Source organism: Paenibacillus sp. YAE3 (assembly GCF_057546105.1).
Genome location: NZ_BAAIYF010000001.1, coordinates 57672 through 114999, shown reverse-complemented (window position 1 = coordinate 114999; position 57328 = coordinate 57672). Strand labels below are relative to the sequence as shown.

Genomic DNA, 57328 nt, shown 5'->3' with positions numbered 1-57328 from the left:
GCCGTAAGTCGAAGCCGCAACCATGATGCCGGCGGTGAACGCCAGCAATATATCCCGCCTCCGATGCGTGACATTGTTGAACAGGAGCGCGGGCAGCGCGCCCAAAGCGGTGCAAAGCGAAGTCGCCAGACTTCCCAGCAAAATGGCGTTCATAGGATCCTCCTTACCCAGTAGATTGCAGTCGCATGTTTCGCTTGTACAACCATATGAGCAAGTCCGGGACTCTATTCGCAAAATAAACTTCGGCGGCTCCCCCCCGTACGGCCCGTTCCGCCGATCGTCCCGACTAAAGAAAGGCCCCGCGGCATTTGGCCGCGGGGCGTTTGTCGTGTCCTTATTTTTCTTTGATGGCGATGCTATCGATCGTCACTTTTTCGGTCGGTTTGCTCAGCTCGTCCGTGTCCGGATTCGCTTCGACCGGCGTGGCGGCGATTTTTTTCACGACGTCCATGCCGCCGGTGATTTTGCCGAAAATGGTGTAGTTCGGGATCTGGTTCAGATCCTTGCTTTCCTCGCCCGTGCAGATGAAAAACTGGCTGCCGTTCGTATTCGGTCCGGCGTTCGCCATCGCGACGATGCCCGGCTCGTATTTGTAGCTCGTTTTTTCATCCTCGAAGGCGTATCCCGGGCTGCCCGCGCCGGTTCCCGTCGGGTCACCGGTTTGAATCATAAATTCTTTTATGATGCGGTGGAAGGTGACGCCGTCGTAAAAGCCTTCCTTGGAGAGGAACACGAAGTTGTTGACGGTTTTCGGCGCGTCTTTCGCAAACAGCTGGATCGTAAACGTGCCTTTGGACGTTTTGACCTCGGCTTCGTAGGTTTTCTTCGTATCGATTTGCATGGCCGGCGGGCTTGTCCAGCTTTTCGCCCCCTGCGATGCCTTCGTGCCGCTATCCTTCGTGCCGTTATCCTTCGTATCGGTATCGTTGGCATCCGTACCCTTCGTGTCCTGCGGCTGCTGCGTTTCCTGGGTCTGGTTCGGGTTGGCCTGCTCGGCGGACGATTCCGGTTTTTTGCCGCAGCCGCCGAGAACGAGGGCAACCACGATCATGATCATCAACGGAAGAAAATACGCTTTTTTCAGTTTCATGAGTCGGTTGTTCACTCCTTATGCATTTTCGCTATGTCTAATGATAGCGGCTTTTCGCTCCAAAATCTAGCGCACCTCCGGTTTGTCCCGTCCTTGCAGAAAAAACCGGCTTTTTGCAGGTATTCTTGAAACTTCTCCATTCGCTGCAACGTTTAAACAGGTAATGAATGTAAAATTTGACATGGGGGGATACCGATGTTCGAGGCGGAAAATGCCCGTCTGACGGAGCTGAAGGAGAGCATGAGGAACAAAGTCAAATGGGAAAAACGCCTTCAGGAGCTGGAAAAAGAGCGGGAGGAACGACGGCGGGAAGCGGATCGCTGGAAACAGCGGCTGGCGGACGAGGAAAAGGACGTAGAACGGCTGGCTGGCGCCTCTTTGTCCGCGTTGTTTTTCGGCTTGATCGGCAAAAAGGAAGAAAAAATGGAACGCGAACAGCTCGAAGTGCTGGAGGCGAAAGCAAAATACGATGCGGCGGTCCGGGCCGCAGAAGACATTCAGAAGCAATGCGAGGAAACGGACCGGCTGCTCCGCGACTTGCGCTATTCGGAATTCGAATATGAACGGATATTGAAGGAAAAGGAAACCATCCTTTTGCGGCAGCCCGGGGAACTGGCGGAACTGGCGGAGCGGCAGGCGGACCTCGCCGTGCAGCTGAAGGAAATGAAGGAAGCGGTGCAAGCGGGCCGCTCGGTGCTTCATGATTTGGAGCAGGCCCGGGATTACCTGCAGTCCGCCCGCAGTTGGGGCACTTACGACATGCTGGGCGGCGGCATGCTGTCCACGCACGTCAAGCATAACAAAATCGACGAGGCCATGGATTATATCCATGACGCGCAAACCAGCTTGCGGAGGTTCGGCAAAGAACTGAAGGATGTGGAGATGCATTTGTCCGTCGAGATCGACATCGGCAGTTTTTTGCGTTTTTCGGATTATTTTTTCGACGGGTTTATTGCCGACTGGATGGTGCAGGGACGGATCAACGACACGCTTTCGCAGGTGGAAGAAAAGCTGGATGCGGTCAAACGGGTGGTGCGCCGGATCGAGTCGGAGCAGCGCACCTTGGAAACACGCTTGGCAGACGTAAAAAGAAGGTACGAGTACGTGGTCGAGTCGGCGGAATGAGATTTGAAGGAGCCGCCCGAAGTCGCTTGGACTCGGGGAGCCGGCAAGAGGCAAATAAAAAAGGAGGGCGTTTGCCCTCCTTCAAACTATGTTTTCTATGCTTCGTTCTTCCATTCGACGCTGCGGAGCAGGCCGTGCTTCATCAGCGCCAGCACGAAATCCGCGTAGTAATCTTTCCGCACGATGGCGGCGTATTCATGGTTTTTATAGGCGTAAAACAGCGCGTCGGTGTAAACGTCGTTATCCTCGAAATGTTTCCGGATTTCCCGCAAACGGTTCAAATACGGCTCCTCCTGGAGGAGATGGATGCGAAATTCGACATCGTCTCCGTTGACGGTTTCCGTGATGCGGACAACGTCCTCGTTGCAGCGGTAAGTCAGCATGGCGGGCGCCTCCATTCCGGTTAAAATATTTTTCCCTTGCTTATTCCTTCCCACGATTCCTGCCGTTTAACAACCTTCCTGTATCCTCCTGGTCACATCAAATATCTGAGATATACATATGCGCTGGACAATAAAACGGACAAAATCATGATCGGGAAGCCGTATTTCAAAAACGTCGTGAATTTCAGCGGATACCCCTCTTTGGCGGCCATGCCGGCCACGATCAGGTTGGCGCTGGCGCCGATCAGGGTACCGTTGCCGCCGAGGCAAGCGCCCAGGGCGAGCGACCACCAGAGCGGTTCCAGATTGCTGATCCCCATGCTGCCCATGTCCTGAATCATCGGAATCATCGTGGCCACAAACGGGATGTTGTCGACAAACGCCGAAGCGATCGCGCTTAACCATAAGATCAGCATCGAGGTCGACGTGACGTTGCCTCCGGTCAGCCCGACGGCCTTTTCGGCCAGTGTGGAAATGACCCCGGTTTCGATCAAGCCGGCCACGAGCACGAACAGCCCCACGAAGAAAAAGATCGTCGGCCATTCGACCTTGGCGAACGCTTCTTCAAGCATATGTTCCCCGGTCAGAAGCAGGAGCAGGAAGGCGCCGGCCAAGGCGACGGTGGCGGATTCGATATGGACGAGCTGGTGGATGAAAAATCCGACGATGGTCAGTCCGAGCACGGTTACGCATTTGACCAGCAGCTTTTTGTCGGTCAGCAGCTCTTTTTCGTCCAGATCCATGATGCTTTGCATCAGCTCGGGCGTCGTTTGGATCTGTTTCCGGAAAAGCAGGATGAAGATCGGAATCAGAACCAGCATAATGATGAGCGCCATCGGCATCAGGTTTTGAATGAAAGTCATAAACGTCAGCTCTTTGACCGCGCTGCCGATCATGATGTTCGGCGGATCGCCGATCAAGGTCGCCGTGCCGCCGACGTTGGAGGCGATGATCTGCGTGATCAGGAATGGCAGCGGATTGACCCGCAGCTGGCGTGTAATACTAAACGTAACCGGCACCATCAGCAGGACGGTGGTGACGTTGTCCAAAAACGCCGACCCGAGCGCCGTCAGCAGCATCAGCGCGATCAGGATGGCGAGCGGACGGCCCTTTGCTTTTTTCGCGGCCCAGACGGCCACGTATTTGAACAGCCCCGTTTCGGCCGTAATGTTGACGATGATCATCATGCCGATCAGCAGTCCCAGCGTGTTGAAGTCGATATGGTGGATGGCCGTTTCCTGGCTTACGATCCCGAACACGACCATCAGCACGCCGCCGATCATCGCGATGATCGTCCGGTGGATTTTTTCGGAAATAATCAGTGCATACGCAATCAAAAAAATAACGATAGCCAAAATCGCTTGTTGTTCCATATGGTTCCTCCCCGTTTGTCTCTATGTCGAAGTCCGCAAGATTAGATTGATCATCAGCGCATGATCCAATTCCTCCTTTTGCCTAAGGAGAAGAATGCCGCATGCGGACCCGCCATCGGGACGAGAAGGCTGAAAAAGACAAAAGAAGCCCGCACGTGGCAGGCTCCTCCAAATGTTATTCTATGCGATTGGAAACACAGTCGCCCCTCATGTGAAAGGGGATCTGAAAAACAGTTTACATGTATTATAAATGGATTCCCCCGGGTTGTAAAGACAAGCCGGTTTTACTGCAAGGAAGGAGACGGACATGAACAAAACATGGTGGAAGGAAAGCGTCGTATACCAAATTTATCCGATCAGCTTTTTGGATTCGAATGGCGACGGCATCGGCGACCTGCGCGGCATTCTGTCGAAGCTCGATTACTTGAAGGAGCTCGGGGTGGACGTCGTTTGGCTGTGCCCGATCTATAAGTCCCCCAACCACGATAACGGATACGACATCAGCGATTACAAGGACATCATGGAGCAGTTCGGAACGATGGAGGATTTTGACGAGCTGCTGCGGGAAGCCCATGCAAGGGGGCTTAAAATCATGATGGACCTGGTGCTGAACCATACATCGGACGAGCATCCGTGGTTTATCGAATCGCGGTCGTCGAAGGACAATCCGAAACGGGATTATTACATATGGCGCAAAGGGAAAAACGGCGGCCCGCCGAACAACTGGGAGTCGTATTTCAGCGGTTCGGTATGGGAATACGACGACACGACCGGCGAATATTACCTTCATCTGTATTCGAAACACCAGCCGGACCTGAACTGGGAAAATCAAGATGTCGTCGACTGCATGCACGAGATGATCGAGTGGTGGCTGAAAAAAGGAGTGGACGGCTTCCGGCTGGACGCGATCGCGCATATCGCCAAGGCCGTCGGCCTGCCGGACGGGGATAATCCGCATCACCTGCCGACGGTCCGTGCTTATGACCTGTTTTCCAATCTGGAGCATGTCCACACGCTGCTGCATCAGCTTTATACCGAGCTGCTGTTTCATTACGACATCATGACGGTGGGCGAAACGTCGGGCCTGGGACCGGAAGAAGCGCTCAGTTACGTCGGGGATACGCGCGGAGAGCTGAACATGGTGTTTCAATTCGAGCATATGCAGCTCGATGCCGTATCCGGCGGTTCGGGAAAATGGGACATTAGGCCATGGAACCTTCTTGAGCTGAAAAAGGTGATGAGCAACTGGCAGACAGTGCTGCACGGCCGGGGCTGGAACGCCAACTATTGGTGCAACCATGACCAGCCGCGCCCCGTGTCCCGGTTCGGGGATGACGGGCGGTACCGGGTGGAATCGGCCAAAATGCTCGCCACCTTCATGCACATGCTCGAAGGTACGCCGTACATCTACCAAGGCGAGGAAATCGGCATGACCAACATCGCCTTCGATTCGATCGAGGACTACCGGGACGTGGAGACGCGCAACTTTTACCGGGATCAGCTGAAGCAGGGGGCGTCCGAGGAAAAAGTGATGCAGGCGATCCGCCAAAAAAGCAGGGATAACGCCAGAACGCCGATGCAGTGGGACGGAACGAAAGAAGCGGGGTTTACCACGGGAACGCCGTGGATCGCCGTGAACCCGAACTACCGCGAAATCAACGTCGAAGCGGCGCTGAGAGACCCGGATTCCATCCTTCACTACTACAAAAAGCTGATCGCGCTGCGCAAGGAGCATGAGGTTATCGTGTACGGGAAATACGAGCTGTTGCTTCCGGACGATCCCGAAATCTACGTTTTCACCCGGACGCTGGGCGAAGCCAAGCTATTGGTCATTCTGAATTTCTTCGGAAGGGAGCCGGAGCTCCAGCTTCCGCCGGAACTGGATCTTTCGGCAAAGGAGCTGCTGATCTCCAACTATGCGGTTGCGGGGGACGACGATCTCGGCGATACCGTCCGGCTCCGCCCTTATGAAGCCAGGGTGTACATGCTTCAGGCATAAAGGCTTGACATGGATGAACAAAATTGTTAAATTTACCTCATCCTATACCAAAGGAGAGATTTTGATGTCGGTGGTTGTTCTTAACTAATCCAATTCCATACGAAGACCGTACGAAGAGACCAAGTCAAGCTTGCTTAGGAAGGCAGCTTTGTTTCCTTGCGCCTTTTCGGGACTTGAACATCGGACGAAGCCTGGGCTTGAAGTCCGCAAGGTTCGCGCGCGGTCATGGAAAATAGTTAAGAACACGCGAAGCATCAAACGGTACTTTGGCGCCGTTTCATTCTTTGTTATTCAATCATGTTCCTTCGTGAGCGGCATCTCCGCCAGCGAGGACTTTTTTGGAGACCGTGCTCTTGCAGCACGGTTTTTTTGCGTCCATAGGATAGGCGAACATGGCGAAAGCCTGGGCCGTCTCCGGGATTCCCCAGGGGAGGGCCATATTCGGGCTATCCAAGACGCAAAAAACAAATGAAGAATAAAGCGGCCGAAAACCAAAGGGACAGAGAATTTGCATGCGCGTTCTTTGTCCCTTTTTGCGTTTTTTAAAACAACGAAAAAGGAGAATCAAGCGATGGATCACATGACCATGAGCATGCTGGAGTATGACAAAGTGAAGGAAAATCTGCGGGAATACGCAGTATCGTACGCAGGGAGGAAACAGATCGACGACCTGATGCCGGGAAGCCACCTGCGGGCGATCGAAGCGGCGCTGAGGGAAACGGCCGAGGCCAAAGCGATACTGGAAAAAGGGGCAAGCGTGCCGCTGCCGTCGCTGGAAGGCATCGAACACATCGTGTCGCTGCTGCATACGGGATACCTGTTTACCGAACAGGATTTTGCGGCGGTGCAGACGTTTTTGCACAGCTGCGGGCAGCTGAAGAAATATATGGCGGGCAAAAGGGACATGGCGCCGACTGTCAGCAGCTATGCCTTATCGATGCAGGAGCTGCCGCGGCTGAAAAGCGAAATCGAGCGCTGCATCCGCTTCGGCAAGGTCGATGACCAAGCGAGCAAGCAGCTGGAGAAAACCCGGAAAAAAATCGCCGTGGTCAAGGAGCGGATCCAGAAAAAAATGAGCTCCATCCTGTCCCGGCACGGCTCGATTCTGCAGGAGCATCTGATCAGCGTCCGGGGAGGACGGTATGTCGTCCCGGTCAAACGGGAATATCACAAACAGATCAAAGGGGCCGTGCTTGACCAGTCCACCAGCGGCCAGACGGTATTCGTCGAGCCGGAGGAAATCTCCCAGCTTCAGACCGAACTCGGGATGCTGGAAGCGGACGAAGCCCGGGAGGAGGCCGTCGTGCTCAGCATGCTGACGGGCCTGCTCGAAGCGTCCAGCGCCGATTTGCTGCTCAACATCGACATTACGGGCAATTACGACTTCATTTTCGCCAAAGCCAAATACGGGCGCTCCATCGAAGGGCGCATGGTCCAGCTGAACGATCAGGGACGCATCCGGCTGCGGGGCGCCAAACATCCGCTCATGCTGAAAACGATGGTGCCGCTGCAGCTGGAGATGGGTAACGGCTACCGCTCGCTGATCATCACCGGGCCGAATACGGGCGGCAAAACCGTCGCGCTGAAGACGCTGGGGCTGCTGACTTTGATGGTTCAGTCCGGTTTGCTCGTGCCCGTTGAGGAGGGCAGCGTGTTTGCGGTGTACGGCAAGGTCATGACGGCAATCGGCGACGGGCAAAGCATCGAGCAATCGCTCAGCACCTTTTCGGCCCAAATCCGCCGGCTGATCGCGATGGTGGAGGAGTCCGACCGATCGACGCTGCTTCTGATCGACGAACTTGCCGCCGGGACCGATCCCGGGGAAGGAATGTCGCTTTCGATCGCCATTTTGGAGGAATTGAACCGGCGCGGAGCGATGATGATGGTCACGACCCATTTTAACGAGCTGAAGGGTTTTGCTTCATCCGCTCCGGGCTTTCAGAACGCGCGCATGGAATTCGACGTCGAGACGCTCGAACCGCTGTACCGCTTGACGATCGGCGAATCGGGCCAAAGCTACGCGATCGAAATCGCCACCAAACTCGGCATGCCTTCAGGCATTACGCAGCGGTCCAGGGAGATTTTGCACAACCATAAGCCGGGAGCGGGGAGCGCCAAGGCTGAGACGATGTTTTCGGATGGGGCGACGGCAATGGAAAACGGCGGCAACGCGGCCTTCGGTCACGACCCGTTGGAGCCCGAATACGAGCAATCCGGGGCGGGAACGCTGCCGGAAGAAGCCGGACGACGCCAACCGGACAGCGGGGAACCTGGGCGCAAGCACCGCCACGATCGGGAAGAATCCATGGAAAGCGACGAGGGAGCGGAACCCGAAGAAACGGCAAAACCGCGGAAGCTGGAGGTGGGCGACGCCGTATTCGTCAGTTCCCTGCAGCGCGTCGGAATCGTGTATCAGGAGGAAGACGCCAAAGGCATGGTCGGGGTCATGGTCCAGAAGCAAAAGCTGAAAATCAATCAGAAGCGGCTGAAGCTGTATATCGAGAAAGGCAATCTGTATCCGGAGGATTACGACTTCGACATCGTCTTCGAAAGCAAGGAAAACCGGAAAAAAAGCAAGATCATGCAGCGGAAGCATGTGGAAGGGTTATCGATCATTCGGAGACCGGAGGATGTTTGAACGCGGCTTGCGGGGATGAAACGGATTCCTGATCGGGAAGGAAGCGAACAACACCCGTGACCCATAAAAAAGAAGCGGCATTCGTTATGGGCGAATGACCGCTTCTTTTACATAAAATTACAATTTGGAGCTGATAATCTCGGCGAACTGCTCCAAAAATTGCTTCTCCTCATGATCAAAGCGCCCTTTGAGCGGGCTGTCGATGTCGAGTACGCCGCGCAGTTCTCCATCCTTGACGAGCGGAACGACGATTTCGCTGTTGGAAGCCGCGTCGCAGGCGATATGTCCGGGAAATTCATGCACGTCATCCACGACGATCGTTTGGCGTTCGGCCGCCGCCGTGCCGCATACGCCGCGGCCCAAAGGAATGCGGATGCATGCCGGAAGACCCTGGAATGGACCAAGCACCAGCTCTTGCCCGTCGTAAAGATAAAAGCCTACCCAGTTGATATCCGGCAAAAAGCTGTTCAGCAGCGCCGATGCATTGGCCAGATTGGCGATGGAGCTGGGTTCATCGTGAATGAGGGATTTCAGTTGTTCCAGAACGGCGGCAAACTGCTCGCTCCGGTTACCTTCATAAGGAAGTGCTTGAAACATCATACTCCACCTTTCTTTTAACCGTTGGTTAATTATAACGATAGTATACAGGAATGACCTCCGAGTCAAGCAAAAGATGATGCCGGCGAGGCGGTTTTTCCGGGATTCGTTTTTAGCCGGATGGAGGCAGGAACGGTCAAAAGAAAACCCCCGGCTGGCCGCCGAGGGGATGATGCGGTTATTCAAGAAAGGAACGGGCCAAGCGCCGATCCATTTTAGGCATTTGGCACGCCGGTCAGTCCAAATCCGCCAAACTCCTCCTTTTCCGGCGGCGACAGCTCCGCGGCTTGCTCCACGGATTCCGCCGGGCTTCCTGCGAGCGCCTCGCGGACGAACTCCTGCACGGACCGTTTGTACAGGGCCGGGTCGGCGTCCAGCGCAAAGCCGTGCGTCGCGTCTTGAATGAGCAACAGCCTTTTGGAGCCGGTTTTGGCCGCAAACAACTCCTCGCTCATGGACGGCGGAATATAGTTGTCCTTGGCGCCGTGGATAAACATGACCGGAACGCTGCTTTTTTGCACGGAACGGACAGGGCTGACCTGATCGAGCGTGAAACCGGCTTTTTTGCGCATCCGGGCGTTAACCAGCGGAAGAAAAAGCGCCGCGGGAAGATGGTTCAAGCGCTGCAACTGATGATGCATCAGGCGCGTCAAATCGGAATAAGGACAGTCGGCGATGACGAATTTCACGTCGGCTTCCGGCAGCGACAAATATTCCAGCACGGTGCCGCCTCCGAGCGAAACGCCGTGGAGACCGACGACGCAGTTTTCGCCGTAAGCGTCTTTGATGTATCCGACCCAAGCAGCCACGTCATGTTTCTCGTGATAACCGTACGTCGTGTATTTGCCTTCGCTTTGTCCGTGCCGGCGCTGGTCGACCAGCAGGACGTTAAACCCTTCCTCGCGAAACATATCCATAAAAGGAATGGATGCCGGAAGGGAAGTAGTATATCCGTGTACGAGAATGACCCATTTGGGCGAAGGCTGCTCCGCTTTGACGACGACCCCGTGCAGGCGGAGGCCGTCATGGCTCGCGATCCGGACCTCCTCCTTCCGCAGCGGCTCGTACATTTCCCGGAAGCGGGCTCCGGCCCGTTCAAAAGCGTCAAAAACCTGCTGATAACTTAAGGCTTTCATCTGCGTCATTTGTATGAATGCGTAATGGGTGATCCCTGCGACCGCAAGCGCTGCGGCGGCAGCGACGAGGACGACGGCCCACCAGTCCAATTCCGCTCACCTCCCGGATGATGATTCATTAGGCAAGGTTTATTATATGCATTTATAACCAAATTTAACCGCATGATGCGACATGCAGACACCAACTTTTGGAAAAATTTTGACGAATTGGGGAAATGGTTGTCTGAAATCGTGAGACCCTTTCTCTCCGATATAGCCTTTCAAAGATCAAGATGCTAAAATAAAGTGGACAAGTAGCGCTTTCTTGCGGCTATTTATGGAAGAAAACAAAAAATCATGCCAAGGCGCCTCGAACTGAAGTTCGAAGAGAGGAGAGGGTCGGCAATTTATGAAAGCAAAGAAAAAGCCGGTGAATAAAATCGCACAGAAAAAAGCCCAGAGGGAACAGCAGGAAAAGCGGATGAAACGGGTGATGTGGATCACGGGGGCCTGCATCGTCGTTTTGGTGGTGCTGCTGTTGGCCATCCGACCGTCGTCCCAAAAGGGGGATTTTGACTACAGCTCGCTCCCGGTGCTCGGCAATCCGGATGCGCCGGTCAAAATCGTGGAAATGGGCGACTACAAGTGTCCAAGCTGCCGATATTTCACGGAAGAGATTTCGCCGGAGCTGAAGAAGGATTTCATCGACACGGGCAAAGCCGCTTTGTATTTCAGCAATTATCTGATCATCAGTCCAAAAGGGGATTCCAATACCGCTGCTTTGGCCGCCCAGTCGGTGTTCCATCAGAACAAGGATGAGTTCTGGAAATATTACGAGGCGATTTACAGAAACCAAGGGGACGAGGCCACCGAATGGGCCACGCCGGATTTCCTCGTGAACCTCGCCCGCACGGAGAACATTAAGGTCGATTATGACCAACTACGCAAAGATATCGACGAAAAAACGTACCAAGAAGAAATCGACAGCCAAAACGCTTTGGCGCGGAAGCTCAACGTCATGAGCACGCCGACCGTGTTCGTCAACGGGGAAAAGGCGACCGAAGAAGCTTCCATGAACTATCCGGTGCTGAAGCCGTTCATCGAGAAAAAGCTGGCCGAACAAAATAAAGAATGACGAATCTTGGAAGAAAAAGGAGTTAGAGCGATGGGAGGCAATCGTTTCTTGGCGTCTATTCGCCCGTATGCCCTGTACATGGCGTGGATCGTATCCATCGTGGCTGCCGGCGGAAGCTTGTACTTAAGCGAAATCATGCATTACGAGCCATGCAAGCTGTGCTGGTTCCAGCGGATTTTCATGTATCCGGAGGTCATTCTGCTCGGGATCGCAAGCTACAAGAACGACCGCAAAATCATTCCCTATGCCATGACGCTCAGCATCATCGGGGGCTGCATCTCCATCTACCATTACCTGGAGCAGAAAATCCCTGCGCTGGCCAAAGCCCTTCCGTGCACCGTCGGGATCCCGTGCAATTTCGATTACCTGAACTGGTTCGGATTCATCACGATTCCGCTTCTGGCATTGATTGCATTTATCCTGATCGTCCTGCTGCTGCTGGCGGGACGCGAGCCCAAGGAGGAAATGCAAGAAGCATAAGCATCCGTCAAAAGCGCTTGCCCGAAACCGGCGATCCGGAAGGGGCAAGCGCTTTTTGCATGCGGAGAATGCGGGCATGCCGTCATGGGCGGCGGACATTACCGGCCTGCCAAGGATGGAACGACGGCTCGGAATTTCGCGCCCGATCGATGGGGTTCGAATGGTTGGGGCTCGCTTGCCGCAATAAGGAAGCTTGATCGATATGGGGCTCAAGGTGTACAGTGGATGGTGATATTTTGCGTGTAAGGAGGAAGTGCCGTGCCATACAGCTGCGAAGGAAACATCCCTGAGCTGGAGGGGGAACGGGTCGTGTTGCGCCGCCTTGCCGCGCGGGACGCGCAGGCGATGTTCGAATGCTGGTCCGATCCGGAAGTCAGGCGTTTTGCGGATCTTCCCCGCATGCCGGACGTCGCGGCGGCGGCGGAACTGATCGGCCTCCTCAACCGCCTGGCCTTGACGGACGACAGCTTGCGGTGGGGGATTCAGGCGCCGGACGGGAGCATCGTCGGCAGCTGCGGGTTGAACTGGTGGCAGCTTGAAGGAGCCTACCGCGGAGAAATCGGCTGCGAGCTGTCCCGGCCTTTTTGGGGCGAAGGTTACATGCGGGAGGCGATCGGCCTTGTCATCGATTATGCTATGGTGGAGATGGGACTGAACCGGCTCGAAGCGCTGACCGATCCCCGCAATGAGCGTGCCGGTCGCCTGTTCCGCGCCCTCGGATTTACGCTGGAGGGGCGGCTCCGCCAGTACCGCCATACGGAGCAGGGCTTCGTCGATGCCGATATGCATGCCATGCTGCGCCGGGATTGGGAGGATTTCCAGACAGGGCCCGGATCAAGGGGAAATCGGGGGGAACAAACAAGATGATCGCATTTCATAAACAACCATCGCTGCTGCACCGTACCGATCCGCTCGGCAAGCTGGTGCTGCTGTTCTGCATCGCGCTGCTGACGATGAGGTTTCACTCTTCGCTCGGACAAGCGCTGCTGCTTGCTGCCGTGTTCGCATTGGCGAGATGGGCGGGAGGCATGCCATGGAAAAAGCAGGCGAAAGCGCTGGCGATCCTGCTTGGTTTCGCGGTCCCGTATTTTATCGTGACGCTGCTTACGGCTGCGGGAGAACATGTGTTCATGCAGTTGGGGCTGCTTCGGCTCACAACCGAGGCGTTGGATTCGGCAGGATCGGTTACGGTGCGCATGTTTACCGTTTTTCTGTCGTCATACGTCTTCATGTTTACGACCGATCCACGCGATATGGTGGTATCGTTGACGACGCGGCTGCGGATTCCGTACCGGTTTGCGTTCGGATTATCGATGGCGCTAACCTTTTTGCCTCTGCTGCAGGAGGAAGGAAGAAGCATTTCCGCAGCCCATCAAGTCAGGGGCGGGGGAACGCCGGAAGGCCTTCAGGGACGGCTGCGCTGGTGGCTGACGTTTATTTCGGCGGTCATGCATAACGCGCTGCGGCGGATTCAGCAGACGGCCGGGGCGATGGAGGCCAAAGGCTTCGGGGCATATCCGGACCGGACGTTTGTCCGGGAAAGCATGCCGCTCGGACGGGGGATCGTCCTTGCGGGGACGGCGGTCGCGCTTACTGCGTTTTTATGGTGGTTTATTCATATTGTTAACCTTTGACTAAAATTTAGGTTGACGTTAATGGGCGGACAAGGCAAAATAACAAGGTAAAGCCATTTTTAGATTAGGAGTTGACATGGAATGGAAACCTCATCAAAATCAAAGAGAAACCGCCTTTCTTTTACCACATTGGATATCGTGCTCATGGCCATGCTGGCTACAGCCAATGCTGTATTGACCTTTTATTTGTCTTATATCAATAAAATGCTGAACAGCCTGGGCGGCCCTGTAGCGACATCGACCATCGTCGGGGTGTACATGGTTTACGGCCTGCTCGCGTATTATATTATCCGCAAGCCGGGCACGGCTGCCATTACCTACGGCATCGGCGGAGCCATCCAGTGCTTTGTGGGAACGACTTACGGCATCGCGTCCGCGATCGTGGCGGCGCTTTGCTACATGGTGGCGGCGGAGGCCGTTTTTGCGATATCGCGCTACAAGCGCTGGGGGACGGGCATGATGATGCTTGCCGGCGGAGCGATGGTTCCTTTGTGGTTCGTATGCGCAGCCAATATGTTCGGTTACACGGCGTGGAGCTGGCAGGTGCTGGCGCTGACGCTCGTGATGCGTCTTATAAGCGGTATCGTGCTTTGCGGTTTATTGACCAAAATGCTTGGGGACATGCTTCAGCGCAGCGGACTTCTGCGGCGGTTTGCCATCGGAGGGAAGAGAGCCGAGCATGCGCCCGATATCCATTAATTGTTCGAATCTAACCTACTATTATGATGACGAGCGGGAACCCGCGCTGCGGGAGGTGACCCTGTCGATTCCGGAAGGGGAATGGACGGCGGTCGTCGGACCCGGCGGCAGCGGCAAGTCCACGCTGTGCCAGCTGCTGAGCGGTTATTTGCCGCGAAGCGGCGGAGGCACGAGAAAAGGGCGGCTGGAGCTGGCCGGATTGGACCCGGCCGAAGCGGCCATCGCCGACGTCGCGCAGCTGTGCGGCATCGTGTTCCAGGACCCGGACGCGCAGCTGGTCCAGGGGACGCCCGGGGATGAAGCCGCCTTTGGCCCGGAGAATCTGCGGGTGCCGCCGCCGGAAATCGAGCGGCGGGTGGAGGAGGCGCTGGCGGCGGTGGAGCTGTCGGAACGCCGCCATTCGCCGGTGCGCGAGCTGTCCGGGGGACAGCGCCAGCGCACGGCCATCGCCGCGGTGCTTGCCCTGCGCCCCCGCATCGTCGTGTTCGACGACGCCGGGGCCAGCCTGGATCCCGCGGCGCAGAAGCAGTTCGTGCAGCTTTGCCGCAAGCTGCACGCGGAAGGCCGGACGCTCGTGACCGCGTCCGGCCGCTTCGACGATGCCGCGCGCTCCGCAGGGCGCGTCATCGTCCTGGACGGCGGCCGCGTCGTGCTGGACGGGCCGCCGCGGCAGCTGCTGCGCGAGAGCCGGGAGCGGCTCGCGCAGCTCGGGCTGCTGCCCCCTTGGGAGGGGGCAGCGACGCAGGCGGGTCCGGCCATCGGACCGGACCCGCAGGGCGCGGCGCCTCGCAGCGCGGCGCCGCCCGGGGCTGCCGGGGGCTCCGGCAGCCTGCTCGAGATCGACCGGCTGAGCTACGCCTATGCCGGCGCCGCAGCCCCGGCGCTTCATGAGACCAGCTTCGCCATGAAGCCGGGGGAGTGGGGCATCGTCACCGGGGAGAACGGCTCCGGCAAGACGACGTTGACGCGCCTGCTGATGGGACTGCTGCCGGTGCCGCCGGGCTCGGTGTACTGGGAAGGCGAAGATGTCGCTACATGGCGCGTTTCGCAGCGGGCGGCCCGGATCGGTTACGTTTTTCAGCAGCCGGAACATCAGTTTGTCGCCCATACGGTATGGGACGAGCTGGTGTACGGGCTTGGCCGGAAAAAAGGCGGGCCGTCCGAGCCGACCGCCGCTCAGCGTGAAACGGCTGAAGCGCTGCTTAGGACCGCGGGATTGGAAGGAAAACGCGGCGCCTCCCCTTACATGCTGAGCCAAGGGGAAAAAAAGCTGCTCAGCATCATCGGCCAATTCGTCCATCCCAAGGCGTTGTACATTTTGGACGAACCGACGTCCGGGATCGACTTTGGGGCGGCCGAACGGGTGCTCAGGTTATGCCGGGAGAAAACGGCGGCCGGCGCGGCCGTGCTGATGATCACGCATGACCCCGATTTGGCGGAGAGGGAAGCCTCGTTTATGCTCAGGCTTTCTCCGCATAAAACCGCCGATTTCCGGCGGCTCGGGCCGGCGTAAGGCCCTTCCGGCGGTTTCCGCCTCGTCATCTGGAAAGGAAACCTATGTCTGATAACGCTGGCATTCAACTTGCCAAACGCAAATATATTTTGATCGGTATTTTGGTATCGACGTTTCTGTCGGCGATCGAAGGAACGGTGACGGGTCCGGCAGGCCCGGCGATCATCGGCAGCTTCGGAGGCATGAAGCTGCTCAGCTGGATTTTTACCGCCTTCCTGCTGACGATGGCCGTTTCGACGCCGATTTTCGGCAAAGTCAGCGACCTGTACGGACGCAAGCCGGTTTTCCAAATCGGCTCGCTGCTGTTCGTGCTCGGTTCGCTGCTTTGCAGCTTTTCGCAAAACATGGAGCAGCTCATCCTGTTCCGGGCGATCCAGGGGATCGGCGCCGGAGCGATCGTTCCGGTCACGTTTACCATCATCGGCGACGTGTACCGGATCGAGGAGCGCGCCAAAATCCAAGGGCTGATCAGCTCGGTGTGGGGCATTTCCTCGCTGATCGGTCCGCTTGTCGGCGGCTATTTCGTCGACTATTTGAACTGGCGCTGGATATTCGGCTTTAACGTTCCGTTCGGCATCGTTTCCATGTGGCTTATCGCTCGTTATTTCCATGAAAGCCGGGACAAGCGGGAGAAGGTGTCCGTCGACGTGGCCGGCGCGGCGGTATTTACGGTCGGCATGACCGCGTTGTTGTTTGCGCTCGCAACGGGCGGGCAATATTTCAGCTGGAGCTCGCCGCTGCTCATCGGATGTTTTGTTTTGGCGGCCGTGCTTCTTGTCGCCTTCGTTTGGATTGAAAACCGCGCGGCCGAACCGATGCTGCCCCTCAAGCTGTTCCGCATCCGCGACATTTCGGTGTCCACGGTGGCCAGCATTTTGACCAGCGCGCTCCTGATCGGGTTAACCACCTATACTCCGCTTTGGATCCAGGGCGTAATGGGCAAAAACGCGACGCTGTCGGGGCTGACGATGGCTCCGATGTCGATCGGCTGGCTGTTCGGCTCGGTGTTCGGAAGCCGGCTGATCCTGACGGCAGGCTCGCGCAAAACGAGCGCCATCGGCCTTGCCGGCATCGTGATCGGCGCAGCGGGACTCGCTTGGATGAATGGACAAACTCCGCATTACGTGCTGCTGATCTTTACCTTCATCTATGGTTTAGGCTTCGGTTACTCGACCACCGTGTTTACGATCATCGCCCAGTCCTCGGTCGGATATTCGCTGCGCGGAGCTTCGACGGCGCTGAACACGTTCGTCCGTTCCTTGGGACAGACGGTCGGCGTTGCCGTGTTCGGAACGTTTATCAATCTGAGCATGGCCAGCCGGATTGCGAGTCAGCCGGGTCTCGAGCATGTAGGCCAGGAGGACGTGAACCGGCTGCTGACGCCGGAAGGCGGCGCCGATATGCCGCAGGAAGTATGGAATCAACTGAAGCATGTGTTGGAAGGAAGCCTTCATTCGCTGTACATCGTGATGGGAGTCATTGCGGTGATCAGCCTGATTTCCGTCCTGGCGCTGCGCAATACGGTGCCATCGCCGGAAGAGGAAGCGGAAACGGAAAAAGCCTGATTCTCAAGATCGGATGACCAACCAAAAGGCACGGCACCCCATGGGAGAGTTTTTTTTGCCCAGGGGTGTCTTTTTATGTTTTCAGGTTAGGTTTGCCCTCCGGGCATCAGCTTTTCGGCTTGCATCCCCATCTTTTTAAGCAGGCGGATCAGCTCCGCCTTTTCTTCGCCGTTCAGGCCGCTAAAGGCGTGGTCGATCCGGCCGGCGTATCGGGGATACAGCTCGCGCATCAACGCTTCGCCTTCCGGCGTGAGCTCCACGTAGATGACGCGGCGGTCGTTCGAACACGGTCTGCGGTAAATGCATCCGCGTTTTTCGAGTTTGTCGATGACATACGTGACGTTGCCGCTTTGAAGGAGGAGGCTGGAGCCGATTTGCTGGATGGGATGCGCTCCTTTGCAGTACAGCATTTCCATGACGGCAAAGGCCGTCGGATGGAACCCTTCGGACTTTGCGCCGATCGCGGCATGTTCGCTGACGCTTTTGAAGCTTTTGGCGAACGCCCGGTACAGCTGCATAGATAACTCGGTATCGCGTTCCTGTGCGTGAATCATGATACAATCCCGCCTTTTGTTTTATATTTTTATGAAACATAACCGCAGTCTGATCCGTATTGTATTTACATCATACCCTTCGGATTGTGCGAAAAACATGTCATTTGTCACAATCCATCAACTTTGAAACGTTAAAATTTATAGTAAATCCTGTTCCAGTCGGAAGAAGGTCCGGATCAAGGACAGGGAAGGGCAGAGCCGGCCAAGATTTTCGTTTGGAGCGATGGTCGTTGCGACCGGCTTTCGGGCGGTGGAGGAATGTGCGGAAGCTGCTTTTTTGGGGAGGAGAGAAACAGCATGGACATGGAAAGCGCGGAAAAACCGCTGCTGGACGTTGAAATAGAGGAAGCGGGATACGAGGAAGGACATCCGAAGATCCGCCAAATCGCTTTTCGGGTGTATGCCGGAGAGCTGCTCGGGCTGATCGGCCCGAACGGGGCCGGCAAAAGCACGACGATCAAAACGCTGCTGGGGCTGCTGAAATACGCCAAAAGCCGGGTATCGTTTTTCGGCGATTCGGGAAGGTATGCTTACATCCCCGAGCAGCCGGTGTTCCACGACGATTTGACGCTGTGGGAGCATATGGATTTGGCCGCGGCCGTTTACGGTCTCGACTACGAAAGGTTTTGCGGGGAAGCGGACAGGCTGCTGCGCCAATTCGGCATGGAGGAGGTCAAACATGACCTGCCGGGAGGCTTCTCCAAAGGGATGAAGCAGAAAATGATGCTGATGCTCGGATTTTTGAGCGAACCGGACGTGTACATCGTGGACGAGCCGTTTATCGGGCTGGATCCGCGCGCGACCAAGGATTTTCTGCGGCTGCTGGACGAGGAGCGCGCACGCGGCGCGGCGGTGCTGATGTCCACGCATGTGCTGGATACGGCCGAAAGAATCTGTGACAGATTCGTCATGATCTCCGGCGGCAGGACGGTGGCCGAAGGAACGCTGGCGGACATCCGCGATGCGGCCGGGCTGCCCGATGCGTCGCTGTTCGACTGCTTCGATTCGCTGACGTAACGCTTCGTTTCCGGGAAGAGGGGCCATTTTTTCGGAAAGAAAGGACGACACGATGATGACGAGGGAAAAAGAAGGATATCTGTTTCCGAATCCCGCAAGTTTGTTCCGGCGGCGTCTTCGGAGCCATTTCAAAGAAACGGCGGCCGCCTTGCGGTCCGTCGTCGACGATTGGACGGTCTTATTGTATATTCTCGTCCCGGGGCTTTTGCTTGCGGGCCGGTTTTATTACGGGTTTTGGAAGGAACCGCTGCCGGAATGGGCCGGCATGCTGTCGTTCCCGACGGTGCCGTTATCGCTTTTGCTGATCGCCTTGACGGGGGGCATCCTGCTGCTGGTCCGGGAAGGAGATGCGCTGTTTTTGGTGCAGCGCCGGGAATGGCTGCGAGGCATCATGCTTCGGAGCGGTTGGTACAGCATGGCTGCGGCGGCCGTAAAAACGTCGTTTTGTTTCTTCGTTTTGCTGCCGTTCCTGGTCCGGCTGTTTCATGTGGACGGCTTGTATGCCGGGGGATTGCTTGCTATCACGATCGCCTTCGAATGGGTGCTGATGTGGTTCCGCCATCTGGTCAAGGTACAGGCCAAAGGCGTGCGGAGATGGCTGCTTTATGTTCCGTTCGCGGTTTTGCCTTGCGCCGCTTATGTGGGGTTTGTCCTGATGTTCAGGCAGCAGGCCGCCATGCTTTGGACGGGGGCGCTGGCGCTGGCTTTGCTCAGCCTGCTGCTGCTGAGGGCGAGGCTTGGCCTGCGCGGCACGTTCATGGCCGACGTTCAGGAGGATCTTGCAAGACGCACCCGTTTGACGGGGCTGCTGCTCAGCCAGTCGGTCGATCAACCGCGCCGGGTCCGCAGCAAAACATGGATATTCCGGAAATCGCGGCATGTGTTCCGCTCGCGGGAGCCCGCCAAACGCATCGCCGGGGCGATGATCAAATCGCTGCTGCGCCATCCGGGACAACGCTCCCTTTATCTGCGATTCGCCGGGATCAGCTCGATGGTGCTCGTTACGCTTCCGGTGAAGATGCAGATCTTGGCGTTTGCGGCCCTGCATGCCTTAATCGCTTACTGGCTGTTCCTGCAGTGGTCCGCTTTCAGGAAAGATCCCTTTATCGCGCCGCTGCCCTGGCCGGAAGCGGACGGCGTGCAGGCCGGCTTCGCGGCCGTCCGGACGCTGCTGTTTCCGTTTTCGGTATGGGCTTCCGCTCTTGTTCTGTTTTCCAGCTTGAGTCCATGGCTGGCGGCCATTGGTTTCATCCCGCTGGGCATGGCGGCCGGCTGGGCGGTGCCTTATCTCATGCGCATGTTTTTTCTTCATACAAAGATGTAGCCTTCGCGGCCCTGCCCGTTTTCCGATTCTAAAAAACCTCCCGCGGTTTCGTTATGAAACGCGGGAGGTTTTTGAATGCCGCCCTGGATCAGGAAAGCGGACCGCCCCGAAAACGGGGCGGATTATGAAAGGCCGGACGAAGCGGAACGGGCCGCCTCCGCCGCATGCATGCCTGCCGTGTAACCGGTGGAAAAGGCGGCGGTAATGTTATACCCTCCGGTGTAGCCGTGAATGTCGAGAATCTCTCCGCAGAAAAACAGGCCCGGCATCAGCTTGGATTCCATCGTTTTCGGATGGATTTCTTTCAGGTTCACCCCTCCGCCGGTCACAAAAGCTTCCTCGATCGATTTGGTTCCGGTCACCCGGATGACAAACTTTTTCAAGATGTCGATGAAGGATGCCCATTGCTGCTTCGGCAGGTGGGCGAACGTGGCGTCGCCGTCAAGGTTGGCCTTGTTCATGAGCAGCGGAAGCATGCGTTCCGGGATTTGGGCTTTCAGCACGTTTTTGATCGCCTTTTTCGGCTCGGCTCCGAGCTTGTCCCGCAGCATGCGGTCCAAGTCGTGGGGAGGCAGGTCGGGGAACAAATCGACCGCCATGTCGACCTCGTTCACCTTGAATTTCTTTTTCACCTGGCGGATGAACTGGCTGCACCGCAGCGCAATCGGGCCTGAAAGCCCGAAATGGGTGAAAATCATGTCTCCGCGGTGACCGATCACTTTTTTTCCTTTCGGCGTCCATACCGACAATTCGACGTCGCGAAGCGACAATCCCTGCAGCTCCTTCGACGCGATCCAGCTTTCGCGCGAAACGATGGGAACCTCCGTCGGATAGAGCTCGGTGATGGTATGCCCCGCGGCCTGCGCCCACGGATATCCGTCGCCGGTCGAGCCGGTATGCGGCACCGATTTGCCTCCGGTCGCAACGATGACCGCGTTTCCCCGCAAGATGTCCCCCGAAGCGAGTTTTACGCCCGATACGCGATGTTCCGAATAGAGGACCTCCGATACGGGAGTGTCGGTTTTGATGTCCACGCCGAGCCGGCGGACCTCCCCGATCAGCGTGTTGACGACGCTTGCGGCTTTATCGGACACCGGGAACATTCTGCCGTTGTCTTCTTCCTTCAGGGCGATTCCCAAGCCTTCGAAAAACGCCATGATATCGCGGTTGTTGAAATGCTGAAAAGCGCTGTACAGAAAGCGGCCGTTGCCCGGGATATGGGCGATCAGATCCTCGGTTTCCTTAGCGTTGGTCACATTGCAGCGCCCGCCCCCGGAAATGCCCAGTTTGCGCCCAAGCTTGGCGCCCTTGTCGAGCAGCAGCACGGATGCGCCGAACCTTGCCGCCGCGACGGAGGCCATCAGCCCGGCCGACCCGCCGCCGATCACAATGACATCATAAGACTTCAAATTTATTCTCTCCTTTTGACTCCAAACGTGACGGATCGATGGTTTTCATCATGCTCCGCAGGATATTTCAGGGTATATTGTAATATAGTGTAGGCTGTGATTTAATCTACATGTATATTACTTTCGAAAGTACCATCCATCTTCCAAAAAAGCACGATTTTAGTCGTTTCCTCTATAATAAAACATCATGATTTTCGCAAAATTCTGATTTATACTTTATTAAACCAATAGACTTTGTCGCCATTTCATGAAATGGTGGAGCAGAACGATGCCCGGTCCAAGCGACGAACGGGTATTGGCCACCCCGAAGGGAGGATGGATTGCGATTATCGATGCGCTGAAAAATATTATAACACAGGTGCTCATGGCAGGTTCCTTCGCGTTTTTGTTTCCGCTGAGCCTGGACAAATACGTCCGGCTGATCAGCCGGAACAAAAAATTGCGGGCTTCCGGTTTTGAAGTCGTTATCATTATATCCAGCGCCCTGAGCATTTTAATGTGTTCTTTTTTCTCTTCCTCGATGTTTCATCTGATCCCTTTGAATCTGGGCATTTTACCGCTGTTTATCGGCATGCTGTACGGAGGCTACAAAAGCGGGCTTCCCTTGGCCGGGTTGTACCTGCTGTGCGATTATTTGTCGAATGAAAGCTGGTCGCTATCAAGCCTGTTCCTACATACGGGGTTATTGTTTTATCCGCTTCTGGTTTGGATGTCGCCGAGATTCCGGACGGGTACCCTGACCGACAAAATCAATAAGCTGTGGGTCTGCCTCTTGCCCGCAATGCTTCTGTTTACGTCGTCCCCGATCATTGAAGATCCTAACCTGGATTTTTCCGATGCCGGTCCGATTCTCATGCTTTTGTTTTATATTTTGATCACCGTGTTCGCCGGCGGGGCCTTGATCTACATGATCGAATTTGCGCTGGAGAAGCTGCTTTTGACCGAGCAAGTCAAAGGCATCTCCGAAAAATACCTCCGCGAAGAGGAAAAACTCCAGCAGGTAATGGATGTGGCGCCGCTGTGCATGGTGTCGGTGGATACCGAAGGGCGCATTACCAGCGTCAACGAAATGATGATGGGATTGTTCAAAAACCGCTCGCCCGAGCTGACCAAAACCGACGTTTTGGGACAGCCGCTCAGCGTATTCGTCGACATGGTCGAAGAGGACTACATCAACCGCCGAATCGCCCAGGCTTTGAACGGCGTCAAGATGGACAACGAACTGATCCGGATCGGCTCGCAAATCCACTATACGAGCACTTCGCCGCTGACGAACAGCTATACCGGCGAAATCCTCGGGGCCGTGCTGGTCATCCAGGATATTACGGAGCTGGAGAGGCTGCGGACCGAATTGGTCAATGTGGAAAGGCTGAGCCTGGTCGGGCAGATGGCGGCCAGCATTACGCATGAAATCCGGAACCCGATGGCGGTGGTGCGCGGTTTTTTGCAGCTGATGAAGGAAAAAAGCCCCGATTCGCTGGACCATTACTATCGGATCGTGATGGAGGAGCTGGACCGGGCCAACGGCATCATCAACGATTTTTTATCCCTTGCCCAAAACCGGATATCCGAAAAGGAGCAGTGGCATCTTCATCAGATCATCAACGATCTCAGCCCGCTGCTGTGGGCTGACGCGAACCTCCGCGGACAGACGATCGAGCTTCTGCTGGACGAACGGGTGCCGAAGCTCCACCTGAACGCCAAGGAAATCAAGCAGGTGCTGCTGAACCTGGCGCGCAACGGGATGGAGGCGATGGAGGAAAAAGGGAAGCTGACCATCCAAACCCGGTTCAGGGAAAGCGACAACATGGTGGAGCTGATCGTCAGGGATACCGGCGTCGGCATGTCCGAAAGCCGGCTGGAGCGGCTCTTCGAGCCGTTTTTTACGACGAAGGCCAAAGGCACGGGTCTGGGTCTTGCCCTTTGCCTGAGCATCGTGGAGCGCCACGGGGGCAAAATCGACGTGGAATCGGAAGAGGGGAAAGGGACGACGTTCATCATTTCCCTGCCGCTTCACGAATCCTGACGGCAGCAGGGTCCGGACGTCCGGCGCGGGGCTTTATCTTGATTTCGAACCTTGGGAAGGTATAATAGTATTGAATGCAGTCTGATATTTTGCGGATCGAGGAGTGATGAAAGAAATGTCGATGTCTTTTGACAGATATATGAGAGATATGATTCAACCGATGAGAGACGAGCTGACCAGCTTGGGCATCAAAGAGCTCAGAACGCCGGAAGAAGTGGAAACCCATTTGCAGGATGCACCCGGCACGACGCTGGTGGTCGTCAACTCGGTATGCGGATGCGCAGCAGGCCAATGCCGTCCGGGCGTAGCCCTGGCGCTGCAAAACGAATTGGTGCCTGACAATCTGTACACCGTATTTGCCGGACAGGATAAAGAAGCAACGGCCAAAGCAAGGGAATATTTCGCTCCGTATCCGCCGTCTTCGCCTTCCATCGCTCTGTTGAAGGATGGAGAGCTCGTTCATTTCATCGAGCGCCACCAGATCGAAGACCGTTCCGCCCAAGAAATCGCGGAAGATTTGATCGAAGCCTTTGACCGCGTGTGCCGTTAACCGGTTCCGCGTTCGGATTTGCCCCGGATTTTCGGCGTCAGCCGATGTCGGGGCTTTCGTGTTTTGATGCGGGCGTTTCGCGGTACATGGAACACATGCCGGTTCGTTACGCGCGACGTCCATGACACTAGGAAAAGAGGTGGCCGGCGATGAGTCTGCAGGAAGAAATCATTGCAGCATTAGGCGTTAAACCCGTGATCGACGAAGAAACGGAAGTCAGAAAAAGAGTGGACTTTCTGAAAGCGCATGTAAAAGAGGCCGGAGCGACAGGCCTGTTGATCGCCATCAGCGGCGGAATCGACAGCGCCGTGGCCGCGGGATTGTGCAAACAGGCGACCGACGAGCTGTCGGCGGAAACCGGCCGGGAATACATGACGCTTGGCGTTTTCCAGCCTTACGGGACGCAGGAGGACATCGAACACAGCTATGCCGTGGCCCGGGCTTTTGACCTGAAGCATACCGCGGAGACGAACATCGAAGACGCGGTCGGCGAGATTGCGCTTGAAGCCGAGCAGGGACTGAAGCAAATCGGGTTGTACCGCCATTTGTCCCCGCAGGGAAAAGGCAACGTCAAAGCCCGGACCCGCATGGTGATGCAATATGCCCTGGCGTTCGAATTGAAGCTGCTTGTGGTGGGCACGGACCACGCCTCCGAAGCCGTGACCGGATTTTATACGAAATGGGGCGACGGCGCGGTGGACCTTGCCCCGCTCAGCACGCTGAACAAACGCCAGGTTCGTCGGCTCGCGCGTTATTTGGGCGTGCCGCAGGCCATTTTGGACAAGGCTCCGACCGCCGGGCTGTGGGAAGGGCAGACCGACGAAGGCGAGCTGGGCATTACCTATGAGGAAAACAGCGATTACCTCGAAGGCAAGGAAATCAGCCCGGAGGCGCAAAAGCGCCTTGAAAGCTTTTATAGAAGAACCGCGCACAAGCGCAGTCCGATTCCGGGCATTTGAGCGATATCGGGGAGTGAACAGCAGGGACAGGCCGCGGCTGCGGCCTGTCTTTTTGGGTTCGGTCATCTCCGGGTCCGCGTACGGCCTGAATGCGCTTGCCGTTTTGCGAAAGGTCTTTGGGCGGATGCCGGAGACATGCCAAGGGGTTGCGAAAAGTGCAGAAATGTTGCAGGGGCATCCCTTTTCGCCCTCGCGCCTGCCCGTTACAATGGAGAGAAAGATGCGTCGGCTGCCACTTTGTATATGAAAGCGCGTTCAGCTTGAGCTCGCATCGGCCCCGATAACCAACGCGGCATGGCGAAGCTGCCGGTTTCCGGCGGCTTCATTTTCGCGTTTTTTTGCAGCCTGTCCCGGCTTTGCCGAAACGGATCTGCTGGATTCCGCCGGCATACCGTATAATGATGTTGCTTTTGGCACCGTGAGGCTTGGCAAATGATTCATCAGATAAAATATGGACGTAAGGTGTGAATTTCCCGTGCCCAGACATACGTTGTTCCGAAAAATGGTTCTTCTTCTCGTCATGATGCTCGTCCCGATCGTAGGGCTTTACTATTACTCCAACCGTACGAGCACGGAAGTGCTGGGAACGGAGCTCAACCAATCGAACGCAAACCAATTGAGTTTTTTTCAGTCGCAGGTCAATACGAACATCGACCTGTTTTCGCTGTGGCCGAACCTGCTGATCCAGGATCCCGACATTTTCGGGTTCAAAGACATTTTTTTAAGCAGCGAATATTTTAACCTCGATATCATTAACGTGGTGAAACGAATCCAGACCAAGCTCAACATCCAGGAAAGCTCCTCCAACTGGAAAACGAAGCTTTACATATTTTCCCCGTCGCTTGGCAGGGTGGTATCCGACAACGATGTGGACCACTATGACAACGACGATCTCAAGAAGCGGATGAAGCCCGGCTGGCAGGTGAAAAAAATGGGGCAGGGAGACGAGGCGTATTACGTGTTTTCGTTGTTTACGGCTTATCCCTACTCCTCGTTCAGTCATCCGGAGGACGCGAACCTGATCATTGAGCTTCAGTTCGAAAGCGGCAACATCCAGGATATGCTCGACAAATTCAAAAGCGACGGGCGCAGGGATCCCGTATACTTCAAGCCGGGTCTGGGCGTCATTTACAACCGGTCGGCGGACAAGCCGCTGACGGAACGGATTTTGCGCCAGCTGCAGAAGGAAACGCTCCAGGCCGAGGAGAACCGCACGCTCGAGCTCGACGGGCAGACCTACCTGGTCAATGTGGCTGCTTCGGCCACGACGGGCTGGTATCTTGTCGACTATATGCCGCTGAAGGAGATCGTGGCGCCGATTGAACAGTCGAACCGCTTGTTCTATTTTTCGGTAGGCCTCACGCTTCTTTTGGGGTGTCTGGCGGCATACATGCTGTACGCCCAGGTACAGGTTCCGGTGAAAAAGCTGGTCGTCGCCTTTAAAAAGCTTCAGCACGAGGACTACTCCATCCGTTTGCAGGCCAAAGGGAACAACGAGTTCGGTTTCGTGTTCGGGCGCTTTAATTCCATGGTGGAGCAAATCCAGGAGCTGTTCGAAAACGTGTATATGGAACGGATTCATGCCAGGGAAGCGAGGCTGAAGCAGCTGCAGTCGCAGATCAACCCGCATTTTTTCTATAACTGCTTTTCCTTCATCTCAAGCATGGCGAAGCTGGGGAACATGAAGGCGGTCGTGGCGATGTCCCAAAACCTGTCGAGTTATTACCGGTACACCACCCGGCAGGAGCGGGACGTCGTGCCGCTTGCGGAGGAACTGGCATTCGTGCGCAATTATTTGGAGATTCAGAAGATGCGCAAGCCGCAGCTTGAATTTTCCATCGACGTACCGGAAGCGATGCAGCGGTGGGAAGTGCCTTTGCTGGTGGTTCAGCCGCTCGTGGAAAACGCAGTGCTTCACGGCATCGAACCCCGGTCCGGCGGGGGATGCGTCCGGATCGTAGGCGAAATCGGAGCAACCGAAATCCGGATATGGGTCGAGGACGGGGGCAAAGGCATGACCGGCCCGGAATTGGAGGAGCTGCGCCGCTCCTTGTCCCGGCCGATGAACGAAGAGACGGGCTGCGGTCTTTGGAACGTGCGGCAGCGCATGCTGATCCGCTACGGCGAGGACGCAGGCCTCAGGTTTATGCCGTCCGCCCTGGGCGGAGTGAGGGCTGAGCTGTACTGGCCGGCCGGGCAGGAAACGAAACGGACAGTTACGCAAAGGGGAGGACATGCATGATCGAAATTTTGCTGGTGGACGACGAATCCTACGTCACCGAAAGTATTGAAGCCACGATTCCTTGGAACGATCTCGGCGTCGAGAAGGTGTACCGGGCCGATTCCGCGGAGGCGGCCCTGGCGGTTCTGCGCGAGCAATCCATCGATATCGTCGTGACGGATATCCGCATGCCCGAGATCGACGGCCTGGAGCTGATCGAACGGATTGAGCGGGAATGGCCGCATATCCGCTGCATGGTGCTGACGGGGTACTCGGATTTTGAATATGCAAAAAAGGCGCTGCAGCTGCAGGCGTTTGACTATATCCTCAAGCCGGTCGACGACGAGGAGTTTATCCGCAGCCTTACGAACGCGATCGAAGCTTTGAAGGACGAATGGGAGGCCGCCGAAAGATACCATAAGCTGGCCTACGCGGTCAAATCGGGTTCCCCCGTGCTGAAAACGAGCCTGATGCATGATCTGGTATTAGGACGAACCTGGTCGGAGCGAACCGTGGCGGACAAGCTGGCCCAATACGACATCGGGATGACGGTGGACGAGCCCGCCGTGCTGCTGATGATGCAGCTTGGCGGGCAGTTCGCGCACTACGATCATCATTCCATGTCCTTGATGGAGTATGCGGTCGGCAACATCGCGGAAGAGGTGTTTGCCGACTCCTTTGCGATTTGGATCTGCAAAGCCCCGCATGACGGACTCGTCATGCTGGCGTCGCCCCAGCCTTCCTTCCGGCATCGCATCGAGCGGTCGCCGGACTTCGAATCGCTGCGGAGACGGCGGCTGCACGAGCGGGCCGAAAGCTTCCGCGAGCAGGTTAGCCGTTATTTGAAGGGCGACATCCGAATGGTCATTTCGGACTGGTTCCGGTTCCCGCACGGGGTGGCCCAGGCTTACCGGTCGGGGCTTGGAAGCATCATGATGTCCGGGTGCGACGGAGCGGGGGCCATCATGTATTTGGAGGATTTGCAGGCCGGGCATGCCCGGCCGGTCCAATCCATCGAGTCGCTGTATAAGCCGCCGACGCTCATCCATCTGCTTGAATCGAAGCAATGGGACGCGGCGCGCAGCAAGGCGGACGAAGTGTTTAAGGATTTGCGAAACACGAACTACACCCGGGAGCACCTGTACGAGGTGTACCTCCTGATGACCAATGCGTTTATGTACATAGCCCACAAGCAGGGGCAGTTTGCGTACCAGATCGACCATTCGGGCTTTGACCTGATGCATGACCCCAGCATGGTTCTATCGCTCGATAAGCTGAAAGGATGGGCCGAAGCCATGCTGGCGAAGCTGCGGACGGAGCTGTCGGCGAGCGACCGGTATACGAGGAGCTATATCATTCATCAGGTGCAGGAGCTGGTCTCCAGGGATTTGGGACAGGACACGTCCGTCAAGACGATTGCGGACAAGGTCTTTTTGCACCCGGTTTATTTGTCCAAAATCTACAAAGCGGAAACAGGCGAAAGCCTGGGGGACTACATTATCCGCATGCGCATGGAACGGGCGCTTTACCTGCTGAAAAAAACGAACAAAAAGATATACGAGATCACCGCCGAGCTCGGTTACCAAAATCCGCAATATTTCAGCAAAATGTTCAAAAAGCATTACGGCCTCAATCCGAACGAGTTCAGGGATCAGTAACTGGTTGCAAAAGGTGCAGAAATGTTCGAAGAATGACATGGGACGGAAAATCGGACGCCTCTATAATGAAACATGTAGCAAGATCTATAAAGGGGGAGCGACATGAAGGCTTATACGAAAAAAGCATGGATGCTGGCTTCCAGCCTCGTGCTGGTCAGCGCGCTGTTCGCCGGATGTTCGGGTTCCAAGGGCGGAGAGGCTGCCGACTCGGCGCAAAATCCGCCGGCCGCATCCGGAAGCGAAAACGCTTATAAAGAAAAATACGATCCACCGGTCACCATCACCACCGTTTGGGGCGTGGATCCGGAGCTGAAATTCAAGAACGGGGAGACGATCGAAAACAACGTCGCCACCAAATGGGCCAAGGATACGCTTGGGATCGACATCAAATCGCTTTGGTCCGTGACCGACACGAACAACGCTTTTGCGACCAAACTTCGCCTCGCGATGTCCTCCGGCCAGGAAATGCCGGACGTGGTGACGATCGGCGATGCGCAGCTGGCGCAGGACCTGATCGATTCGGGCATGTTCCGGGAGGTGGGATCGCTGTTCGACAAGTATGCATCGGATACTTGGAGGAAAGCGATGGAGCAGGATCCGAACGTGTGGAACCCGTACATCCGCGACGGCCAAAAAATGGGCATTCCGGTGCTGGATTATGCGTACAACCACGATTATTTGCTGTGGATCCGGAAGGACTGGCTCGACAAGCTCGGCCTGGCGGCTCCGAAAACGATCGATGAGCTGGAAAAGGTGATGGATGCCTTCAAAAACAAAAACCCGGACGGCTTGAAGCCGGACGAGGTCATTCCGCTCAGCATCGGGTTCAAGACGACGATGAATACATGGATGGGCGATCCTTCCTGGATTTTCGGCGCCTATGGCACCATTCCGCAGCAGTGGAACAAAGGCCAGGACGGCAAGTTGGAGTACGGCTCGATCAACCCGGCCATGAAGCCGGGACTGCAGAAGCTGAACGAATGGTTCAATAAAGGGTATATCCCGAAGGAAGCCGCGCTTTGGGACGAAAACAAAACCTCGGAACCGGCGGTGGCGGGCAAGGCGGGGATCATCCCGGGGCCTTACTGGATGAGCGGCTGGCCGCTTTCCGACACGGTGAAAAACGCCAAAAACGCGGTCTGGGAGCCGATTCCTCTGCCCGCCGGTCCGGACGGCAAGGCCGGGCGCCACGGGACGCTGTTTACCAACGGCGTGACGCTGATCAACAAAGACATGAAGCATCCGGAAGCGTTTTTTACGTACCAGAACTACATGTATGACAATCTGGCCGATTCCAAACCGGGCGGCGTATTCGAAAACGGCTTGTTCAAAGGCTACGACTACGATTTCGACGCGAGCGGGAAACCGCTGCGGTACGACCAAATTCCGGGAGGTTACGTCAATAGCCTGCGCTACCTGCTCGTTCGGGACGGCGCGCGCATTCCGGACGCCCAAATGAAGGCGCTCCTGAATCTGGCGGACGGCAAGGAAGCGACGACCCGCCTGGAAAAAGAAGTGAAGCTTAACTACGGCCTTGAAACGCCGGCGGCGGCCAAAGTGCTGATGTCCCAGGAAGGCATCGCTTATCCGAACATGTACACCGGCCCGACGACGGCCACCATGAAATCCAAGCTGGATTACCTCAATAAAATCGAAAACCAGACCTTCAACGAAATCATTTATGGGAAGGAAGGCGTAGAGGCCTTCGACAAGTTCGTCGAGCAGTGGAAAGCCTCGGGCGGCGATCAGATGACGAATGAAGTGAACGACTGGTATTCCAAGCTGGGCAAATAACCGGCAAAAGGCAAACGGGCGGCATGCGATGGCATGCCGCTTTTTGATGTGCAGCCGATTCCCGACAGGGCTTTCCGCAATTGGTTGCAATAGTGCCATTTATGTTGGTTTTATGGGCTACAGGCCGCTTCGGGCCCCTTGCTATAATGTCGGTACCTAGTAGGAGATAAGCAATCATGAGGGGGAAAACGCGCATGAACCGTTTAAAAAGAAACTGGCCGCTGCACGCGATGGTGCTGCCGGCGCTCGTGTTTCTCATTATTTTCAGCTACGTGCCGATGGCAGGGATCGTCATGGCCTTTCAAAATTTCAAGCCGTGGCTCGGATTTGCGCATTCCGAGTGGGTCGGGCTGGACAACTTCCGGACCTTGTTCGCGCGGCAGGACAGCATCGAGGTCATTTGGAACACGCTGATCATCTCGGCGCTCAAAATCGTCCTGAACCTGGTGGCGCCGTTTACGTTTGCGCTGCTGCTCAACGAGGTGAGAAGGGCGTTTTTCAAGCGTTTCGTCCAGACGCTCGTCTATTTGCCGCATTTTCTGTCCTGGGTCATCCTCGGCGGCATTTTGCTGGACTTCCTGTCCACGGACGGCGGCTTCCTGAACCGGATTTTAAGCTCCTGGTTCGGCATTCAGCCGATCTTTTTCCTCGGCGACAACAACTGGTTCCGCTTTACCGTGATCGTTTCGGACGTTTGGAAGGAATTCGGCTTCGGGACGATCGTCTTTCTGGCGGCGCTGGCGAACGTCAATCCGTCGCTTTATGAGGCTGCCGAAGTGGATGGCGCGTCCCGCTGGAAGCAGACGCTGCACATCACCATCCCGTCGATGCTGCCGATTGCGGTCGTCGTCGGCACGCTGGCCCTCGGCAACATTTTGAACGCAGGCTTCGACCAGATATTCAACCTGTACAACCCGCTTGTGTACCAAAAAGGGGACATCATCGACACCTTCGTGTACCGTACGGCGATTTTGAACGGGGAGATGGGGCTCGGAACGGCGATCGGATTGTTCAAGTCCGTCATTTCGATGGTGCTGATCCTGATCTCGTACCGATTGGCGTATAAGCTGGCGAACTACCGGATTTTCTAAGAGGGGGACATAAAAGCATGTATCATAAAACCGCTTCATACCGCTTGTTTACCATTTTCAACACGATCCTGCTGCTGTTCCTGTCGCTCGCGTGCATCATTCCGCTGCTGCATGTGCTCGCGGTTTCGTTCAGCGCCAAGTCGGCGGCGGACGCCAACCTCGTCGGCCTTTGGCCGGTACAATTTTCGACCGAAGCCTATAAAAAAACGATCGACAACCCGATCTTTTTGCATTCCATCTGGGTGTCCGTCAAACGGACGGTCATCGGGACCGGCTTGACGCTGCTGCTTGCCTTTCTGGCGGCATATCCGTTGTCGAAGGAACCGCGCGTGTTTAAGGCGAGGACCGCTTATTCGTGGATCTTCGTGTTCACGATGATTTTCAGCGGGGGGCTGGTGCCTTTTTATATCGTCATCCAAAAGCTTCATCTGATCAATTCCTTCTGGGTGCTGGTGCTGCCGGGAGCGGTTAACGTTTATCTGACGATTTTGCTGCTCAACTTTTTCCGGGGCATCCCGAAGGAGCTGGAAGAAGCTGCTTTTATCGATGGCGCCGGTCATTTTCGCACGCTTTTTGCGATTTATCTTCCGGTTTCGCTTCCTTCCATCGCGACGCTGGCTTTGTTCAGCATGGTGTTTCATTGGAATTCCTGGTTCGACGGGCTTCTGTACCTGAACAATTCCAAGTCGTTTCCGCTGGCCACCTTTCTGCAGACGGTCATTGTGCAGAAGGACATGAGCTCGATGAGCATCGATCCGAAGGAAGTGGCGCTGCTGTCCCAAAAGACGGTCAACGCGGCGCAAATTTTCATCGGCGCGCTGCCGGTGCTGCTCGTCTATCCGTTTCTGCAGAAATATTTCGTTAAAGGCCTGGTTTTGGGATCGGTTAAAGAATAAGGAGGGATGGGCATGGAACCAGCTTGGATCAAGGGCATGGACGTATCCTTTCTCGACGAGATCGAGCAGGGAGGGGGCGTTTTTCATGACGCAAACGAAAGCGGGGATGCGCTGCGCATCCTCCGAGATGGCGGCGTCAATTCCATCCGGCTGCGGATCTGGAACGACCCGCCCGGAACGTATTGCAATCTGGAACGGACCCTTCTGATGGCCAAAAGAGTGAAGGCGCTCGGGATGCAGCTTCTGCTTGACTTCCATTATTCGGACCGCTGGGCCGATCCGGCGAACCAATGGAAGCCTGCGTTATGGACGGACCTCCAAGGCCGGGAACTGGAGCAGGCCGTTTATGACTACACGTACGAAGTGCTTGCCGTGCTGCGGGCGGGAGGCGCGCTGCCGGACATGGTGCAGATCGGGAACGAAATAACGTACGGCATGCTGTGGCCGGACGGCAGGATCGGAGCTGCAGGGGATCCTGGCGCGGCTGACGGACAGTGGGCCCGATTGTGCGGCCTGCTGAAGGCGGGCATCGGCGCCGTACGGGATACGGATGAGTCCGTCCGGATCATGCTGCATATCGACCGGGGCGGCGATCCGGAAGGGAGCAGGTCGTTCTTCGACCGGATGGAAGCGGAAGGAATCGATTATGACGTCATCGGTCTGTCTTATTATCCTTGGTGGCACGGCCCGTTGGAGCAGCTAAGCCGTAATCTGGACGATCTGGCGGCGCGGTACGGCCGGGACCTGATCGTCGTGGAGACGGCTTACCCGTGGACTTTCCGTGCCAAGGAGGGTTTTCCCCTCATCGTAGAGAATGATGAGGCATTGCCCGCCGCGTATCCGGCCACGCCGGAGGGGCAGGCGGCGTACATGAAGGCATTCGCGGACGTGATCCGCAGAACGCAGGGCGGCCGTGGGATCGGGTTTTATTATTGGGAGCCGTGCTGGATCCCGTCGAAGAGGGAGTGGTCGGTCGGCCACGCGAACAATTGGAGCAATCTTACGCTGTTCGATCACGACGGCCGCCCGCTGCCTGCGCTGTACATTCCATAACTGAAACGAGGTAGTTATACATGGTGAAAACTTATCCGCCCATCAGCCCGAAAATTACCGGGTTCATGCATGGGGCCGATTATAATCCGGACCAGTGGCAGCATAGTCCGGAAGTGCTCGAGGAAGATATCCGGCTGATGAAGCTGGCGAAATGCAACGTGATGGCCGTGGGCATCTTTGCCTGGGCCGCCCTGGAACCCGAAGAGGGGACGTTTACGTTCGAATGGCTGGACCGGGTGCTGGACCGGTTTGCCGCGAACGGAATTTACGCGTGGCTTGCAACGCCAAGCGGCGCTCGGCCGGCATGGCTGTCGCAGCGGTATCCCGAGGTGCTGCGGGTTTCCGAGAACCGGGTACGCAATTTGCATGGAGGACGGCACAATCACTGCTACACTTCGCCAGCTTACCGGGAGAAAACCCGCATCATCAACACGAAGCTGGCGGAGCGGTACGCCAACCATCCGGCCGTGGTCGGCTGGCACATCTCCAACGAATACGGCGGAGAATGCCACTGCGATTATTGCCAGGAAGCGTTCCGCGAATGGCTGAAAAAGCGCTACGGCACGCTTGAAGCGCTGAACCGCGCCTGGTGGACGGCGTTCTGGAGCCATACGTACACGGACTGGTCGCAAATCGAATCTCCCGCCCCTCACGGGGAGAAGATGGTCCATGGTCATAATTTGGACTGGAGACGGTTCGTGACGGACCAAACGGCGGATTTCTGCAGGGCCGAAATCGCCCCGCTCAAGGCGATCCGGCCGGATCTGCCGGTGACGACCAACATGATGGACTGGTTCGAGGGCCTGGATTACCGCAAATTTGCCGACATGCTGGACGTCATCTCCTGGGACGCGTACCCGACCTGGCATGATACGCAGGAGCCGGGCAAGCTTGCCGCCTGGTTCTCGTTCAATCACGACCTGTTCCGTTCGCTGAAGGGCGGGCGGCCGTTCATGCTGATGGAAAGCACGCCGAGCCTGACGAACTGGCAGCCGGTCAGCAAGCTGAAACGGCCGGGCATGCACCTGTTGTCGTCGCTGCAGGCGGTGGCGCACGGTTCGGACACCGTGCAGTATTTTCAGTGGCGGAAAAGCCGCGGTTCGAGCGAGAAATTTCACGGAGCGGTCGTGGACCATGTGGGTCACGAGCATACGCGCGTATTTCAGGATGTGGCCGAGCTGGGCGGGCTGCTGGAAACGATCGCCGAGGTGACCGGCTCCGGCGTTCCGGCGGAGACGGCGATCATCGCCGACTGGGACAACCGCTGGGCCGTGAAGGATGCGCAAGGACCGCTGAACCGGGGCATCGACTACGAAAACACGGTGATGCAGCACTACCGGGCCTTGTGGAACATGGGCGTACCCGTGGACGTCATCGGCTCCGAAGACGATTTTTCCAGGTATAAACTGATCGTGGCACCGATGATGTATCTGTGCACGGAGCAAGCCGGCGCCGCCCTGAAGACGTTTGTCGCCGGGGGAGGCACGCTTGTCGCCACGTACTGGTCGGGGATCGTCAATGAAAGCGACCTGTGCCATTTGGGCGGATTCCCCGGGCCGCTGCGGCAGGTGCTCGGCATTTGGTCCGAGGAGATGGACGGCCTGCATGAAGGCGAGCGCAACGAGATGGTATGCCTCAAAGACAACGCATTGGGGCTTGAAGGATCATACGGGTTATACGACCTGTGCGATTTGATCCACCCGGAAGGCGCCCGGGTGCTTGCCGAATACGGCGACGATTTTTATGCCGGGCGTCCGGCGCTGACGGTTCATGCTTACGGGGAAGGCAAAGCGTATTATTTGGCATCGCGGGCGAAGGAGCCGTTTTACGCCGATTTTTATGCTCGGTTGATCCGGGAGGCCGGGGTCCGCCAAGCGATCGATACGGAGCTTCCCGAAGGGGTCACGGCACAGCTGAGATCGGACGGCGGCACGGACTACGTGTTCGTTCTGAACTTCAGCGGCCGGGTGCAGCAGGTAAAGCTCGATTCCAGGCAGTACACCGACGTGTTGAGCGGGGAAACCGTAGAGGGCGGAATGGAGCTGAACAAGCACGGTTTCCGGATCTTGAAAAGGAAGACGAGAAATTTGCTTTAGGGATGAAAGGCGGGGCCGTCCATGGCTCCGCTTTTTGTATGCCCGATGGGGATACGGCAGCCTGGCATAAGCCTGCGGCGAATACGCCGCCAAAGTTTTCGTTTATGGCGCCACTCGTTCGAACGAACCCGAAATACGGGCTGCACCCTTTGCTTTGTTGAGGCTGAAAATCAGCCACAAGCAGTGAAGAAGCAGGATCGCGAGGACGACATAATCCATTACGGAAACCGACCGGCCGTCAGGGCCGAGAAATTGGATCAGGTTATGGATGAAATGATAGAAAATCAGCGGAAGGATGTTTTTGTTCTTGACGATGAGCAGGGCTAGGGCAGCGCCCGTCAGCAGGGCGTAAACAAGCTGAACTACCGTGTCTTCGGCGCTTTGTCCCGACAACATGTTCAGCATATGCGTGACGGAGAACAGTAGGCTAGAGGTGATGACAGCGGCGGTAATGCTTTTTTTGCGTAGCAGAATATGCAGGATCAGACCCCGGTACACCGTTTCCTCCACGAAACCGACCAGCAAGGTGAAAAAGACGAAAAACAGAGCCTCGCGGACCGAAACGGTTCTAAACCCGTTCAAAGCGATGCATCCCAGCACCAGGACAAGCGGGAGGTAGTAGACCAAATTTTGTCCCGGAATGGCGTTTAACGGCAGGAAGCCGTAACGGCGCCAGCTTTTTTTCCATGTCAGGCCGATCAGCAGGACGATCGAAATCGGAATAAAAGCGATCAGCACGGGCGCGGTGTAGCTCAGCTTCTGAACGGTGGCGTAGGCTCCGGCGGCGAACATGGCTACAAGGAGCAGCAGTTCGATCAGGACGACGCTGAGGATGGGGCGTTTTTCCGAAAAAGGGACGTTAAGGTTTACCGGTTTGACCGTTGTTCTCATGGCTCGATTCCTCTCCTTTAAGCAATTGATCCACATAATCTTTTAACATAAGAAAAAAATGCCTTCCGTACGACAGCACGGAAACCCTGAAGTAATGCTTCTGCGGGTCGGGAATTTCCGCAAGCTCCCCGGCCACGATCTCCTCGACGGCCTGCAAGCGGCCGATCTCCCGGTACAAGTTGTATCGGCATTCATGAAGGCGAAGCCTGCGGGTTTCATCATCCAAATAATCATAGAAAAAGACTCTCAGCAAAAATTCGTTCCGGTCCAGCGTGAGCGGCTTTTCGAGCCATTGCATGAAACGGCTGCGTCCTTCGGGAAGAAGGGAATATATCTTTTTGTTTTTGCTGCTGCCTTCTTCTTCCGTGACGGATATCCATTCTTTTTCGGCCATGCGCTTCAACGCCGGATACAGGCTGCCGTAGCTTGCTTTGTAAAACATGCCTACGGACAGGTCGATGGTTTTCTTCATCTCATACCCGCTCATGTCTCCTTCCATCAATAAACCCAAAATAATGTATTCGATCAATGCAGTTCACCTCTAATGTATCGATTCGATGTATCGTTTTGATATAAATATAGCGGCGAAGCAGTCGAATCGTCAAGGATATTTTTAACAAAAATTTCCGTGCTGATTCCGTCGGAAATATGGCCGGCATGGACTCGCTTCCCAGGATGTCTCCTGCTACAATAGAGTTTGTATGTCACGGAAGGAAGGTGTGGTCCATTGATTCACGGAATCGGGCATGACGTGCTGGAAATCAAGCGGCTTGCGCTTTTGCTAAGCGGACAGCTTGGATTCAGGTTCATGGAGCGGGTGCTTACCGAAAAAGAGCGGGAGGAAGCCAGAAAAAGAGGCGGGAAGCTGACGGAGTTCGTTGCCGGCCGTTTTGCCGCCAAAGAGGCGATTTCCAAAGCTTTCGGCTGCGGCATCGGGAGTAAAATCGGCTTTGGCGACATCGAAATTTTGCCGGATTCCGTGGGGAAGCCGGTGGCCGTCCTGAGCAGGGAAGCGTGGGAACGCCTGAATCTTCCGGGCGAGCCGGAGTATGCCATACATTTGACCATATCCCATCAGACCGAGCTGGCTTCGGCGTTTGCGGTGATCGAAAAAAGAGCGTAAAGCTTTTGGGAGAAGAAAGCGGAAGGATTTGAAGCAGCGTTATGGATCAAGCGGAACAAAAAGAGTATTTCAGCGGGCACCTGCTGGAATGGTACATGGAAAATAAACGGGATTTGCCGTGGCGCCGCCACCGGGATCCTTATTATATTTGGGTATCGGAAATCATGCTGCAGCAGACGCGCGTCGATACGGTGATCCCTTATTTTAACAGGTTTATCGAAAGGTTTCCGACCGTCGAGGCTTTGGCGGACGCGCCGGAGCAGGACGTGCTGAAATGCTGGGAGGGCCTTGGGTATTACTCGCGCGCAAGAAATCTTCAGGCGGCCGCCAAGCAGGTAAAGGAGCTTCACGGCGGACAGGTGCCGGATGACAGGGCGGCGGTATTTGCGCTTAAAGGCGTCGGCCCGTACACGGCGGGGGCGATTCTCAGCATCGCCTTCAATAAGCCGGAACCGGCGGTGGACGGCAACGTGATGCGCGTGCTGTCGCGTTATTTTTTGATTGAAGAAGACATTATGAAAGCTGGCACGAGGTCGCTGATGGAAGGGCTGGTTACCGAACTGATCCCCGAAGGACGGGCTTCCGATTTTAACCAGGCGCTGATGGAGCTTGGCGCGCTCGTATGTACGCCGAAATCGCCGCACTGCTTGACCTGCCCGGTCATGGAGCATTGCGCCGCAAGGATCGAGGGAGTGGAGGAATCGCTCCCGGTTAAAACCAAAGCGAAACCGCCGCGTCCGGAGTACCGGATGGTCGCTCTAGTCGAAGGATCGGGTCCGCACGAAGGCAAGGCCCTGATCCGTCAACGTCCGCAGGAGGGACTGCTCGCCCGAATGTGGGAGCTGCCGCATGTGCAGATTCCGCAAAGCCGCAAGGGAAGGCTCCCGGACGAGCCGGCCATGGATATCGTGGCGGACATGCTGCTGGAAGAGGGGATTCACGCACGGCCGGAAGGGTTCATGATGGATGCGGAGCATACGTTCAGCCATATTCATTGGAACCTTCAGGTGTACCGCTGCCGCGAAGAGGATTTGCTTTCCGTGGCCGTGGCCGAATCCGGGGAGGCTTACGCGGCTGATGCTGATCCTGACGGTGGCGCGCAACGCCCGCAGTACCGCTGGATCAGCGAAGAAGAGATGGAGCTGTACGCGTTTCCGAACGTGTTCCTTAGAATCCTGAGGGAGCATTTTAAGGGGAAGCTGCCTTAAGTGGAATTGTGGAAGCGCGGTGTTGGTTGATTACAATGTTAAACATCTTACGGTGAAAATAATAATGGATAGAGGTTTCAGAGCAGATCTGAGCCCTATCCATTTTTTGCTGTTTACAATTTCTTTCGCGCCGTTACGACGGGCTGGTAATAACCCGATTCTGACGGCATGCACCATTCGATATCCGAGAACCCGACCGTACTCAACATATGGGTGAATTCATCTTGCAATAAAGCTCTGTACCTTGTTTTGCTGTGCTTTGTTATCCATTGTCCATTCTCTTGCTGCAATAAAAAGTGGTTGGTTGCATAAGTTTTGGAGTCGTCCGCCCAATCCCAAACCTGAAAAACAATGCGCTGGCCATCATCGAAAATGCGCGGCTCTGTAGCCCTAGGCTTTTCGATGACCAACTCATCGTAATTTCTCATGGTGATGAGAAGAAGACCGCCGGTTCTAACTTTTGAATGCATATTTTTTACAGCGAGATATAAATCTTCATCCGTCAGAAGGTGTGGGACTGCATTGTCAGCCGAAAGAACGACATCAAAAACTCCGGAAACATCGTTTTCCAATGAACGAAAATCAGCGACCCCAAAGCGTATTTCCACCCCGAAGGATTCCGCTTCCTTTTTCGCTCTTTCTACAGATACCGGACTTAGATCGGTAGCTGTTACTTTAAATCCATGGTTAGCTAGGCCGATTGCTTGTGTGCCGATCCCACAGGAACAGTCTAAAAGGGACGTAACCCCGTTGTCCGGACGTTCGAGTTTAGAACAAATGATTCTGTTTAAAACTTCGCCTTGCACCGAAACGGCATGTTTCCAATCATTAAAAATAAGATGGTAATCTTCGGCCAGAGCATCATAAAAATCAAGAACAGACTTATCCACGATATTCACCGCCTATTTGGGCTTGTACTCTTCTAACTGAATTTCGACGGTTCTGTTTCCATCCCTTCCTTGTTCAACCTTGAATTTGCTTTTTCGATGATGAGAATGCGAGAAGCTGAATAAGAGGCACGATGACGTGACTTATGGGTTTTCACAGGATGCTGCATATGCTCTTTAGTGCAGCCTAAAATAAAAAAGCGGTTCAAGCCTAGGCTTGAACCGCTTCTCTAGGGATCGGACGGCAACGGAACGGCCCGTCACCTCATGAACCCTTATTATTTTTTGGCAGCGTCGTAACGTTTGCCGACTTCGTCCCAGTTTACAACGTTCCAGAAAGCGGCGATGTAATCAGGGCGTTTGTTTTGGTATTTCAGGTAGTAAGCATGCTCCCAAACGTCCAGGCCGAGAACCGGAGTTTGGCCTTCCATGATCGGGTTGTCTTGGTTCGGCGTGCTTGTGATGGCAAGTTTGCCGTCTTTGCCTACAACCAGCCAAGCCCAGCCGCTACCGAAACGGCCTGCAGCCGCTTTGGCGAAGTCTTCTTTGAATTTATCGAATCCGCCCAGCTCGCTGTCGATCGCTTGAGCCAAAGCGCCAGTTGGAGCGCCGCCTCCGTTTGGTCCGATGATTTCCCAGAACATGCTGTGGTTGGCATGGCCGCCGCCGTTGTTGCGTACTGCGGTACGGATGCTTTCAGGCACGCTGTCCAGGTTGGTCAGCAGCTCTTCCAAGCTTTTATTTTGCAGTTCAGGAGCGTTTTCCAACGCTGCATTCAAGTTCGTTACATAGGTGTTATGGTGACGGTCGTGGTGGATCTCCATCGTTTGGGCGTCGATATGCGGCTCGAGCGCATCGTTGGAGTAAGGAAGTGCAGGTAATTGAAATGCCATGATAAATACCTCCTGTATTGTTTTCTTTTTATTCAAGGAATCAATGAACATTGATCCTCTTCATAAAGGAAACTCCGCGGTTGGCGAAGGCTTCCTTTATTGACCGGTTTCAAACAGTAATGCTTCCAAGTACAATTAAACCGTATTTTTTCAATTAAATCAACATTTATGTTTAAAAAGTCTGCGTGACCGTGCGATTAGGTTATAAAGGCCTATAACCCATATTAACCATTACCCGTTTTACGGATAATTATGCGCGGACAAATAACCAATATCTGGTTTTATAAACTTATATTACATTGAAAACGTTTGCTATAAAGCGCTTTCAAAAGAAAAAGCGTGTTTTTTAAAGAAAACTATGCTTTAATGGATGATAAAGCAGGAATTTAACGTTTTTTGTCGTAATATTTATTCTGGATTATAAGAGGAGCTTGATCTTCCGAGGATCCAAACAAGCTGACGAAAAAGGGAGATTTAATCATGCGTGTTCGTTCCTTTCAGTTAAGTGATTGTACCGATGTGACCGAATTGATGAAGATTGCCTTGTCCGAAGAATGTTACCGGAATACGATGGGGCCGTTCTCCAGGCAGTTGTCCTGGGATTCGGAGCTGATTTTGGTCGCAGAGGAAGACGATGAAATCGTGGGCGCGTTGATCGGCACGATCGAGCACAACCACGGCTGCTATTACCGCATTGCCATTCATCCCGACTACCGCCGCCAAGGCGTCGGCAAAGCCCTTGTGTCGGCGATGGAGCAGCGTTTCCAGAACCGGAAGGTGAGCCGGATATGGATCGCGGGCGACGAGCATAACCAAGCAGCGATGCCTCTTTACGAAGCGATGGGTTACGGTGCCAACAAGGTGCTTGAAGCATTCCAGAAGCTGAGCATCATAAGCCCGCAGCACTAATTTAGTTTCATAACTAAAAATAACCTTTGCGTGTGTGCGGCCGCCGTCCGGACATGCCCAAAACGCCAGAAATTACAAAAAGCACATCCATTATTGTTGTCAACAAACAATATTTTCTATATTGAGCATATCTTTGCTGCCGTTGCAAAACCGCGCAAGATATGCTTTTCTGTATATAAGGGGAATTTGTCTAAAAATGAGGTGTGGCATGAATCAAGCTCGACTGCAAGAGCAGGGGCGCTCCGGGAACGATCCGGGACGGCCGCCCGAAGCGGAACCGAAAAAGCGCAGTTTTGCCGCCGAAGTGTGGGACTGGGCGAAAACGATCGTCATTGCGTTCGTTATCATGATGCTGCTGAATTTGTTCGTTTTTAACCTGTCGATGGTCAAAGGCCAATCGATGCAGCCCACGCTGCATGAGAAGGAACGGCTGTTTATCGATAAAATCGTGTACGATTTCAAATCGCCGAGCCGGGGCGAAATCGTGGTGCTGCATGATCCGAGCAACGGGCCGGATAAAAAGGAATATCTGGTCAAACGGATCATCGGCGTTCCCGGCGATACGGTGGAAGTCAAAGACCACAAGCTTTACGTGAACGGCGAGGTCCAGACGGAGCCGTATACCGAGGTCGAAATTCAGGATCCGGATTTCGGCCCGGTCAAGCTGGACAAGGATCATTATTTCGTGATGGGGGATAACCGGCATGCCCGCGCCAGCAAAGACAGCCGCTCTTTCGGCAGCGTCAGCGCCAAAGCGATCGTCGGCAGGGCCGAATTCATTTTTTGGCCGATCTCCCAAATCAAGGGCTTGTAACATCGGTTCGAATGCATGCTGTAAAGGAGGCGCAAGCTTTTGACAACCATGAATCCATCCGCTTATGCTCCTCCGCCTTCCCGGTGGGAGCAGCTGAAGCAGGAAATCAAGGAGGCGGCGGCCGATTTCGGCATCGACGAGATCGGCTTCGCTTCCGCGGACCCTTTCGTATCGTTAAAAGCCATTTTGCAAAATCACCGGGACCTTGGGTATGAGTCCGGCTTCGAGGAGCCGGATTTGGATAAACGAATCACCCCCGCATTGCCTTCCGCAGAACCAGCCTCGCTGATCTCCATCGCCGTCGCGTATTCCTCCAAAATGCCAAACCCGCCGAAAAACGAACCCGGCAAATACCGGGGCGTCTTGTCGCGTTCATCTTGGGGCAAGGATTATCATCAGGTGCTGCGCGAGGCGATGGGAAAGCTGGAGGCTTTTATCCGCGAACGGGTGCCGGATGCGGTCATGGAAAGCATGGTGGATACCGGGGCGCTTGTGGACAGGGCGGTCGCCGAGCGGGCCGGAATCGGCTTCAGCGGCAAAAACTGCTGCATCATTTCGCCGAAATGGGGCTCCTGGATTTTTCTCGGCGAGATGGTCACGAACATTCCGTTCCCGCCGGATACGCCGGTGACGGAGGATTGCGGGGATTGCACGCTATGCATCGACGCTTGTCCGACGGGCGCGCTGGTCGGTCCGGGGCAGCTGAACGCGCAGCGCTGCATCTCCTTTTTGACGCAAACGAAAGGATTTCTGACGGACGAGGTCATGCGCAAAATCGGCAACCGGCTGTACGGCTGCGATACGTGCCAGGTGATTTGCCCGAAAAACAAAGGCAAGCATTGGACGCATCATCCGGACCTGTTGCCGGTGCCCGACAAAGACCGGCCGCTGCTGCTGCCGATTCTGGATATGAGCAACCGGGAGTTCAAAGAAAAATTCGGCGAAAGCGCCGCCGCCTGGCGGGGCCGGAAACCGATCCAGCGCAACGCGGTCATCGCGCTCGGTAATTACAAAGACAAATCTGCGGTGCCCAAACTCGGAGAGGTGCTGCTGAAAGATCCACGGCCGGAGCTGCGGGGAACCGCCGCCTGGTCGCTGGGACGCATAGGAGGCGAAGAGGCATTGGACATCATGAATAAAGCCTTGGCGGAAGAGCAGGACGAGAAAGTAAGGGAAATGCTCACGGACGCCAAAGCGCAACTTCAATCGCAAACGAAAGCGGACGCAGCGGAAAACAAAAACGAGGCATCGGAATTTTCGCCGGCGCTCGGCGGAGAACCGGAAACGATTTATTATGACGAAATGCAGTCGATCATCGGGCCGTTAACGTTATGCGCCACCGACAAAGGGCTGTGCCTGATCGAATTCGGCAGCTTCAGCGTCAAGGAAGCCGTCCTGCAAAAATGGTCCCGCACCTGGTGCGGAGGCGGCGAATTGGAGCACGACGATGCACGACTGGAAGAGGCCAAACGCCAGCTTGGCGAATACTTCGCGGGCAAACGGCAGACGTTCGACGTTCCGCTCGATTTGCGCGGCACATCGTTCCAGCTTCAGGTTTGGGACGCAGTTGCCGATATTCCTTATGGAGAGATCCGCACTTACGGGACGATCGCAGAGACCATAGGGAGACCGAAAGCGATGCGGGCCGTCAGCGGAGCCGTGAACAAAAATCCCGTTCCGGTCATCATTCCCTGCCATCGCGTGCTTGAGGAAGGCGGAGGCCTGACGGGCTACAGCGGCGGGCTTGAAACGAAACGGAAGCTTTTGAACCACGAAAATGCGCTCCCCGAAAGAAACAAGCGGATCGAAGAGTAAAGCGGCGAAGGGTTCTTTTTTCGGCCGCTCCGAAATCGGGGGAAGACGATGAGGTATGTGAGCATAGACCATGTGGAGCCCGGGCAGTATTTGGGCAAAACGATCTACTCCGCGAACGGGACGGTGCTTTTGGGCGCCGGCGTTCAATTGACGGTGTACATGATCAGCACGCTCAATCGGATCGGCGTGACGATGCTGTACATCCAGGATCCGATGTTCGAGGACGTCGAGACGGACGATATGCTCAGCGAGGCCACGAAGCAGGGCATGATCCAAGCCATGAACAGCACGTTCGAGGCGATCCGTTCCGGCAAGGATTGGAACACCCAGATGATCGGGAGCAGCGTGGACAGCTTGTTGACGGACGTGATGAGCAACAAGGAAGTGTTGGTCCAATTGACCGATATCCGGACGAAAGACAACGGCCAATATATACATGCCATCAACGTATGCCTGCTATCCAGCGTCATGGGCATCAACATGGGCCTCAACTATCAACAGCTGAAGGAACTTGCGACGGGGGCCCTCCTGCACGACATCGGCAAAACGGGCATGAGGGAAGAAGATCAGCTCATTCCCGACCTCAAAGGACATCATACCTGGAGAGGATACGAAAAGCTGAAAAGCAGAAGGGAATTCAGCCTCCTGATCGCGCACGTGGCCTTGCAGCACCATGAACGGGTGGACGGTCTTGGCCTTCCGCGGGGACTTGCGGGGGATGAAATTCATCTGTACGCCAAAATCGTGTCGGCGGCGGACACCTACGAACGGCTCGTTCATCCGCTGCATCCGCAGGCCAAACAGCTGCTGCCGCACGAAGCCTGCGAGGAAATGATGGCGATGTCGGAAAAGCAGCTGGACCATGAAGTGCTGCTGCAGTTCAACCGGATCGTATCCGTTTATCCGAACGGGACGGCGGTACGTTTGTCCACCAAGCAAACGGGCGTCGTCGTCCGCCAGCATCGCGGCCTGCCCGGGCGTCCGGTCATCCGGATCGTTCAGGGGGAGGCCAGCCGGTTCGACGTCAAAGAGCTGGATTTGGCGAAGGAGACGACGGTATTCATCGAGGCGGTTTTATCGTAGAAATCCATTTGCGAGCCACACGGGGACATGCTATGATAGGTTCGTGTTGCTATGCACGCAAAGTATTGATTTATAACGATGAGGTGGCGGAACATGCAATATGTCATTCCTGTGATTACGCTGATCGTCGGCTTGGTCGGCGGCTTTTTTATCGGCGTGTTTTATTTGCGCAAGCAAATGGAGAAAATGCAGAGTGATCCACAAATGCTGCAAAAAATGGCCAAACAGATGGGGTATAATCTAAACAATCGTCAAATGCAGAAAGCGCAGCAAATGATGAAAAACAATCCGCAGTTCAGCGGCAAAAAGAAGCCTGGCGGAGGCAAACGCAAATAAGCCGGATTGTCGATAAATCCGTGAAGCGACAAAAAAGAAGCCGCGAGAGGAGGGAAGTGCCGTGGCCGGCGTTAAAGACTACGTAAACAACAAGGTTCGGGATAACCGTGAACAGGTGGAACACCACATCGCGGAAATTTTGAAATTGATCGGCGAAGACCCGCAGCGGGAGGGCCTGCTTGAAACCCCTGCGCGCGTGGCGCGGATGTACGAGGAAATTTTTGCGGGGTACGAAGTGGACCCGAGGGATGTGCTGGGCGTTACCTTCGATGAAAACCACGAGGAGCTCGTGATCGTCAAGGATATCGTTTATTACAGCCAATGCGAGCATCACATGGCTCCGTTTTTCGGGAAAGTCCATATCGGGTACATTCCGAGCGGCAAAATCGCGGGACTGAGCAAGCTGGCCCGTTTGGTGGAGGCGATCACGCGCCGTTTGCAGGTTCAGGAACGCATCACGTCGCAAATTGCCGACATCATGGTCGAAGTTCTGCAGCCTCATGGCGTCATGGTGGTCGTGGAAGGCGAACATCTGTGCATGTGCGCCCGCGGCGTGAAAAAGCCGGGCAGCAAAACGGTGACATCCGCGGTCCGCGGCATTTTCCGCGAGGACCCGGCTTCCAGAGCCGAGTTTTTGTCTTTGATCAAAGAATAATCGGAACATCATAAAAAGGCATCATGGAAGAACCGAATCGGATCTTCGATGATGCCTTTTTTGTATGCCCGGGCTTCGCAAGCGCCTTGGCCCAAACGGGCGAAAGGCTGTTTACCGTTTGTTTTGGATCATGGGCGCATTGTCGATGTCCTTCCGTTCGGCAAGCTTCACGTTGGCGAGGAAGGAGGAGACGCGGCGAAGATACTCGCGCGGATGCTCGCGGAAAATGAGCTCATGATGGCTGTTTTTGACGATCCAAACGTCCGAATACGGATTCGACTGGTTGGACGCCAATTTTTCGGCAATCGGATAAGGGGCCTTCTCGTCCTCCGTGCCGTGAACGAAAAAGATCGGGAACGGGTAATCTTCCTTTTTGACCTGCTGGTAAGGAATTTGGTGAAGGCTCGTTCCGTTAAGCACCGGGAACAGCAGCTCCAAAATTTCGAGCGACGGATGGCGCGGCAGGTCGATTTGGTTTTTGATATTATGGTACAACGTGTCCGGCTCCAGCAAAAAGGTGCTGTCCAAAATCATCGCGTCGATATCCTTGGTTTGCAGCCCGGCTTGAAGCGCCGTCCCGGCTCCCATCGAAAAGCCCCACACGACGATTTGCTTCGCGCCGCGTTGTTTGGCCAGCTCGATCGCCCCGAGCAGCTGCTGCGATTCGGCTTTGCCGCCGGTGGCCACCGCCTTGCTGGTCTGGGACGCGAAGCCGTAATCGAACATGATGACGTTAAAATTCATCCGGTGCGCGTAATGGGCCAGATCGTACATCGGAATCCACGTTTCCTCGCGGTTTGCGCCGTAGCCGTGGCTGAACACGATCGTTTTTTTCGATCCGGCGGCGGGAATGTACCAGCCCTGCATCATCCGGCTGCCGTCCAAGGCGGGGAAGGTCACGTTTTCATAGGCCATGTTTTTCGCCTGCTTCGGATTCGAATACAGCGGCGCAACGGTCGGGTTCGAAAGCACCCAAGCGATGTACGCGTGCAAGGCGATAAAACAAAATAGAAGGAAAAACACGACCGACAGCAGCAAGGCAACGAGAATATGCTTCACGCGGATCAGCCGCGGGGTTAGTGGAATGGGTGTCTCGGTCAAGGGGGGAGAAATTTGGGCGTCGTTTCGGGTTGCCATATTCATGCGTGCCCCTCCTTTATATCAAAATTTCAGGATTCTACAAATTTCGAGCCTGTCTCTAGTTTACCTATTATACACCCGATTCGGAAACAGAAAAAATTTTACTCTATATCCTATGCGGTAGATCGCCTAAAGTCAATCGGCCTGGCCCAAAAAACGGTTTCTTTTTTTAGCGCCGCCCAAACAGATTTTTAGCGAAAAAGTAGACTTTGGGGGCTGAATTTTTTATAATTATTGTAACCATGTTTCATTTGGTGAAACATTAAGAGGGGCGGGAACAGGAATGGAAGACCGCAAATTAACCGTACGCGCCGTCGAGCGCGCGCTTGACATATTGATGTGTTTTACCAAAAGCAGCGAGCTCGGGCTGACCGAAATCGCCGGGCAGATCGGCCTGCATAAAAGTACGGTGCATCGTTTGATGACGACGCTTGAGGAGAAGGGATTCGTCGCGCGGGATGCGGCAACGGAAAAATACCGCCTGGGGCTGAAGGTATGGGAGCTGTCCACGCATCTGTCCAAAAGCGATGATCCGGCCGTGCTGCTTCTTCCGGCGATGGAGCGGTTGCGCGACCGGCTTGGGGAAACGGTGAGCTTGTATTTGCGGGACGGAAAAGACCGCTTGCGGATCCAGGCGGTGCAGAGCAACCAGGCGATCCGCCGCGTGGCCCAGGTCGGCGCCCGCTTGCCGCTGTACGTCGGAGCTTCGAGCAAGGTGCTTGTCGCTTTTGCTTCGGAGGAAGACCGGCGGGAGTTGTTCGGCGATCCGGAATGGCCGGAGATGCCCGATCCGGAAGGTTATCTCCGCATGCTGGCGGAGATCCGGGAGCGCGGATACGCGACCAGTTTCGAAGAGCGCGAGCCGGGAGCGGCCGCGGTAGCCGTGCCGATCGTGAACCGGAGGGGGGAAGTGGCTGCGGCGCTTTCCGTATCCGGTCCGATCAGCCGGATCGGCGAGGATACGCTGCATGAGTTTGCGCCGGTGCTGATGGAAGCGGCCCATGAAATGGGACTGATGATCTAGACGGCAAAAAGCCCGCGTCGACCGTAAACATAACGGTCGGCGCGGGCTTTGTTTGATTTTATACCTCGATATGCTCTTTGAACCAGCGGACGATATGGCTGAGGCGTCTTGTGCGAAGATACGGATTGCCGCTCCGGGACAGATTGTGATCCGCCCCCGGGAAACGGATCAGCTGCGTTTCTTTGCCCAGCCGCTTCAGTGCGACGAACATCTGCTCGCCCTGCTCGATTGGACAGCGCATGTCCTGCTCGCCGTGAAGGATGAGCAGCGGGGTGCTTACGTTTTTGACATAAGCAAGCGGGGAATGCTTCCACAGCTTTTCGACGTCATCCCACGCATTGCCCCAGATTTGGTCCTCCGTGAAGTGGTAGCCGATATCGCTCACGCCGTAGAACGAAAGCCAGTTGCAGATGGAACGCTGGGTGACGGCCGCCTGAAAGCGGTTCGTATGGCCTACGATCCAGTTGGTCATAAATCCTCCGTAGCTTCCGCCGGTCACGCCGAGACGGGAGCCGTCCACGAAAGGATAGTGGTCCAGCACGTAGTCCGTAAATTCCATCAGGTCGAGGTAATCCCGTCCGCCATAGTCCCCGCGGACCGTGTTGACATGGACCTGGCCGTAGCCGTGCCCGCCGCGCGGATTCGTGTAGAATACCGCATAACCGGCGGCGGCCAGCAGCTGGAACTCATGCATGAACGTATGGCCGTACATGACTTGCGGTCCGCCGTGGATTTCGAGAACGGCCGGTACCTTGGAGCCTTCCTTGAAGCCGATCGGCTTCATGATCCAGCCCTGCATCGGCCAGCCGTCTCCAGCGGCGTACCGGAACTCTTCCGGCTCGCTCAGCGTCAGCTCGCTCCATAGCTCCTTGTTGCATTCGGTCAAGCGGGTTTCCGTTCGGCCCGGCAGTTCCAGCCGGTACAAATCGCCGGGGTGCAAAGGGTCGGCTGCGGCAAATACGAGGCTGCCTTCCGGCGTCAGGGCGAACTGGTAGATCTCGCGGTCCCCGCCGGCGACGATTTCGAATTCGGAACCGTCGAGGGCATAACGGGCGATCTCGACGCGCCCCAGCTGGCTCACCTGAAGGTACACATGCGCTCCGTTCGGGCTGAAAACCGGCGGCGTTCCGGCGCCTGCGCGCATATCGCTGACGCAGCTGTGGCCGATCTGAATGTCGAGATCGGTATAGAGGGCGCGGTATTCGCCGCCTTCCGCCGGGATGAGATATATGCGGGTCAGCGTGGCGTAACCGCAGGACAGATCATCCGCAAGCATCAGGATGGATCCGCCGTCCGGCGTATAGCTGACGGAACCGATGCTGATTTTGCCGTCCGTCAGCCGGCGCGTTTCGCTTCCCGTACGATCCGTTACATACAGATCGTTCGTCGGTCTCAGATCGGCGTCGGCATACTCGTCCGTAGGCAGCTCCGCCGTATACGCGATGCGGCTGCCGTCCGGCGACCAGGCGAAAGCCCCGACGTCAAACGCGCCCGACGTTATCTGGACGCTGCTTGCGCCCGCGATGTCGAATACGAATAAATGCGATCTGCGGCCGCTTCGCAAACCGACGCCGTCGGCTTTGTAACGGATGCGGTCCACGATTTTTTCCTCGGGCAGCGCAGGTTCGTCCTTGGCTTTGGCGTCCAATTGCTCTTCCTTGTCGTCCGGCGCTTCGGCTTTAAGAAGCAGGGCGGAACCGTCCGGCGACCATTTGAATGCGCTTACTCCATGCTTCAATTCGGTCACGGCCCGGGCTTCGCCGCCATGGGCGGGCATGATCCACACCTGGCGCGCATCGCCTTTTTTTCGGAGAAAAGCCAGCTGCGAACCGTCAGGGGACCACTGCGGCGCTCCGTCCTGCTCGCCGGCCGTAAACGGAACGTCCGCGCCGCCGGGCTGAATCAGGCGGATTTGGGTCACGTATCCGTCATGTTTGTCGTTGACCGATTTCAGTATGTACGCAGTCGCGCCGTTTTCGGGCGAGACTGCAGGATCGCTTACCCAGCGGATGCGGTACAGGTCCTCGGCTGTCATTACGCGTTTCTCACTCATCGAAAAAGACCTCCCATATAAAAGATGAACCATTTCATGAGTTCATTATCCCAGAGATTGGGCGTAAATTCCATCCCGATTCCTTCGGAAGCCGAGAACCCCGCAGTCCGTTACTTTTTCTGAATCCACGCCGCGATATCGGAGATCAGCGCGGAAGATACGTTGGACGGCATCGCATATTCGGCACCGATCGAGATGCCGTCGTATTCCGCGAGCAGATGATTCATTTTCGGATACGACTTGAATTCGACGCCGTTCCGGCCTTGAAGCGCTTTTTTCCACTCATTGAACTGGTTCATCGTCACCTGCCAGTCGTTTTCGCCTTGCAGGACGAGCATCGGCGTTTGTTGCTTGACGGCCAGATCGACGGGTTTATAGTTTTTCTGCTCAAACCACCAATACGCCGGGGAGAGCGGGAATTTTTCCGGCATATGGTCCACGGTATACTGCGGATCGTTCACCAGCTGGGCGATTTGAGTCCATGCAGCCGCCTGCTGTTCGTACGGGACAGGGTCCTGGCCCAGCTTTTTGACGCGCGCAACCAGCTCCTGCTGCTGCTCGATCAGCGTATCGGCAAACCTCAAGCTAGGGCCCGAGAGCACGATCGCGCCTGCGATGTCCTTGCTTTGGTCCGCATCGATGATCAGCGGCATCGCAAAACCGCCTTGGCTGTGGCCTGCGACGAAGATCCGGCCCGGATCGATCTTAGGCGTTTGTTTGAGCAGCTTGACGGCGGTGACGGCGTCATCCACGGTTTCCTTCTTCAGCGTGAACTTCGGATCGGCCGCAACCTTGAAGGTATGCTCGTAGGTCACCTTGTCATAGCGAAGAACGGCGATGCCTTTGGCCGCCAAACCGACGGCCAGGTCGCGGAACGGCTTGGCCGCGCCCATCGAGGAATCGCGGTCATGAGGCCCGGAGCCGTGGACAAGCACGACGGCAGGGTACGGTCCTTCGCCTTGCGGAAGGGTCAACGTGGCGGGCAAAGCCCACTGGCCTTCACCGATGCGCACTTCCTGTTCCGTATAGGCGGCCGGGTTGTCATAAGCGGGCTTTTGGTATCCGCCAGAGCTGGAAGGGCCGATATACATGTCATCCACCCGGCCTTCGCCATTCAGCCTGAGCGTTACTTCCACCGGCATTTGTCCCCACTGAAGCAGATAGGAAACGTTGCGGTAGACGGAATTTGTTTGCTCCGTTCTGGCAGCGGGTTTCGAAGGCGCCTTTCCATACAGCTGCTCGTAATTGCTCCACAAGCCGTTGACGGCTTGAACAGGCAGCGCTTTTTGGAAAGCGGGGCTCATGTATTCGGCAGCTTTGGCGCCGTTGCCCGCTTGCAGCTCCTTCAGAAACAAATCGGCGGCATCTTGGGAAGCTTCCGGGTTGTTGGTTTCCCCCGGGGTTGCCGGTTGGCCGAAAATGCCGGAAAGGAAACCGGCAGGCACAAGCGTTTTGCCGGAAACGAGCTGAACCGGCTCTCCCACGTTTACGGCTTTGCCGTTGAATACGCCTTGGGCTTTGCCCGGGGTCAGCACGAGGGTTTGGCCGCCTTTGACCAGCGTGACCGTGCGGGCAGCTTGATCCCAGCGAACCTCTACGCCCAGCTTGGACGCGGCTTCGCGTACCGACACGTACGCCGTCTTGTCCTTGGACGATTCTGCAGCGGCGGAGGCTGCAGGTACGGACAGCGCCAGCGCAAGGGATGCGGCGGCAAATTTGCGCAGTTTCTTTGAATTTTTTTTCATGACGTTTCCTCCTCTGGAGCGGTTAGCCCCTTTATATATAATGAAAGGCATCGTATGAAGGCGGAGGTTGGATTCTAGGATGTCCGATGCCGATGAAACCACGGATGCTCCAATTTGTTGATCAACCTGTGAAAAAACTGGCGGCAAATATGAGGAGCAGAATCCCCGCAAAAATCATCCATGCCGCCGGTCTGGCGAAATTGATCGTCCAGCCGATGCCCATCCGCTTTTCCACGAACATGGCCGGATCGTCCGGATTGTAATAAATAAAGCCGAGTTTCCAGAAACGGTCGTCATTCACGGCGGTCGCGCTGGCGGCCCCGGAAGGGCGGCCGATGCGGCGGCCTCCTTGTCCGGTCGTAAACGAGAGGACAAGGGCCATCACGATGATGATGGACGGCATCAGCAGCGTGATGGGAAATACGACGTTGCCGGGCAGATTGTAGCGCATATTTAGCTGAATAAACGACAGCAACAGCGTGATCAACATCCCCGAGACGACGTTAAACATCGACCACCGGAGGCGGAAAAGCGCATTCCGCTGCGCCGAAAGCTCGGGATGGTCGGGATGGATCTGCTGTTTGCTTTTCAGGATCATCCAGTTCATGAACATAAACAGGAAAATCATGACAAGCTGCATCAGGTTCGGACCGAGCACCGCCCGCAGCGATTTGTCGACGGAGCGGGTGATTTCGCCATGCCAGTCGTATTTCATCGCGATCGTCTCAGGGAATTGGTCGTAGTACGCAAACGCAAGGATGGCACTGATCAGCATGACGGCAATATGCAGGACGAACCAGCGGTTGGAAACCGTGATCTTTTTGCTGCGGAACCGGGTGTCGATCGCGATTTTTCCGCTCTGCTGCACCGCGGTCGGCAGGGAGGCCTTCGTTTTTTTCATTCTCAGGTAAAAGGCGAAGTTCATTGCTGCCGAGCAAACAATCACGGCGGTAATAAAGATGGATATTACGGCGGCCTGGCCTTCTTCGCCGGCGTTCATCAGCGAATACAGGCAGCCGAGCAGCAGGATGGCATACAACGTGCCGCTAATCCAGGCAAATTGTTGTCTCATCCGCCGCAGCTGCGGGCTGTGATACATCTCTTCGCTGACCGAAACGCCGAAACTGACGGTTTCCCTGCTGAGAAACGGTATGGAAATCAGCGCGATGATGATGGGGATGAAGAGGGCGACAATCATGAAAGCAGAAATCCAGTACATTATGCATTCTCCTTTTTGCCATGTGAGATGTCTTCATAAATGGATTCGACGATTTGCAGCAGGCTCGCCTTATCCATGCTCCGGCATATGGCTTCGGCGATCAGCGGCCTGAATTGCTCCGCCTGCTTCTGCTCAAACTCCGGCGTAGCGGGAGGCATGCCGTCCGGATTGACGACGACGCCTTTTTGCCTGTGGATCTGAATGTAACCTTCCTGTTTGAGCAGCGTGTACGCTTTGTTGATGGTATGCAGGTTGACGCCGATATCCGCGGCAAGGCTCCGGACGGACGGGAGGTCTTCTCCCGGCTGCAGGCTGCCGCTCGCGATGCCTTCGATAATCTGATTAATCAGCTGCGTATAAATGGGAAGTTCCGACTGCATATCCAGACGGATGATCATAAGAAGCCCTTCTTTCGCAAACAAAATGTCAAAAGTGCAACTGTTATACTACAAATATAACAGATAGAATTTTGGGTGTAAATAAGGGCTTTGACCAAAGCCGCAGCTCAAAAAAGCCGCAAACGGCGGCCGGGCTTGCGCAAAAAAAGCGCCTGCTTAAGCAGACGCTTTGGTTCTCGAAGCGATAGGTTATTCACGTTGTTGTTTTTGCTTCATTTTTTTCATGAGCAGCTCTTTGAAGGTTGCGTTTTGCTCCAGGTTTTCCTTTTTCCTCGATGCGATGATCTGTGGTCTTGGATACGAATGGTGAAAAGGCGCAATGCGCGGCACATTCATCATGATCTCTCCTTCCGAAGGTTTGCTAGCCCTGCATGCGTCATGGCGGCAGCAAACCGGAAGCGCCCTTATGTTTCGGCGCGGTATGTGTAGAACCATTACCCGTTTCATGGCGGTTATAAACATCATATTTCGAATCGCTCCATTTTGCAAAAAATGCGAAAGCGCAAACTGTTACGACATTTTATGTCGCATCACATCTCCTATAATGGGCATGTAACTCGGAAAAATGAATGAAAAGAGGTTGTATGTTCATGGCAAAAACGAAACGGGGACGCGTATTATGGAATTTGCCGTCCAGAGGCCGGGGGACATGTCCGGTTTGCGGCAGCGGGCGGATCAAGCTTTTATATACCCGCACGAGTACGGAAGGCGCATCCATGAAAGTCTGCAAAAAATGCTTTAAAGCCACACAAGAAAGGGTTGACGCCGCCAGCCGAAATCCGGAACCGGCCGTTCGGAAGTAAGGATCAAACGTTTTTCAGCAGGAAAAAGATTCAAAAACCGCTTGTATCCCAGAGCCTGCAAATGCTTCAATATAGCTGAAGGGCATGATCTTCTGACAAGGAGAAGCAAGATATGAGCAATATGCACAGGATTCACTGGTTTGACCAGCGGATTAGGGGAGGGCATTATCCGAGCAGCAGGGATCTTGCCCTTCAATTCGAAATTTCCAGAAGGCAGGCGCAGCGCGACATCGAATACCTTGCGGTTTCATTGCGGGCGCCGCTCGTTTATATAGCCAAACACCGTGGATACGGTTACGAGGATAAAACGTACATGCTGCCGCATTTGTACATGACGGAAGAAGAAAAGTCGGTGCTGAAATTTTTGGCCCGAAAATACGGGGAGTATAGCACCGATGCCCCGTCCGGCGTTCAGCGGGTCGCACACCTGCTGGGCAGGTTTGCGGGCGAGGAAGAAGGGGAGGGAGCCGGGAGGCTTCCTTATTTCGATGCCGATCCCCGGCTTATCCATATCAGCGGGCAGCTGTCGTTTGCGATCGAGCAGCGAAGGACCGTGCATCTTCATTACCGGTCCGAAAACGGAGAGTTCCGGGAGGACGTATGTCCGGTGCGTCTGTTGTCCCGATACAACGCCGATTATGTTGCAGCGTACCAAGAACATGAGGGGAAAACGCGCCTGTACCGGCTGGACGCCATCGAAAGCCTGCATGTGACGAATCGCATGTTCGAGATAAACGAAGCGGAGGACGTTCCTTTTGTAAAGGGCAGACCTCCCGCGATCCAACCTTTTACGGCCCGGCTTAGGCTGGATCGGGAGCTTCAGGGGGAGGCCTGGCATGGTTATCCGGCAAGACCCGCCGGGGACGGCTTTTACGACATCGACTTTTATGACGACGACGCGTTCCTGCAGCAGCTTTTGCTGGGCGGGTGGCTGAACCTGGTATCTCCCAAATGGCTGAAAACCAAGCTGCAGAACCGGTGCGGACAAATTTTAAAATGCTTGGATGGAGAGGAATGATGCCGATGGCCGAAGTGATTCTGCGCGGACTGGAGATGAAAAGGGAATCGAAGTCTTTTACCGACAGCCTGTACGCTGTCCTGACGGGGGCCGGGTTATTCTCCGGACCGAAATACAGGCTTTCCGCGCTGAGCGGCATGGCCTTCATCTTTTCCGTACATGAACGGCTGCTGCCGCTTTCGGTAACGGCTTACGGGGAGTGGGGGACGGTTCATAAGCGGGCCGCCGACAGCCTTGGCATTTTTACGGTGGCGGATGCAGGCAGGACGCGGCATCCCACGTTTAAGAAATATCAGCAGGATGCCGTCAAGTGGATCAAATCCAGCCTGGACCGCGGACTTGGAGCGGTGTATTGGCTTCCCGAATTCGGCGTCATCCATGGATATGACGATGCCGACCGGATTTTTTACGTGCAGGACGGGTACTCCGCGGAAAGCAAAATCGTGTTGTACGATAATTTCGGCATCAACTTCACCCCGTTTTGGTATGCGCAAATGTTTGGCGGGAAAGTGGACATCGGGGCCAAAGACATGGTTCTCGAGGCACTCCGCATGGCGCTGGACGATTGGGAGACCCCGCATCCGGTTCCCCCGAACCGCAGCATTGCTTCCGGAAGGAAGGCTTATTCGTATTTTATCCATGCGCTGGAGCAAGGGGATTTTGACTCGTTTGGCGCCGTTTATGTTTGGGATGCCTTTCGGGCCTCGAGGACGGAAATCATGCTTTTTCTGCAGGAGGCGTCCCTCATGTTTCCGGGGTTGCAGGAAGCGGCAGCATGTTACGAGCAGCTTGCGGGCATGATGGAACCGCAGGAGCGTTGGACCGTTTCCGCGAACCAGGGCCGAACGCTCAGCCAGGAGAGCATTCCGGCACTGATCGGGGTGCTGAAGGAGGCGGAGAAGCTGGAGGAGCGGGCGATGGGCGTTTTTAAAAGCATCTCCGTCCAATATCCGGATTTGAAACGGTCGACGGTTCCGCGATGGGGACTGCATACCGCAAGATAAACGGAAGGGAGAAGTTATGGCCAATACCATCCTGAAAGATTTGCGCATGACGACGGAGTCCAGATCCTACATCGATGCGATGCATGCGGTGTTGACCCATGCCGGTTGGACGTCCTGTTCCAAGGCGATGCTTGCCGGCATGACCGTTACCGGTTTCCGGTTTGCGGTCCATCGGCGTTTAACCGCCGAGTCGCCGACGGCATACAATTGGGTGGCGGAAAACTTTCTCGCCGCGGATTTTATGGGAGTTACTGCTTCGTCATCCGCCGGGTTTACCTTTCACCCGACGTTTCCGTTATATCGGCAGGAGGCGGTT

Annotated in this window: 53 protein-coding genes (2 of these 53 only partly in view); 35 read left to right on the top strand and 18 right to left on the bottom strand. The window is 55.6% G+C overall.

All coding sequences use genetic code 11. From position 1 onward, the window contains the following. Together AC27KL_RS00480 and AC27KL_RS00475 are read right to left on the bottom strand one after the other, a co-directional pair. Positions 1–153, bottom strand: the 5' end (the start) of a protein-coding gene (locus AC27KL_RS00480; protein ID WP_339323360.1) for a ZIP family metal transporter. The gene continues 582 nt to the left of window position 1, outside the view; the window shows 153 of its 735 coding nt (coding positions 1–153); it begins with the start codon at positions 151–153; its stop codon lies beyond the left edge, outside the window. A gap of 181 nt (positions 154–334) precedes the next feature. Continuing rightward, positions 335–1090, bottom strand: a complete 756-nt coding sequence (locus tag AC27KL_RS00475; protein WP_487168424.1) for a peptidylprolyl isomerase — start codon at positions 1088–1090, stop codon at positions 335–337. A 195-nt stretch (positions 1091–1285) separates the two neighbouring features. On the opposite strand from AC27KL_RS00475, the gene AC27KL_RS00470 reads away from it, so the two are divergent. Then, the gene (locus tag AC27KL_RS00470; protein WP_487168423.1) at positions 1286–2215 is read left to right on the top strand and encodes a hypothetical protein; all 930 of its coding nucleotides are present in this window, start codon (positions 1286–1288) and stop codon (positions 2213–2215) included. A 95-nt stretch (positions 2216–2310) separates the two neighbouring features. Here the strand turns inward: AC27KL_RS00470 and AC27KL_RS00465 are convergent, their stop codons facing one another. Then, positions 2311–2598, bottom strand: coding sequence for a hypothetical protein (locus AC27KL_RS00465; RefSeq protein ID WP_487168422.1), 288 nt, complete (start codon positions 2596–2598; stop codon positions 2311–2313). Positions 2599–2690: 92 nt separating this feature from the next. After that, positions 2691–3971: an ArsB/NhaD family transporter gene (locus tag AC27KL_RS00460; protein WP_487168421.1), complete on the bottom strand. Its 1281-nt coding sequence runs from the start codon at positions 3969–3971 to the stop codon at positions 2691–2693. 307 nt (positions 3972–4278) lie between these two features. On the opposite strand from AC27KL_RS00460, the gene AC27KL_RS00455 reads away from it, so the two are divergent. Next, the gene (locus AC27KL_RS00455; protein ID WP_487168420.1) at positions 4279–5970 is read left to right on the top strand and encodes a glycoside hydrolase family 13 protein; all 1692 of its coding nucleotides are present in this window, start codon (positions 4279–4281) and stop codon (positions 5968–5970) included. Between the two features lie 571 nt (positions 5971–6541). Further along, on the top strand, positions 6542–8608 hold the full coding sequence (locus tag AC27KL_RS00450; protein WP_487168419.1) for an endonuclease MutS2: 2067 nt from the start codon (positions 6542–6544) through the stop codon (positions 8606–8608). A 117-nt stretch (positions 8609–8725) separates the two neighbouring features. Here the strand turns inward: AC27KL_RS00450 and AC27KL_RS00445 are convergent, their stop codons facing one another. Both AC27KL_RS00445 and AC27KL_RS00440 read right to left on the bottom strand, forming a co-directional pair. Next, entirely contained in the window at positions 8726–9205 is a 480-nt protein-coding gene (locus AC27KL_RS00445) for a GAF domain-containing protein (protein ID WP_036707379.1), read from the bottom strand. 215 nt (positions 9206–9420) lie between these two features. Further along, on the bottom strand, positions 9421–10431 hold the full coding sequence (locus AC27KL_RS00440) for an alpha/beta hydrolase (protein WP_487168418.1): 1011 nt from the start codon (positions 10429–10431) through the stop codon (positions 9421–9423). A 298-nt stretch (positions 10432–10729) separates the two neighbouring features. Between AC27KL_RS00440 and AC27KL_RS00435 the strand changes: the two genes are divergently transcribed. The 7 genes from AC27KL_RS00435 (at position 10730) to AC27KL_RS00405 (ending at position 17346) form a co-directional block, all read left to right on the top strand. Then, positions 10730–11455, top strand: a complete 726-nt coding sequence (locus AC27KL_RS00435) for a DsbA family protein (RefSeq protein ID WP_339323367.1) — start codon at positions 10730–10732, stop codon at positions 11453–11455. Positions 11456–11485: 30 nt separating this feature from the next. Beyond that, positions 11486–11935 carry a disulfide oxidoreductase gene (locus AC27KL_RS00430; RefSeq protein WP_036707384.1) on the top strand — a complete coding sequence of 150 codons (450 nt, stop codon included), beginning with the start codon at positions 11486–11488 and terminating at the stop codon, positions 11933–11935. Positions 11936–12193: 258 nt separating this feature from the next. Further along, entirely contained in the window at positions 12194–12802 is a 609-nt protein-coding gene (locus AC27KL_RS00425; protein WP_487168417.1) for a GNAT family N-acetyltransferase, read from the top strand. Next, positions 12799–13569: an energy-coupling factor transporter transmembrane component T family protein gene (locus AC27KL_RS00420; RefSeq protein ID WP_487168416.1), complete on the top strand. Its 771-nt coding sequence runs from the start codon at positions 12799–12801 to the stop codon at positions 13567–13569. The genes AC27KL_RS00425 and AC27KL_RS00420 overlap by 4 nt, the downstream gene beginning before the upstream one ends. A gap of 81 nt (positions 13570–13650) precedes the next feature. Next, entirely contained in the window at positions 13651–14268 is a 618-nt protein-coding gene (locus AC27KL_RS00415; protein WP_339323370.1) for an ECF transporter S component, read from the top strand. Further along, on the top strand, positions 14249–15781 hold the full coding sequence (locus AC27KL_RS00410) for an ABC transporter ATP-binding protein (RefSeq protein ID WP_339323371.1): 1533 nt from the start codon (positions 14249–14251) through the stop codon (positions 15779–15781). Before AC27KL_RS00415 ends, AC27KL_RS00410 begins: the two co-directional genes overlap by 20 nt. A 44-nt stretch (positions 15782–15825) precedes the next feature. Beyond that, complete coding sequence (locus AC27KL_RS00405) at positions 15826–17346, top strand: MDR family MFS transporter (protein ID WP_487168415.1); 1521 nt, start codon at positions 15826–15828, stop codon at positions 17344–17346. A gap of 86 nt (positions 17347–17432) precedes the next feature. On the opposite strand, the gene AC27KL_RS00400 is transcribed toward AC27KL_RS00405, so the two are convergent. After that, the gene (locus AC27KL_RS00400) at positions 17433–17900 is read right to left on the bottom strand and encodes a MarR family winged helix-turn-helix transcriptional regulator (protein WP_212950024.1); all 468 of its coding nucleotides are present in this window, start codon (positions 17898–17900) and stop codon (positions 17433–17435) included. A 297-nt stretch (positions 17901–18197) separates the two neighbouring features. Between AC27KL_RS00400 and AC27KL_RS00395 the strand changes: the two genes are divergently transcribed. Next, a complete protein-coding gene (locus AC27KL_RS00395; RefSeq protein WP_487168414.1) occupies positions 18198–18917 on the top strand; it encodes an ABC transporter ATP-binding protein in 720 nt (239 codons plus the stop codon). Between the two features lie 52 nt (positions 18918–18969). Beyond that, positions 18970–20241, top strand: coding sequence for an ABC transporter permease (locus AC27KL_RS00390; RefSeq protein WP_487168413.1), 1272 nt, complete (start codon positions 18970–18972; stop codon positions 20239–20241). Between the two features lie 122 nt (positions 20242–20363). Here AC27KL_RS00390 and AC27KL_RS00385 read toward each other — a convergent pair whose 3' ends face one another. After that, positions 20364–21650, bottom strand: a complete 1287-nt coding sequence (locus tag AC27KL_RS00385) for a BaiN/RdsA family NAD(P)/FAD-dependent oxidoreductase (RefSeq protein ID WP_487168412.1) — start codon at positions 21648–21650, stop codon at positions 20364–20366. A 268-nt stretch (positions 21651–21918) separates the two neighbouring features. Here AC27KL_RS00385 and AC27KL_RS00380 point away from each other — a divergent pair, with 268 nt between their 5' ends. The 10 genes from AC27KL_RS00380 (at position 21919) to AC27KL_RS00335 (ending at position 35994) form a co-directional block, all read left to right on the top strand. Beyond that, the gene (locus AC27KL_RS00380; protein WP_487168411.1) at positions 21919–23676 is read left to right on the top strand and encodes a two-component system sensor histidine kinase NtrB; all 1758 of its coding nucleotides are present in this window, start codon (positions 21919–21921) and stop codon (positions 23674–23676) included. Positions 23677–23791: 115 nt separating this feature from the next. After that, positions 23792–24226: a BrxA/BrxB family bacilliredoxin gene (locus tag AC27KL_RS00375; protein WP_036707403.1), complete on the top strand. Its 435-nt coding sequence runs from the start codon at positions 23792–23794 to the stop codon at positions 24224–24226. Positions 24227–24375: 149 nt separating this feature from the next. Beyond that, positions 24376–25185 carry an ammonia-dependent NAD(+) synthetase gene (gene nadE / locus AC27KL_RS00370; RefSeq protein ID WP_487168410.1) on the top strand — a complete coding sequence of 270 codons (810 nt, stop codon included), beginning with the start codon at positions 24376–24378 and terminating at the stop codon, positions 25183–25185. Positions 25186–25660: 475 nt separating this feature from the next. Continuing rightward, positions 25661–27427 carry a sensor histidine kinase gene (locus tag AC27KL_RS00365; protein ID WP_339323379.1) on the top strand — a complete coding sequence of 589 codons (1767 nt, stop codon included), beginning with the start codon at positions 25661–25663 and terminating at the stop codon, positions 27425–27427. Next, positions 27424–29064 (top strand): response regulator, encoded by a 1641-nt coding sequence (locus AC27KL_RS00360; RefSeq protein WP_487168409.1) that lies wholly within the window; start codon positions 27424–27426, stop codon positions 29062–29064. The genes AC27KL_RS00365 and AC27KL_RS00360 overlap by 4 nt, the downstream gene beginning before the upstream one ends. 129 nt (positions 29065–29193) lie before the next feature. Continuing rightward, positions 29194–30858 carry an extracellular solute-binding protein gene (locus AC27KL_RS00355; RefSeq protein WP_487168756.1) on the top strand — a complete coding sequence of 555 codons (1665 nt, stop codon included), beginning with the start codon at positions 29194–29196 and terminating at the stop codon, positions 30856–30858. Between the two features lie 194 nt (positions 30859–31052). After that, positions 31053–31949: an ABC transporter permease gene (locus AC27KL_RS00350; protein ID WP_339323382.1), complete on the top strand. Its 897-nt coding sequence runs from the start codon at positions 31053–31055 to the stop codon at positions 31947–31949. Between the two features lie 17 nt (positions 31950–31966). Further along, complete coding sequence (locus AC27KL_RS00345) at positions 31967–32845, top strand: carbohydrate ABC transporter permease (RefSeq protein ID WP_487168408.1); 879 nt, start codon at positions 31967–31969, stop codon at positions 32843–32845. A gap of 12 nt (positions 32846–32857) precedes the next feature. After that, complete coding sequence (locus tag AC27KL_RS00340) at positions 32858–33898, top strand: glycoside hydrolase family 53 protein (protein ID WP_487168407.1); 1041 nt, start codon at positions 32858–32860, stop codon at positions 33896–33898. A 20-nt stretch (positions 33899–33918) separates the two neighbouring features. Next, entirely contained in the window at positions 33919–35994 is a 2076-nt protein-coding gene (locus AC27KL_RS00335; protein ID WP_487168406.1) for a beta-galactosidase, read from the top strand. Positions 35995–36096: 102 nt separating this feature from the next. Here AC27KL_RS00335 and AC27KL_RS00330 read toward each other — a convergent pair whose 3' ends face one another. Both AC27KL_RS00330 and AC27KL_RS00325 read right to left on the bottom strand, forming a co-directional pair. Then, a complete protein-coding gene (locus AC27KL_RS00330) occupies positions 36097–36885 on the bottom strand; it encodes a CPBP family intramembrane glutamic endopeptidase (RefSeq protein WP_487168405.1) in 789 nt (262 codons plus the stop codon). Beyond that, positions 36854–37414, bottom strand: coding sequence for a helix-turn-helix transcriptional regulator (locus tag AC27KL_RS00325; protein WP_487168404.1), 561 nt, complete (start codon positions 37412–37414; stop codon positions 36854–36856). The genes AC27KL_RS00330 and AC27KL_RS00325 overlap by 32 nt, the downstream gene beginning before the upstream one ends. Positions 37415–37612: 198 nt before the next feature. Between AC27KL_RS00325 and acpS the strand changes: the two genes are divergently transcribed. Beyond that, positions 37613–38008, top strand: a complete 396-nt coding sequence (acpS, locus tag AC27KL_RS00320; protein ID WP_339323388.1) for a holo-ACP synthase — start codon at positions 37613–37615, stop codon at positions 38006–38008. Between the two features lie 41 nt (positions 38009–38049). After that, positions 38050–39216, top strand: a complete 1167-nt coding sequence (gene mutY / locus AC27KL_RS00315; RefSeq protein WP_487168403.1) for an A/G-specific adenine glycosylase — start codon at positions 38050–38052, stop codon at positions 39214–39216. Between the two features lie 113 nt (positions 39217–39329). Here mutY and AC27KL_RS00310 read toward each other — a convergent pair whose 3' ends face one another. Beyond that, complete coding sequence (locus tag AC27KL_RS00310; RefSeq protein ID WP_487168402.1) at positions 39330–40106, bottom strand: class I SAM-dependent methyltransferase; 777 nt, start codon at positions 40104–40106, stop codon at positions 39330–39332. A 275-nt stretch (positions 40107–40381) separates the two neighbouring features. Continuing rightward, positions 40382–40996, bottom strand: a complete 615-nt coding sequence (locus AC27KL_RS00305; protein ID WP_036707423.1) for a superoxide dismutase — start codon at positions 40994–40996, stop codon at positions 40382–40384. A 480-nt stretch (positions 40997–41476) separates the two neighbouring features. On the opposite strand from AC27KL_RS00305, the gene AC27KL_RS00300 reads away from it, so the two are divergent. The 6 genes from AC27KL_RS00300 to folE all read left to right on the top strand — a co-directional run bounded on the left by AC27KL_RS00300 (position 41477) and on the right by folE (position 46608). Then, entirely contained in the window at positions 41477–41905 is a 429-nt protein-coding gene (locus AC27KL_RS00300; protein WP_339323392.1) for a GNAT family N-acetyltransferase, read from the top strand. A 208-nt stretch (positions 41906–42113) separates the two neighbouring features. Continuing rightward, on the top strand, positions 42114–42719 hold the full coding sequence (lepB, locus tag AC27KL_RS00295) for a signal peptidase I (RefSeq protein WP_339323393.1): 606 nt from the start codon (positions 42114–42116) through the stop codon (positions 42717–42719). 48 nt (positions 42720–42767) lie between these two features. Beyond that, positions 42768–44534 carry a tRNA epoxyqueuosine(34) reductase QueG gene (gene queG, locus AC27KL_RS00290; RefSeq protein ID WP_339325031.1) on the top strand — a complete coding sequence of 589 codons (1767 nt, stop codon included), beginning with the start codon at positions 42768–42770 and terminating at the stop codon, positions 44532–44534. Positions 44535–44582: 48 nt separating this feature from the next. Next, complete coding sequence (locus AC27KL_RS00285; RefSeq protein WP_487168401.1) at positions 44583–45617, top strand: HD-GYP domain-containing protein; 1035 nt, start codon at positions 44583–44585, stop codon at positions 45615–45617. A gap of 93 nt (positions 45618–45710) precedes the next feature. After that, positions 45711–45953, top strand: a complete 243-nt coding sequence (locus AC27KL_RS00280; protein ID WP_081992101.1) for a YneF family protein — start codon at positions 45711–45713, stop codon at positions 45951–45953. 61 nt (positions 45954–46014) lie between these two features. Continuing rightward, positions 46015–46608, top strand: coding sequence for a GTP cyclohydrolase I FolE (folE, locus tag AC27KL_RS00275; protein WP_487168400.1), 594 nt, complete (start codon positions 46015–46017; stop codon positions 46606–46608). Positions 46609–46719: 111 nt separating this feature from the next. Here folE and AC27KL_RS00270 read toward each other — a convergent pair whose 3' ends face one another. After that, positions 46720–47751 (bottom strand): alpha/beta hydrolase, encoded by a 1032-nt coding sequence (locus AC27KL_RS00270; RefSeq protein ID WP_487168399.1) that lies wholly within the window; start codon positions 47749–47751, stop codon positions 46720–46722. Positions 47752–48031: 280 nt separating this feature from the next. Between AC27KL_RS00270 and AC27KL_RS00265 the strand changes: the two genes are divergently transcribed. Further along, positions 48032–48772 (top strand): IclR family transcriptional regulator, encoded by a 741-nt coding sequence (locus tag AC27KL_RS00265; RefSeq protein ID WP_036707437.1) that lies wholly within the window; start codon positions 48032–48034, stop codon positions 48770–48772. A 58-nt stretch (positions 48773–48830) separates the two neighbouring features. Here AC27KL_RS00265 and AC27KL_RS00260 read toward each other — a convergent pair whose 3' ends face one another. From AC27KL_RS00260 to AC27KL_RS00240, 5 genes are all read right to left on the bottom strand, one after another. Beyond that, on the bottom strand, positions 48831–50825 hold the full coding sequence (locus tag AC27KL_RS00260; protein ID WP_487168398.1) for a S9 family peptidase: 1995 nt from the start codon (positions 50823–50825) through the stop codon (positions 48831–48833). A gap of 110 nt (positions 50826–50935) precedes the next feature. Further along, positions 50936–52570, bottom strand: a complete 1635-nt coding sequence (locus tag AC27KL_RS00255; RefSeq protein ID WP_487168397.1) for an alpha/beta hydrolase family protein — start codon at positions 52568–52570, stop codon at positions 50936–50938. Positions 52571–52691: 121 nt separating this feature from the next. Beyond that, positions 52692–53789, bottom strand: coding sequence for a DUF1648 domain-containing protein (locus AC27KL_RS00250; protein ID WP_487168396.1), 1098 nt, complete (start codon positions 53787–53789; stop codon positions 52692–52694). After that, the gene (locus AC27KL_RS00245; protein WP_339323399.1) at positions 53789–54187 is read right to left on the bottom strand and encodes a GntR family transcriptional regulator; all 399 of its coding nucleotides are present in this window, start codon (positions 54185–54187) and stop codon (positions 53789–53791) included. The genes AC27KL_RS00250 and AC27KL_RS00245 overlap by 1 nt, the downstream gene beginning before the upstream one ends. A 189-nt stretch (positions 54188–54376) precedes the next feature. Beyond that, the gene (locus AC27KL_RS00240) at positions 54377–54526 is read right to left on the bottom strand and encodes a hypothetical protein (RefSeq protein WP_156124506.1); all 150 of its coding nucleotides are present in this window, start codon (positions 54524–54526) and stop codon (positions 54377–54379) included. Positions 54527–54777: 251 nt separating this feature from the next. On the opposite strand from AC27KL_RS00240, the gene AC27KL_RS00235 reads away from it, so the two are divergent. The 4 genes from AC27KL_RS00235 to AC27KL_RS00220 all read left to right on the top strand — a co-directional run. Next, positions 54778–54990 carry a hypothetical protein gene (locus AC27KL_RS00235; protein ID WP_487168395.1) on the top strand — a complete coding sequence of 71 codons (213 nt, stop codon included), beginning with the start codon at positions 54778–54780 and terminating at the stop codon, positions 54988–54990. A 112-nt stretch (positions 54991–55102) separates the two neighbouring features. Then, positions 55103–56008, top strand: coding sequence for a helix-turn-helix transcriptional regulator (locus tag AC27KL_RS00230; protein ID WP_487168394.1), 906 nt, complete (start codon positions 55103–55105; stop codon positions 56006–56008). A 5-nt stretch (positions 56009–56013) separates the two neighbouring features. Beyond that, positions 56014–57012 (top strand): cysteine peptidase family C39 domain-containing protein, encoded by a 999-nt coding sequence (locus tag AC27KL_RS00225; protein ID WP_487168393.1) that lies wholly within the window; start codon positions 56014–56016, stop codon positions 57010–57012. A gap of 16 nt (positions 57013–57028) precedes the next feature. Further along, positions 57029–57328 carry the beginning of a hypothetical protein gene (locus AC27KL_RS00220; protein WP_487168392.1) on the top strand. 666 nt of this gene lie beyond the right edge of the window, so the window shows 300 of its 966 coding nt (coding positions 1–300); the start codon lies at positions 57029–57031; its stop codon lies off the right edge, out of view.

What these genes read in the sequence shown, in the direction of transcription:
- AC27KL_RS00475 (WP_487168424.1), bottom strand. Translation starts at nt 1,090, where the DNA reads ATGAAACTGAAAAAAGCGTATTTTCTTCCGTTGATGATCATGATCGTG.
- AC27KL_RS00355 (WP_487168756.1), top strand. Translation starts at nt 29,194, where the DNA reads ATGCTGGCTTCCAGCCTCGTGCTGGTCAGCGCGCTGTTCGCCGGATGT.
- AC27KL_RS00470 (WP_487168423.1), top strand. Translation starts at nt 1,286, where the DNA reads ATGTTCGAGGCGGAAAATGCCCGTCTGACGGAGCTGAAGGAGAGCATG.
- AC27KL_RS00340 (WP_487168407.1), top strand. Translation starts at nt 32,858, where the DNA reads ATGGAACCAGCTTGGATCAAGGGCATGGACGTATCCTTTCTCGACGAG.
- AC27KL_RS00305 (WP_036707423.1), bottom strand. Translation starts at nt 40,996, where the DNA reads ATGGCATTTCAATTACCTGCACTTCCTTACTCCAACGATGCGCTCGAG.
- AC27KL_RS00225 (WP_487168393.1), top strand. Translation starts at nt 56,014, where the DNA reads ATGGCCGAAGTGATTCTGCGCGGACTGGAGATGAAAAGGGAATCGAAG.
- AC27KL_RS00245 (WP_339323399.1), bottom strand. Translation starts at nt 54,187, where the DNA reads ATGATCATCCGTCTGGATATGCAGTCGGAACTTCCCATTTATACGCAG.
- AC27KL_RS00465 (WP_487168422.1), bottom strand. Translation starts at nt 2,598, where the DNA reads ATGCTGACTTACCGCTGCAACGAGGACGTTGTCCGCATCACGGAAACC.
- AC27KL_RS00300 (WP_339323392.1), top strand. Translation starts at nt 41,477, where the DNA reads ATGCGTGTTCGTTCCTTTCAGTTAAGTGATTGTACCGATGTGACCGAA.
- AC27KL_RS00375 (WP_036707403.1), top strand. Translation starts at nt 23,792, where the DNA reads ATGTCGATGTCTTTTGACAGATATATGAGAGATATGATTCAACCGATG.
- AC27KL_RS00250 (WP_487168396.1), bottom strand. Translation starts at nt 53,789, where the DNA reads ATGTACTGGATTTCTGCTTTCATGATTGTCGCCCTCTTCATCCCCATC.
- AC27KL_RS00270 (WP_487168399.1), bottom strand. Translation starts at nt 47,751, where the DNA reads ATGAATATGGCAACCCGAAACGACGCCCAAATTTCTCCCCCCTTGACC.
- AC27KL_RS00280 (WP_081992101.1), top strand. Translation starts at nt 45,711, where the DNA reads ATGCAATATGTCATTCCTGTGATTACGCTGATCGTCGGCTTGGTCGGC.
- AC27KL_RS00435 (WP_339323367.1), top strand. Translation starts at nt 10,730, where the DNA reads ATGAAAGCAAAGAAAAAGCCGGTGAATAAAATCGCACAGAAAAAAGCC.
- AC27KL_RS00345 (WP_487168408.1), top strand. Translation starts at nt 31,967, where the DNA reads ATGTATCATAAAACCGCTTCATACCGCTTGTTTACCATTTTCAACACG.
- AC27KL_RS00450 (WP_487168419.1), top strand. Translation starts at nt 6,542, where the DNA reads ATGGATCACATGACCATGAGCATGCTGGAGTATGACAAAGTGAAGGAA.
- AC27KL_RS00395 (WP_487168414.1), top strand. Translation starts at nt 18,198, where the DNA reads ATGGACATGGAAAGCGCGGAAAAACCGCTGCTGGACGTTGAAATAGAG.
- lepB (WP_339323393.1), top strand. Translation starts at nt 42,114, where the DNA reads ATGAATCAAGCTCGACTGCAAGAGCAGGGGCGCTCCGGGAACGATCCG.
- AC27KL_RS00285 (WP_487168401.1), top strand. Translation starts at nt 44,583, where the DNA reads ATGAGGTATGTGAGCATAGACCATGTGGAGCCCGGGCAGTATTTGGGC.
- AC27KL_RS00240 (WP_156124506.1), bottom strand. Translation starts at nt 54,526, where the DNA reads ATGATGAATGTGCCGCGCATTGCGCCTTTTCACCATTCGTATCCAAGA.
- AC27KL_RS00420 (WP_487168416.1), top strand. Translation starts at nt 12,799, where the DNA reads ATGATCGCATTTCATAAACAACCATCGCTGCTGCACCGTACCGATCCG.
- AC27KL_RS00455 (WP_487168420.1), top strand. Translation starts at nt 4,279, where the DNA reads ATGAACAAAACATGGTGGAAGGAAAGCGTCGTATACCAAATTTATCCG.
- AC27KL_RS00260 (WP_487168398.1), bottom strand. Translation starts at nt 50,825, where the DNA reads ATGAGTGAGAAACGCGTAATGACAGCCGAGGACCTGTACCGCATCCGC.
- AC27KL_RS00360 (WP_487168409.1), top strand. Translation starts at nt 27,424, where the DNA reads ATGATCGAAATTTTGCTGGTGGACGACGAATCCTACGTCACCGAAAGT.
- AC27KL_RS00330 (WP_487168405.1), bottom strand. Translation starts at nt 36,885, where the DNA reads ATGAGAACAACGGTCAAACCGGTAAACCTTAACGTCCCTTTTTCGGAA.
- AC27KL_RS00265 (WP_036707437.1), top strand. Translation starts at nt 48,032, where the DNA reads ATGGAAGACCGCAAATTAACCGTACGCGCCGTCGAGCGCGCGCTTGAC.
- AC27KL_RS00230 (WP_487168394.1), top strand. Translation starts at nt 55,103, where the DNA reads ATGAGCAATATGCACAGGATTCACTGGTTTGACCAGCGGATTAGGGGA.
- AC27KL_RS00400 (WP_212950024.1), bottom strand. Translation starts at nt 17,900, where the DNA reads ATGATTCACGCACAGGAACGCGATACCGAGTTATCTATGCAGCTGTAC.
- AC27KL_RS00410 (WP_339323371.1), top strand. Translation starts at nt 14,249, where the DNA reads ATGCGCCCGATATCCATTAATTGTTCGAATCTAACCTACTATTATGAT.
- AC27KL_RS00405 (WP_487168415.1), top strand. Translation starts at nt 15,826, where the DNA reads ATGTCTGATAACGCTGGCATTCAACTTGCCAAACGCAAATATATTTTG.
- AC27KL_RS00380 (WP_487168411.1), top strand. Translation starts at nt 21,919, where the DNA reads ATGCCCGGTCCAAGCGACGAACGGGTATTGGCCACCCCGAAGGGAGGA.
- AC27KL_RS00235 (WP_487168395.1), top strand. Translation starts at nt 54,778, where the DNA reads ATGGCAAAAACGAAACGGGGACGCGTATTATGGAATTTGCCGTCCAGA.
- AC27KL_RS00430 (WP_036707384.1), top strand. Translation starts at nt 11,486, where the DNA reads ATGGGAGGCAATCGTTTCTTGGCGTCTATTCGCCCGTATGCCCTGTAC.
- AC27KL_RS00335 (WP_487168406.1), top strand. Translation starts at nt 33,919, where the DNA reads ATGGTGAAAACTTATCCGCCCATCAGCCCGAAAATTACCGGGTTCATG.
- AC27KL_RS00415 (WP_339323370.1), top strand. Translation starts at nt 13,651, where the DNA reads ATGGAAACCTCATCAAAATCAAAGAGAAACCGCCTTTCTTTTACCACA.
- AC27KL_RS00255 (WP_487168397.1), bottom strand. Translation starts at nt 52,570, where the DNA reads ATGAAAAAAAATTCAAAGAAACTGCGCAAATTTGCCGCCGCATCCCTT.
- mutY (WP_487168403.1), top strand. Translation starts at nt 38,050, where the DNA reads ATGGATCAAGCGGAACAAAAAGAGTATTTCAGCGGGCACCTGCTGGAA.
- AC27KL_RS00390 (WP_487168413.1), top strand. Translation starts at nt 18,970, where the DNA reads ATGATGACGAGGGAAAAAGAAGGATATCTGTTTCCGAATCCCGCAAGT.
- AC27KL_RS00350 (WP_339323382.1), top strand. Translation starts at nt 31,053, where the DNA reads ATGAACCGTTTAAAAAGAAACTGGCCGCTGCACGCGATGGTGCTGCCG.
- AC27KL_RS00460 (WP_487168421.1), bottom strand. Translation starts at nt 3,971, where the DNA reads ATGGAACAACAAGCGATTTTGGCTATCGTTATTTTTTTGATTGCGTAT.
- queG (WP_339325031.1), top strand. Translation starts at nt 42,768, where the DNA reads ATGAATCCATCCGCTTATGCTCCTCCGCCTTCCCGGTGGGAGCAGCTG.
- AC27KL_RS00445 (WP_036707379.1), bottom strand. Translation starts at nt 9,205, where the DNA reads ATGTTTCAAGCACTTCCTTATGAAGGTAACCGGAGCGAGCAGTTTGCC.
- nadE (WP_487168410.1), top strand. Translation starts at nt 24,376, where the DNA reads ATGAGTCTGCAGGAAGAAATCATTGCAGCATTAGGCGTTAAACCCGTG.